General features: G+C 66.3%; 46 protein-coding genes (1 of these 46 only partly in view). 19 read left to right on the plus strand and 27 right to left on the minus strand.

What is annotated here, in order from left to right:
* The first annotated feature begins 82 nt into the window (after nt 1-82).
* Together tsaD and ACT6QU_RS08820 are read left to right on the plus strand one after the other, a co-directional pair.
* The gene (gene tsaD, locus ACT6QU_RS08815) at nt 83-1,156 is read left to right on the plus strand and encodes a tRNA (adenosine(37)-N6)-threonylcarbamoyltransferase complex transferase subunit TsaD (protein WP_444564049.1); all 1,074 of its coding nucleotides are present in this window, start codon (nt 83-85) and stop codon (nt 1,154-1,156) included.
* On the plus strand, nt 1,153-2,136 hold the full coding sequence (locus ACT6QU_RS08820; protein ID WP_444564048.1) for an NAD(P)H-dependent glycerol-3-phosphate dehydrogenase: 984 nt from the start codon (nt 1,153-1,155) through the stop codon (nt 2,134-2,136). The genes tsaD and ACT6QU_RS08820 overlap by 4 nt, the downstream gene beginning before the upstream one ends.
* Nucleotides 2,137-2,281: 145 nt before the next feature.
* On the opposite strand, the gene ACT6QU_RS08825 is transcribed toward ACT6QU_RS08820, so the two are convergent.
* Entirely contained in the window at nt 2,282-2,845 is a 564-nt protein-coding gene (locus ACT6QU_RS08825; protein WP_444564047.1) for a peroxidase-related enzyme, read from the minus strand.
* Between the two features lie 132 nt (nt 2,846-2,977).
* On the opposite strand from ACT6QU_RS08825, the gene ACT6QU_RS08830 reads away from it, so the two are divergent.
* Together ACT6QU_RS08830 and ACT6QU_RS08835 are read left to right on the plus strand one after the other, a co-directional pair.
* Nucleotides 2,978-7,756 carry an NAD-glutamate dehydrogenase gene (locus ACT6QU_RS08830; RefSeq protein WP_444564046.1) on the plus strand — a complete coding sequence of 1,593 codons (4,779 nt, stop codon included), beginning with the start codon at nt 2,978-2,980 and terminating at the stop codon, nt 7,754-7,756.
* A 23-nt stretch (nt 7,757-7,779) separates the two neighbouring features.
* Nucleotides 7,780-9,165 (plus strand): MFS transporter, encoded by a 1,386-nt coding sequence (locus ACT6QU_RS08835; protein ID WP_444564045.1) that lies wholly within the window; start codon nt 7,780-7,782, stop codon nt 9,163-9,165.
* A 234-nt stretch (nt 9,166-9,399) separates the two neighbouring features.
* Here the strand turns inward: ACT6QU_RS08835 and ACT6QU_RS08840 are convergent, their stop codons facing one another.
* From ACT6QU_RS08840 to ACT6QU_RS08855, 4 genes are all read right to left on the minus strand, one after another.
* Nucleotides 9,400-10,758: a pilus assembly protein TadG-related protein gene (locus ACT6QU_RS08840; RefSeq protein ID WP_444564044.1), complete on the minus strand. Its 1,359-nt coding sequence runs from the start codon at nt 10,756-10,758 to the stop codon at nt 9,400-9,402.
* A 204-nt stretch (nt 10,759-10,962) separates the two neighbouring features.
* Nucleotides 10,963-11,391, minus strand: a complete 429-nt coding sequence (locus tag ACT6QU_RS08845; protein WP_444564043.1) for a thermonuclease family protein — start codon at nt 11,389-11,391, stop codon at nt 10,963-10,965.
* A gap of 32 nt (nt 11,392-11,423) precedes the next feature.
* Entirely contained in the window at nt 11,424-12,299 is an 876-nt protein-coding gene (locus tag ACT6QU_RS08850; RefSeq protein WP_444564042.1) for a transglutaminase-like domain-containing protein, read from the minus strand.
* A gap of 95 nt (nt 12,300-12,394) precedes the next feature.
* Entirely contained in the window at nt 12,395-12,592 is a 198-nt protein-coding gene (locus ACT6QU_RS08855) for a DUF1674 domain-containing protein (protein ID WP_444564142.1), read from the minus strand.
* 106 nt (nt 12,593-12,698) lie between these two features.
* Here ACT6QU_RS08855 and htpX point away from each other — a divergent pair, with 106 nt between their 5' ends.
* The 4 genes from htpX (at nt 12,699) to purH (ending at nt 18,619) form a co-directional block, all read left to right on the plus strand.
* Nucleotides 12,699-13,619 (plus strand): zinc metalloprotease HtpX, encoded by a 921-nt coding sequence (gene htpX, locus ACT6QU_RS08860; protein WP_444564041.1) that lies wholly within the window; start codon nt 12,699-12,701, stop codon nt 13,617-13,619.
* Nucleotides 13,610-14,989 (plus strand): RsmB/NOP family class I SAM-dependent RNA methyltransferase, encoded by a 1,380-nt coding sequence (locus tag ACT6QU_RS08865; protein WP_444564040.1) that lies wholly within the window; start codon nt 13,610-13,612, stop codon nt 14,987-14,989. The genes htpX and ACT6QU_RS08865 overlap by 10 nt, the downstream gene beginning before the upstream one ends.
* A 163-nt stretch (nt 14,990-15,152) precedes the next feature.
* Entirely contained in the window at nt 15,153-16,856 is a 1,704-nt protein-coding gene (locus ACT6QU_RS08870) for a heparinase II/III family protein (protein WP_444564141.1), read from the plus strand.
* A gap of 146 nt (nt 16,857-17,002) precedes the next feature.
* Nucleotides 17,003-18,619 carry a bifunctional phosphoribosylaminoimidazolecarboxamide formyltransferase/IMP cyclohydrolase gene (gene purH / locus ACT6QU_RS08875; protein ID WP_444836598.1) on the plus strand — a complete coding sequence of 539 codons (1,617 nt, stop codon included), beginning with the start codon at nt 17,003-17,005 and terminating at the stop codon, nt 18,617-18,619.
* A 21-nt stretch (nt 18,620-18,640) separates the two neighbouring features.
* Here the strand turns inward: purH and ACT6QU_RS08880 are convergent, their stop codons facing one another.
* The 17 genes from ACT6QU_RS08880 to ACT6QU_RS08960 form a co-directional block, all read right to left on the minus strand.
* Nucleotides 18,641-19,207 (minus strand): ActR/PrrA/RegA family redox response regulator transcription factor, encoded by a 567-nt coding sequence (locus ACT6QU_RS08880; protein ID WP_444565132.1) that lies wholly within the window; start codon nt 19,205-19,207, stop codon nt 18,641-18,643.
* A 24-nt stretch (nt 19,208-19,231) separates the two neighbouring features.
* Nucleotides 19,232-20,587 (minus strand): ActS/PrrB/RegB family redox-sensitive histidine kinase, encoded by a 1,356-nt coding sequence (locus ACT6QU_RS08885; protein WP_444565182.1) that lies wholly within the window; start codon nt 20,585-20,587, stop codon nt 19,232-19,234.
* A gap of 54 nt (nt 20,588-20,641) precedes the next feature.
* A complete protein-coding gene (gene hrpB, locus ACT6QU_RS08890) occupies nt 20,642-23,104 on the minus strand; it encodes an ATP-dependent helicase HrpB (RefSeq protein WP_444565133.1) in 2,463 nt (820 codons plus the stop codon).
* Nucleotides 23,101-23,742, minus strand: a complete 642-nt coding sequence (locus tag ACT6QU_RS08895) for an ATP-binding cassette domain-containing protein (RefSeq protein WP_444565134.1) — start codon at nt 23,740-23,742, stop codon at nt 23,101-23,103. Before ACT6QU_RS08895 ends, hrpB begins: the two co-directional genes overlap by 4 nt.
* 9 nt (nt 23,743-23,751) lie before the next feature.
* On the minus strand, nt 23,752-25,455 hold the full coding sequence (locus tag ACT6QU_RS08900) for an ABC transporter permease (RefSeq protein WP_444565135.1): 1,704 nt from the start codon (nt 25,453-25,455) through the stop codon (nt 23,752-23,754).
* Entirely contained in the window at nt 25,452-26,675 is a 1,224-nt protein-coding gene (locus tag ACT6QU_RS08905; RefSeq protein WP_444565136.1) for an ABC transporter substrate-binding protein, read from the minus strand. The genes ACT6QU_RS08900 and ACT6QU_RS08905 overlap by 4 nt, the downstream gene beginning before the upstream one ends.
* A gap of 113 nt (nt 26,676-26,788) precedes the next feature.
* Nucleotides 26,789-26,932 carry a hypothetical protein gene (locus tag ACT6QU_RS08910; protein ID WP_444565137.1) on the minus strand — a complete coding sequence of 48 codons (144 nt, stop codon included), beginning with the start codon at nt 26,930-26,932 and terminating at the stop codon, nt 26,789-26,791.
* A 124-nt stretch (nt 26,933-27,056) separates the two neighbouring features.
* Nucleotides 27,057-27,542, minus strand: coding sequence for a bacterioferritin (bfr, locus tag ACT6QU_RS08915; protein ID WP_444565138.1), 486 nt, complete (start codon nt 27,540-27,542; stop codon nt 27,057-27,059).
* Entirely contained in the window at nt 27,508-27,819 is a 312-nt protein-coding gene (locus ACT6QU_RS08920) for a (2Fe-2S)-binding protein (protein WP_444565139.1), read from the minus strand. The genes bfr and ACT6QU_RS08920 overlap by 35 nt, the downstream gene beginning before the upstream one ends.
* A 210-nt stretch (nt 27,820-28,029) precedes the next feature.
* Nucleotides 28,030-28,200 (minus strand): hypothetical protein, encoded by a 171-nt coding sequence (locus ACT6QU_RS08925; RefSeq protein WP_173401403.1) that lies wholly within the window; start codon nt 28,198-28,200, stop codon nt 28,030-28,032.
* A gap of 108 nt (nt 28,201-28,308) precedes the next feature.
* Complete coding sequence (locus tag ACT6QU_RS08930) at nt 28,309-29,613, minus strand: PQQ-dependent sugar dehydrogenase (RefSeq protein WP_444565140.1); 1,305 nt, start codon at nt 29,611-29,613, stop codon at nt 28,309-28,311.
* A gap of 124 nt (nt 29,614-29,737) precedes the next feature.
* Nucleotides 29,738-31,699 carry a Fe(3+)-hydroxamate ABC transporter permease FhuB gene (gene fhuB / locus ACT6QU_RS08935; protein ID WP_444565141.1) on the minus strand — a complete coding sequence of 654 codons (1,962 nt, stop codon included), beginning with the start codon at nt 31,697-31,699 and terminating at the stop codon, nt 29,738-29,740.
* Nucleotides 31,696-32,598: an iron-siderophore ABC transporter substrate-binding protein gene (locus ACT6QU_RS08940; RefSeq protein WP_444565142.1), complete on the minus strand. Its 903-nt coding sequence runs from the start codon at nt 32,596-32,598 to the stop codon at nt 31,696-31,698. Before ACT6QU_RS08940 ends, fhuB begins: the two co-directional genes overlap by 4 nt.
* 10 nt (nt 32,599-32,608) lie before the next feature.
* Complete coding sequence (locus tag ACT6QU_RS08945; protein ID WP_444565143.1) at nt 32,609-33,376, minus strand: ABC transporter ATP-binding protein; 768 nt, start codon at nt 33,374-33,376, stop codon at nt 32,609-32,611.
* Nucleotides 33,369-34,124 (minus strand): siderophore ferric iron reductase, encoded by a 756-nt coding sequence (locus tag ACT6QU_RS08950; protein WP_444565144.1) that lies wholly within the window; start codon nt 34,122-34,124, stop codon nt 33,369-33,371. Before ACT6QU_RS08950 ends, ACT6QU_RS08945 begins: the two co-directional genes overlap by 8 nt.
* A gap of 8 nt (nt 34,125-34,132) precedes the next feature.
* Nucleotides 34,133-36,190 (minus strand): TonB-dependent siderophore receptor, encoded by a 2,058-nt coding sequence (locus ACT6QU_RS08955; RefSeq protein WP_444565145.1) that lies wholly within the window; start codon nt 36,188-36,190, stop codon nt 34,133-34,135.
* A gap of 172 nt (nt 36,191-36,362) precedes the next feature.
* Entirely contained in the window at nt 36,363-38,000 is a 1,638-nt protein-coding gene (locus tag ACT6QU_RS08960; protein ID WP_444565146.1) for an HAL/PAL/TAL family ammonia-lyase, read from the minus strand.
* 122 nt (nt 38,001-38,122) lie between these two features.
* Here ACT6QU_RS08960 and ACT6QU_RS08965 point away from each other — a divergent pair, with 122 nt between their 5' ends.
* Together ACT6QU_RS08965 and ACT6QU_RS08970 are read left to right on the plus strand one after the other, a co-directional pair.
* Nucleotides 38,123-38,605 carry an Lrp/AsnC family transcriptional regulator gene (locus ACT6QU_RS08965; RefSeq protein ID WP_444565147.1) on the plus strand — a complete coding sequence of 161 codons (483 nt, stop codon included), beginning with the start codon at nt 38,123-38,125 and terminating at the stop codon, nt 38,603-38,605.
* 64 nt (nt 38,606-38,669) lie between these two features.
* Nucleotides 38,670-39,470, plus strand: a complete 801-nt coding sequence (locus ACT6QU_RS08970; protein WP_444565148.1) for an IclR family transcriptional regulator — start codon at nt 38,670-38,672, stop codon at nt 39,468-39,470.
* A gap of 3 nt (nt 39,471-39,473) precedes the next feature.
* On the opposite strand, the gene ACT6QU_RS08975 is transcribed toward ACT6QU_RS08970, so the two are convergent.
* Nucleotides 39,474-41,174 (minus strand): FAD-dependent oxidoreductase, encoded by a 1,701-nt coding sequence (locus ACT6QU_RS08975; RefSeq protein WP_444565183.1) that lies wholly within the window; start codon nt 41,172-41,174, stop codon nt 39,474-39,476.
* Nucleotides 41,175-41,206: 32 nt separating this feature from the next.
* Nucleotides 41,207-41,959: an SDR family NAD(P)-dependent oxidoreductase gene (locus ACT6QU_RS08980; protein ID WP_444565149.1), complete on the minus strand. Its 753-nt coding sequence runs from the start codon at nt 41,957-41,959 to the stop codon at nt 41,207-41,209.
* A gap of 172 nt (nt 41,960-42,131) precedes the next feature.
* On the opposite strand from ACT6QU_RS08980, the gene ACT6QU_RS08985 reads away from it, so the two are divergent.
* From ACT6QU_RS08985 to ACT6QU_RS08995, 3 genes are all read left to right on the plus strand, one after another.
* Nucleotides 42,132-43,163 (plus strand): TRAP transporter substrate-binding protein, encoded by a 1,032-nt coding sequence (locus tag ACT6QU_RS08985; protein WP_444565150.1) that lies wholly within the window; start codon nt 42,132-42,134, stop codon nt 43,161-43,163.
* 101 nt (nt 43,164-43,264) lie between these two features.
* On the plus strand, nt 43,265-43,834 hold the full coding sequence (locus tag ACT6QU_RS08990) for a TRAP transporter small permease subunit (RefSeq protein WP_444565151.1): 570 nt from the start codon (nt 43,265-43,267) through the stop codon (nt 43,832-43,834).
* Entirely contained in the window at nt 43,831-45,168 is a 1,338-nt protein-coding gene (locus ACT6QU_RS08995) for a TRAP transporter large permease (protein WP_444565152.1), read from the plus strand. Before ACT6QU_RS08990 ends, ACT6QU_RS08995 begins: the two co-directional genes overlap by 4 nt.
* 30 nt (nt 45,169-45,198) lie before the next feature.
* Here ACT6QU_RS08995 and ACT6QU_RS09000 read toward each other — a convergent pair whose 3' ends face one another.
* Nucleotides 45,199-46,911 (minus strand): thiamine pyrophosphate-requiring protein, encoded by a 1,713-nt coding sequence (locus ACT6QU_RS09000; RefSeq protein ID WP_444565153.1) that lies wholly within the window; start codon nt 46,909-46,911, stop codon nt 45,199-45,201.
* Between the two features lie 217 nt (nt 46,912-47,128).
* Here ACT6QU_RS09000 and ACT6QU_RS09005 point away from each other — a divergent pair, with 217 nt between their 5' ends.
* The 6 genes from ACT6QU_RS09005 to ACT6QU_RS09030 all read left to right on the plus strand — a co-directional run bounded on the left by ACT6QU_RS09005 (nt 47,129) and on the right by ACT6QU_RS09030 (nt 55,034).
* Nucleotides 47,129-48,085 (plus strand): TAXI family TRAP transporter solute-binding subunit, encoded by a 957-nt coding sequence (locus ACT6QU_RS09005; RefSeq protein WP_444565154.1) that lies wholly within the window; start codon nt 47,129-47,131, stop codon nt 48,083-48,085.
* 82 nt (nt 48,086-48,167) lie between these two features.
* The gene (locus tag ACT6QU_RS09010; protein ID WP_444565155.1) at nt 48,168-50,108 is read left to right on the plus strand and encodes a TRAP transporter permease; all 1,941 of its coding nucleotides are present in this window, start codon (nt 48,168-48,170) and stop codon (nt 50,106-50,108) included.
* A complete protein-coding gene (locus tag ACT6QU_RS09015) occupies nt 50,105-50,893 on the plus strand; it encodes an IclR family transcriptional regulator (RefSeq protein WP_444565156.1) in 789 nt (262 codons plus the stop codon). Before ACT6QU_RS09010 ends, ACT6QU_RS09015 begins: the two co-directional genes overlap by 4 nt.
* A gap of 67 nt (nt 50,894-50,960) precedes the next feature.
* A complete protein-coding gene (locus ACT6QU_RS09020; protein WP_444565157.1) occupies nt 50,961-51,980 on the plus strand; it encodes an amidohydrolase family protein in 1,020 nt (339 codons plus the stop codon).
* Entirely contained in the window at nt 51,977-53,416 is a 1,440-nt protein-coding gene (locus ACT6QU_RS09025; protein WP_444565158.1) for an aldehyde dehydrogenase family protein, read from the plus strand. The genes ACT6QU_RS09020 and ACT6QU_RS09025 overlap by 4 nt, the downstream gene beginning before the upstream one ends.
* A gap of 37 nt (nt 53,417-53,453) precedes the next feature.
* The gene (locus tag ACT6QU_RS09030) at nt 53,454-55,034 is read left to right on the plus strand and encodes an FAD-dependent monooxygenase (protein ID WP_444565159.1); all 1,581 of its coding nucleotides are present in this window, start codon (nt 53,454-53,456) and stop codon (nt 55,032-55,034) included.
* A 69-nt stretch (nt 55,035-55,103) separates the two neighbouring features.
* Here the strand turns inward: ACT6QU_RS09030 and ACT6QU_RS09035 are convergent, their stop codons facing one another.
* Nucleotides 55,104-56,615: a class I adenylate-forming enzyme family protein gene (locus ACT6QU_RS09035; protein WP_444565160.1), complete on the minus strand. Its 1,512-nt coding sequence runs from the start codon at nt 56,613-56,615 to the stop codon at nt 55,104-55,106.
* 239 nt (nt 56,616-56,854) lie between these two features.
* On the minus strand, nt 56,855-57,671 hold the 3' portion of the coding sequence (locus ACT6QU_RS09040; RefSeq protein ID WP_444565161.1) for a fumarylacetoacetate hydrolase family protein. Its footprint extends 170 nt past the window's final position; 817 of the gene's 987 nt are visible here — the last part of the coding sequence; the start codon falls outside the window, past its right edge — the gene reads right to left on this strand; its stop codon occupies nt 56,855-56,857.

Here is a 57,671-nt window from a genome sequence, read left to right on the forward strand (position 1 = left end):
TCCATGATAGGTCGCCCCTACCTAGCGACGATGGCCGGCAACGGCAACCGAACGACCCGTTCCGAAAAGGTGTAGCGACGAAATGCGCGTGCTTGGCATCGAGACGAGCTGCGACGAGACGGCGGCGGCGGTGGTCGAGCGCGCGCCGGACGGCACGCCGCGCATCCTGTCCAACATCGTCCTGAGCCAGATCGAGGACCACGCGGCCTTCGGCGGCGTGGTGCCGGAGATCGCCGCCCGCGCCCATGTCGAGGCCGTCGATGGCGTCATCGAGGCGGCGCTGGCCGAAGCGGGCGTCGAGCTTTCCCATCTCGACGCCATCGCCGTCACCGCCGGGCCGGGGTTGATCGGCGGGCTGATCGTCGGGCTGATGACGGCGAAGGCGCTGTCGGCCGCATCGGGCGTACCGCTGGTCGCGGTCAACCACCTCGAAGGCCATGCGCTGACGGCGCGGCTGGTCGAGGACGTGGCGTTCCCCTACCTGCTGCTGCTCGTCTCCGGCGGCCACACGCAGATCGTCGAGGTGCGCGGCGTCGGTGACTATCGCCGCCTCGGGTCCACCATAGACGATGCGCTCGGCGAGGCGTTCGACAAGACGGCGAAGCTTCTCGGCCTGCCCTATCCGGGCGGCCCCAGCGTCGAGGAATGGGCGGCGCGCGGCAATGCAAAACGCTTTGCCTTCCCGCGCCCGCTGCGCGGCGAGGCGCGGCCGGATTTTTCGTTCTCGGGGCTCAAGACGGCGGTGCGACAGGCGGCGAATTCCATCGCGCCGGTGTCAGATCAGGACGTCGCCGACATCTGCGCCTCGTTCCAGCGGGCCATCGTCGAGACGCTGCAGGAACGACTCGGCAAGGCGCTGTCGGCCTTTCCCGCGATCGAGGACCGTGTGCTGGTCGTCGCCGGCGGCGTCGCGGCCAACAAGGCGATCCGCGCTGCGCTCGAAGCCTCCTGCGCGGCCGCCGGCTTCCGACTGATCGCGCCGCCGCTGGCGCTCTGCACCGACAATGCGGCGATGATCGCCTGGGCGGGGCTCGAACGGCTCGGCGCAGGCATCGAAGGCGAGGATGCGATGGCGCTCAGCCCGCGCTCGCGCTGGCCGCTCGACGAGGGCGCCGCGCCGGTCATCGGTTCGGGCAAGAGGGGAGCCAAGGCATGAGGGCGAAAATCGCGATCCTCGGCGGCGGCGCTTGGGGCACGGCGCTGGCCGTCACGATGATCCGCGCCGGACACGAAACGCGGCTGTGGGCACGCGACGCGGAAACGGTTTCAGCCATCAACGAGCGCCGCGAGAATCCGCGTTATCTGCCGGGCGTTGCGCTTGACGAGGGACTGGTCGCCTCGACCGATCTCGGCGCGACGCTTTCCGGTGCTGACGCGATCCTGAGCGTCATCCCCACGCAGGCGACGCGCGCGGTGCTGTCGGACGCCGCTCCGCACATGTCGTCGGGCGTGCCGCTGGTGCTGGCGGCGAAGGGCATCGAGCGCGCCACCGGTCGTCTCGTCTCCGAGATTGCCGCCGAAATCCTGCCTGTCTCGCCGATCGGCGCCCTTTCCGGCCCGAGTTTCGCCACCGATGTGGTGCGCGGTCTGCCGACGGCGGTGACCGTGGCGTGCGAAGACGGCGACCGCGCCTTCGCGCTGGCCGAACTCTTCTCCGCGCCGGCCTTCCGCTGCTATTCCACCGACGATTTGGTCGGCGTCGAGATCGGCGGCGCGTTGAAGAACGTGCTCGCCATCGCCGCGGGCGCGGTGTCGGGCGCGGGGCTCGGCGCGAGCGCGCAGGCGGCGACCATCACGCGCGGCTTCGTCGAATTGCGCCGCATCGGCGCCGCCTTCGGCGCGCGGCCCGAAACGCTGATGGGCTTGTCGGCGCTCGGCGATCTCCTGTTGACCTGCGGCTCGGCGCAGTCGCGCAATTTCGCCTATGGCATGGCGCTTGGCGCGGGCAAGTCGCGCGAAGGTTTGGCGCTGGCCGAAGGCGCGGCGACAGCCGGCATCGCGCTCGAGATCGCCCGGACACGCGGCGTCAACGCGCCGATCATCGAGGCGACTGCCGAATTGATCGACGGGCACATCACGATGCAGGATGCCGCGACGCGGCTTCTGGCACGGCCGCTGAAGAGCGAGGCGGAGTAAGCGCTCTTCCCTTCTCCCCTTGTGGGAGAAGGTGCCCCGAAGGGGCGGATGAGGGGTGTGCGGCGGTGCCAGGCTGGAACACCCCTCATCCGACTTCGCTTCGCTCAGCCACCTTCTCCCAGAAGGGGAGAAGGAAGGGCGCGCCCTACCGCGCCATCGCGTGGTACTCATCGTTCGGGCGCATGTCGATCGCCGCCGCCACCCGGTTCGACATGTTGTAGAATCCCACCGTCGAGGCGATGTCGAAGATGTCGCGGTCCGAGAAGCCGGCATCGCGCAGGGCCTTGCGGTCGGCTTCCTCGATCTTGTCGGGGCTCTCGGTTAGCTTGACCGCGAAATCGAGCATCGCCTTTTGCTTCGCCGACAGTTCGGCCGCGCGATAGTTCATCACCATCATCTCGCCGAGCATCGGATCGCCGGAAAGCTGGCGCACCGCCGCGCCGTGCGCGGTCAGGCAGTAGTAGCAATGGTTCACCGACGAGACGGCGACCGCGATCATCTCGCGTTCGAGCTTGGACAGGCCCGAATCGCCCAGCATCAGATCGTTGTACATGTCGGTGAAGGCGCGCAGCTTCTTCTCATCGAAGGCGTAGGATTTGAGGACGTTCGGGACTAGACCCAGCTTCTCCTCGCATTTGGCGAAATAGGCCTTGGTGCCGTCCGACAATTCGGGCTGTTCGATGTTCAGTGCCGTGACCCGTTCGCTCATGCCGTCATCTCCCTATCAAACTTGTCTGTAACTGACGCAGCGTCGCTGATTTTCGTGAAACCGGTGCCACTTTCTCGGCGGATGTTCTAGTCTCGAAAGAAAAACGTGACGAAATCGGGGAGATCGCCGTCCATGGCTGTGCGCAAGACCGCAACCGCATCGAAGGTCAAGACCGAGGCGGGCGCCGAAAAGCTCGCGGGCTTCTTCAAGGCGCGGGCGCCGGAGGAGGATCGCGAGGCCTATACGAGCGAGGCTTTCGCCACCGCCGGCGCGCTCGCCTACCGGGCGCTGAAGCACCACAAGCGCGGCGACAGCCTGATCGTGCTCGACAATGAGGGCGAGATCGAGCGGCAGGGCCGGGCCGTCACGGCCATCACCGTCATCAACGACAACATGCCCTTCCTTTTCGATTCGGTCCTCGCCGAAATCACCGAGCAGGCCGGCGAAGCCGCGCTCGTCCTTCATCCGGTCGTCCTCGTGCGGCACGAGAAGAAGGGCGTCGCCGAGCTTCTGGGCGAAGCGGGCAGCGCCAAGGGCGACGATGCGACCGACCGGGTCTCGATCATCCACGTCCATGTGCCGAAGCTGACGCAGGACGAGTGCGAGGCGCTGAAGCGTGGGCTCGAACATGTGCTGGCGCAGGTCAAGCTGGCGGTGACCAACTGGCGGCCGATGCTCGCGCGGCTCGACCAGGCGATCACCGAATACCGCTATCAGCCGGTGCCGATCGACAAGGCGCAGGTGGGCGAAGCCATCGCCTTCCTCGAATGGCTGCGCGACGACAATTTCACCTTTCTCGGCATGCGCGAACTGCGCTACTCGGGCGGCGAGGAAACCGGCACGCTGGAGCGTTCGCCCAAGGGCGGCCTCGGCATCCTCTCCGATCCGGAAGTGCGCGTCCTGCGGCGCGGCGGCGAACCGGTGACGACGACCCCGGAAATCCGCGCCTTCCTCTACGGCCCCGAAGCGCTGCTGGTCACCAAGGCTAACGCCAAGTCGGTCGTCCACCGGCGCATCTATCTCGACTATATCGGCGTCAAGACTTTCGACCAGAAGGGCAAGCTTCTGGGCGAACTGCGCATCGTCGGCCTCTTCACCTCCACGGCCTACACGCGCTCGGTGATGAAGATCCCCTATCTGCGCTCCAAGGCGGCGGCGGTGATCGAGAAATCCGGCTTCGATCCGTCCGACCATTCGGGCAAGGCGCTGATCAACGTTCTGGAATCCTATCCGCGCGACGAGTTGTTCCAGATTTCCGTGCCGATCCTGCGCAAGCACGCCGAGGCCATCCTGGCGCTCGGCGAGCGGCCGCGCGTGCGCGCGCTCTACCGCGTCGACCAGTTCGACCGCTTCGTCTCGGCGATCGTCTACGTGCCACGCGACCGTTACGATTCCGACGTGCGCGAGCGGATCGGGCAGTATCTCGTCAAGGTCTTCGACGGGCGGCTGTCGGCCTATTATCCGGCCTTCCCGGAAGGCTCGCTCGCCCGCGTCCACTTCATCATCGGCCGCACCAGCGGCAAGACGCCGAAGGTCGATCCGGCCGAACTCGAGGCCGGAATGCGCGACATCGTGCGGACCTGGGACGACGCGCTGCGCGAGGAGGTGACGGAAAACCGCGCCGACCCGAAGCTTGCCGCGCTCGCCGCCGGCTTCGACCAGACCTATCGCAACAGCTTCTCCGCCGCGGTCGCGATGCGCGATGCGGCTGTCATTTCCGACATCGGCGACGACCGGCCGATCGCGATCGACTTCTACCGCGAGAAGCCGGAGACGGCGTCTCATGCCGGGCTGAAAATCTATCATCAGGGCGAGCCGGTAGCACTGTCGAAACGCGTGCCGCTCCTGGAAAACATGGGCTTCCGGGTGATCTCGGAACGCACGTTCGAAATCGCGCGGGCGGGTGCCAAGCCGGTCTTTCTGCACGACATGGAACTCGAGAGCGGGTCTGGCGCCGAGATCGATCTGGCCGATGGCGGGGCGCTTCTGGCCGACGTCTTCCTTTCGGTCTGGAACGGGCAGAGCGACAATGATTCCTATGCGGCGCTGGTCCAGACGGCGGGGCTGACGGCGCGAAACATCGGCCTCCTGCGGGCCTATGGCCGCTATCTCCAGCAGGCGGGGATTCCGCAGAACCAGGAGTTCGTCGCTTCGGTACTGAACCGGTATCCTGCCATCGCAGGCCATCTGATTGCGCTTTTTTCGGCTCGATTCGACCCGGAACGAGCTGAAAACAGCGAAGTTTCAGCTCAAAAAGCGGCCGAATCGATCGAAACGGCTTTGGAATCGGTGCCGCAAATCGATGATGACGCCGTCATCAGGCGCTATCTGAACCTCATCCAGTCGACCTTGCGGACCAATTTCTATGCACCCGACAAGGACGGCGTATCGCTTGCGCTGAAGCTCGATTCGCGCGCCGTACGCGGTCTGCCGGCACCACGTCCGTGGCGGGAAATCTTCGTCTACGGGCCGGAGGTCGAGGGCGTCCATCTGCGCTTCGGCGCGGTGGCGCGCGGCGGACTGCGCTGGTCGGACCGGGCGCAGGACTACCGCACCGAAGTGCTGGGCCTCGTCAAGGCGCAGCAGGTGAAGAACGCGGTGATCGTGCCGGTCGGCGCCAAGGGCGGGTTCTTTCCGAAGCAGTTGCCGGTGGGCGGTTCGCGCGGCGAAATCTTCGAGGCGGGCAAGAAAGCCTATATCAACTTCATTACCTCGCTGCTCTCCGTCACCGACAATATCGAGGGCGACCACGTGGTGCCGCCGGCTGATGTTGTGCGGCACGACAGGGACGATCCCTATTTCGTGGTCGCGGCCGACAAGGGAACGGCGACATTCTCCGATACGGCGAACGCGATCAGCCAGGCGCATGGCTTCTGGCTCGACGACGCCTTCGCCTCGGGCGGATCGGCCGGCTACGACCACAAGAAGATGGGCATCACCGCGCGCGGCGCGTGGGAGGCGGTGAAGCGGCATTTCCGCGAGATGAACCGCGACATCCAGACCGAAACCTTCACGGTGACCGGGGTCGGCGACATGTCGGGCGACGTGTTCGGCAACGGGATGCTGCTTTCCAAGGCGACGCGGCTGATCGCGGCGTTCGACCATCGCGACATCTTTATCGATCCCGATCCGGACATGGCGTCGTCCTTCGAAGAGCGGCAGCGCCTCTTCGACAAGGGCCAGTCGAGCTGGCAGGACTACGACCGCGAAAAGCTGTCCGAAGGCGGCATCATCGTGTCGCGCAGCCAGAAGTCGATCGAGCTTTCGAAGGCTGCGGCCGCCGCGATCGGCCTTTCGTCGACGACGGCGACGCCGGTCGAGATCATGCGCGCGATCCTGATGGCGAAGGTAGACCTTCTCTGGTTCGGCGGCATCGGCACCTATGTGCGGGCAGAGGCGGAGAGCAATGCCGATGTCGGCGACAAGGCCAACGACACGCTGCGGATCACCGCCCGCGAAGTCGGCGCCAAGGTGATCGGCGAGGGCGCCAATCTCGGCGTCACCCAGCGCGCGCGCATCGAATACGGGATGAATGGCGGGCGCTGCAATTCGGACGCCATCGACAATTCGGCGGGCGTCAATTCGTCGGACGTCGAAGTGAACATCAAGATCGCGCTCGCCTCCGCGATGCGGGCGGGCGACCTGACGCGGCCCAACCGCGACAAGCTCCTGGCCGACATGACGGACGAGGTGGCGCATCTGGTGCTTGCCAACAATTACCGGCAATCGCTGGCGATCTCGCTGACGGCGCTGCGCGGGGCGGCGGACCTCGGCTATCAGGAGCGTTTCATGGAGGCGCTGGAAGGGCGCGGGCTGCTCGACCGCGACGTCGAAGTGCTGCCCTCCGCCGCCGCGATGTCGGAGCGGGAAGCGCGTGGCGTCCCCCTCACGCGGGCCGAAATCGGCGTGCTGCTGGCCTATGCCAAGATCGTGCTTTTCGACGACATCGTGGCGAGCAAGGTGCCGGACGATCCGCATCTCGAAGCCGATCTTCTCGACTATTTTCCGCAGAAGATGGTCAGGAAGTTCGCCGGGCCGATCAAGTCGCACCGGCTGCGCCGCGAGATCATCGCGACGCTGCTTGCCAACGAGGCGATCAATCGCGGCGGGCCGTCCTTTGTCAGCCGCCTTCAGGATTTGACAGGGCGCTCGGCGGCGGAGGTGGTCGCGGCCTTTGCGGTCGTGCGCGACGGGTTCGACCTGCCGGAACTCTATCGCGAGATCGATGCGCTGGACGCCAAGATCGACGGGGCGACACAGCTCGAACTCTACCAGCAGGTCGGCCGGCTGGTGCATTCGGCGAGCGCCTGGTTCCTGAAGAACGACCTGACCTCCGATGCGATCGGCGCCGAGATCGAGGGGATGCAGGGCGCGCGCAAGGCGCTGGAGCCGAAGCTGGCGAAAATGCTGCCGCCGTTCACGCAGGAAAAGCAGGACGAGCGCATGGACGCTCTTCTCAAGGCCGGCGTGTCGCAGAAGCTCGCCGAGCGGATCGCGCAGCTTCACGTGACCGAACTCGTGCCCGACATCGCGCTGGTTGCCGAGACGGCGAAGGCGGAACTGGAGACGGCCGCGCGGGCCTTCTTCGTCGTCACTGACGCTTTCCGGATCGGACGCATCGCGGATGCCGCGCGCTCGATCGCGCCGTCCGACTATTATGACGGGCTGGCGCTGGCGCGCGCGACCGACCAGATCAACGCAGCGCGGCGAGGCATCGCGGCGGCAGCGCTGAGCGCGTTTCCGAAGGAAAAGGCCCCGGTGGAGGACTGGATCGAAGCGGGCGGGATGCGGATTTCGCGCACGCGCGACCGGCTGCAAAGCCTGACGGAAGGCGGCGACATCACCGTTTCGCGGCTGACCGTCGCGGCGGGACTGATGGCTGATCTGGCGGATGTGACGGTGACGGGCTAGGCGCAGGATTCTTGGGGGGCGGAATGGACGGGACTATCGAGGCGCGGGCGCCGAAACGTGCTATCTGGGGCTGGATGTTCTTCGACTGGGCGCAGCAGCCCTTCCACACGCTGATCATCACCTTCGTCTTCGCACCCTATTTCGCCGCCGCCGTCGCGCCCGATGCGGCGCGGGGGCAGGAATTGTGGGGCTATGCGACGGGTATCGGCGGGCTGCTGATCGCCTTTTCTTCGCCCGTTCTCGGCGCGATCGCCGATGCGAGCGGGCCGCGCAAGCCGTGGATCGCGGTGTTTTCCGTCATCGGCATCGTCGGCTGCTGGATGCTGTGGTTCGCCGCGCCGGGCATGAGCGACCTGACGTGGATATTGATCATTATCGCGGTTGCGGTGTTCGGCATGGAATATGCCGCCGTCTTCAACAATGCGATGATGCCGACGCTGGTGCCGCGCTCCGAACTCGGCCGACTGTCCGGCTCGGCCTGGGGGCTCGGCTATGTCGGCGGGCTGATCTCGCTGATCATGGTGCTCGGCTTCATGTCGGCCTCGCCGGAAACAGGGCGAACGCTGATCGGGCTGGAACCGGTGCTCGGGCTCGACCCGGCGATGCGCGAGGGCGACCGGGCGGCGGGGCCTTTGACGGCGCTCTGGTATCTCGTCTTCATCATCCCGATGTTCCTCTTCACCCCCGACGTGACGCGCAAGCCGGCGATCAAGGGCGCGGTGCGCGACGGGCTGTCGAAACTGAAACAGACGTTGAAGCGCTTGCCGTCCGAGCGCAGCTATTTCTCGTTCCTCATCTCGTCGATGTTTTATCGCGATGGCCTCAACGCGCTTTACGCCTTCGGCGGCATCTATGCGGCCGGCGTGCTGGGACTTTCGATCATCCAGATCGGCATCTTCGGCATCCTCTCCAACATCACAGGCGCGATCGGCGCCTATGTCGGCGGGCGGATGGACCAGCGCTTCGGACCGAAGATCGTCGTGGCGTGGTCGGCGGTGATCCTCGCGCTTTGCTGCGCGCTCATCATCTCGACGACGCAGACGCAGGTGTTGTTCACGACCGTAGCCGAGGGCAGCGGGTTGCCGGTGCTGGTGTTCTATTTCGCCGGCTGCCTGATCGGGGCGGCAGGCGGGTCGATCCAGGCTGCCTCGCGCACGCTTCTCGTCGATCAGGTCGACACCGACCGGGTGACGGAAGCCTTCGGGCTCTATGCGCTGTCGGGCAAGGCGACGAGCTTCATCGGGCCGCTGTCGATCGCGCTGGTGACCGGCTGGGCGGCGTCGCAGGCCTTCGGCCTTTCGCCGGTGGACTCGCAGCGCGTCGGCGTGATGCCGATCATCGCGCTCTTCATCATCGGGCTGGCGCTCTTGCCCTTCGTGAAAAGCCGGCATCGGGAAGTCGCCGCGTAAGGGGCTTGCCATCGTGGGGCATGGATCCCACATTGGGATCGTGTTCAACGAACTGAAAGGAGGTGATCCGATGTCGAGTGTTATCGTTAGCCGTAGCGTGGCCCGAGCGGATTGCCCTTTCGGGAAGCAGCCTTCCTGACGGGGTTGATGCGCGGCCGGTCGTGATCCGGATGCCGCGCTGCGGATAAGAGACACGGAAGGGCCGGTCGGCGAGACCGGCCCTTTTTTTGTTGGCTATTTGGTGAGTGTCAGCGTTTCGATGTTGCTCGCGATGTCCTGAAACGCTGCGTCGAGTTCGACGCCGTTGGCCGTGTCGTAAAAGTGGCGGATTCGGCCGGTGTCCGGCGAGGCGCAGGCGGACATGGTTTCGCGGGCGTTCTGGTCCTGAAGCTGAAACCCGATGGTGAAGATTTCGATGCCTTGCGCGCGCATCTCTCGGCAGAGGATCTTGGCCTCATTGCGGGTCGTGGCCTTGCCGCGGCCATTGTAGATTTCGGAGGTCTGGCGCGCATCGAAATAGGAAAGGTTGAATTCGCCGTCCGTCATCAGGATCGCATATTTTTGCACGTCGTCCGACGGCTTCATGGGACGCGATTTAGCCGGCAGTACATTCGCCCAGCGCTCCGAAAGCATGTACCACGTCCATTGCACGCCGATATGGCCACCGGTGCCGCCGACGGCATTGAAGCCGTCGATCGCCGCATGGAGCGCCCTGGCGTCGTTCGTCAGGGGGACGACCGCCACCGAGGGGCACGTGCGTCTGGCGTCGTTGCCGTCATATCTCCGGATGAAGTCGTCGATGAGAAAATCCCGGTTCACCATGGAGACGTCAGGGCCGTCATCCAAGTAGCGGAAATCACCTTTGCGCTCGGTCGCGCAATTGTCCGGACGGGAGGCCGAAACCGCGCGGGGTGCGATGTTAGACGGCGCCTGCACGCGTTCCCCGGCGTTGCGCTCGACATAGACGCTGGACGCTGCGAGCGTGCCGGCGTTGACCGAATTGGCATAGGGCACGATGGAAATGCGCACGCGCTCCTGACCGGGCCGCTGGTTGCGCAAGAAGCTGTCGACCGCGTTCTTGGCAGCCGTCTTCAAATCCCTGATCTTGCTGCCCGCCATCGAGCCGGTGACGTCGAGCATCATCGCGACCTCGATCCGGCGGTCGGCGTAGAGCGCGGCGGTGGTGGCGGCGACGTCGCGGGTCTTTTCCGCGCCGAAGAGCGGGAAGGCGAGGTCGATATTGGCCTTGGCGGTCGCCGCCACGGTGCGGGCGGTGCGGTCGACGGTCAGCGTCTCCAGCGTGACCGCGCCGTCGCGGGCGAAAGCGCCGCCGCCATTGGCGATGAGGAACGCCTCGACCGAGGCGCGGGCGTCGGCCTCGGCGATCACGCCGGTCGTCAGGTCGCGGGCGGTGGAGGCGACGGCGGCGTCGAGCGCGTTCTGCAGCGCCGACTTGGTGTTCATGAGCTGTGCCGTGTTGACGCCGAAGCCGGCGCCGACCGCCAGCATGGACAGGGCCGCGCCCGTCAGGATCGCGAAGTTGCCGCGCCGGTCGGACATGAACCGCGTCAAGATGTTCGAAAACCGTGCCATCCGTCTCTCCTCGTCGGCCGCCGCGGCCGGTTGCGGAAGGAGGTGCAGGATCGACGCCAGAAAACGGAATTTCGGCGGGTGGCGAGGCTAAGGATCTGAAAGTATTATCGTTTACCCGAAGTTAGGGTTAGCATCCGGTTAATATTCGCGTGGGGATTTTGCGGGCGTCCCGCTCCGGCGTCGCCGCTGTCCCGTTTCGGGACGTCAGTTGCACCAGGAGGCGCGGGCTTTGCCGTCATAGGGGCGGACGAGGCCGACCTCGAGGAGGCGCTCGACGATCGCGTCGCCTTCCGGTGTCTCGATGTCGGCGACGACGCGGCCGAAGAACTTGTCGCCATCGACGTTGCGGACGTGGAAAGCGCCGGCGGCGAGCAGGTCGGCAAGAGTGTCGCGTGCGTCGAGCGCCGCCAGCTTTTCCGCATCGCAGCGCGAGCGCAGTTCGGGCGCGTCGATGCCGCGCAGGCGGACGGACACGCGCACCGTGTGGCCCGGCCAGACATGGACGTCGGCCTCGACCGTATCGCCGTCGATGACGCGCACCAGGCTCGCACGGACGGGACCGGCGATTTCGGCGGCGTGGGCCGGGAGGCGAAAAGCGCCAGAAACAAGATAGGAATAGAAGCCATACGGCATTTATTCCTATATTGGTCGATCTGGCAAGAGGTTCAGGCGGAAAGGCTGAGCGGGGCGTCGGCGGCGCGGGGCGCGCGGCGAAGTTCGGTGGCCATCGGCTCGGACTTCTGCTCGTAGGTCCATACCTCGAACTTCAACAATTGATGGGCGCCGAATGTGTGGACGATCGGCACGTCGGTGGCGTCGCGGCCGCGCGCGAGGACCACGCGCCCGGTGCGTGGCACGTTGTGGCGCGCGTCGAACGTGTACCAGCCGCCTTCGAGATAGACCTCGAACCAGGCGGAGAAGTCCATCGGGGCGAGATCGGCGGGCACATTGATGTCGCCGAGATAGCCGGTTGCGTAGCGAGCCGGGATGTTCATCGCGCGGCAGAGGGTCACGGCGAGATGGGCGAAGTCGCGGCACACGCCCACGCGCTCGTCATAGGCCTGGCCGGCGGTGCGGCTGGCGCGCGCATAGCCGTAGCTGAACGAGATGCGGTTGTGGACGAAATCGCAGATCGCCTGCACGCGCTGCCAGCCCGGCTTGACGTTGCCGAACAATTGCCAGGCGATCGGCGTCATCAGGTCGGTCTCGCAATAGCGGCTACCGAGAAGATAGATCAGTGCGTCGGCGGGCAGGTGGTCGACCGGGACTTCGCCGGCATCCTCGGCGATCACGTCCGCCTTGCCTGAATCCTCGACCACGGCATCGTAGCGCACGGTGAACTCGCCCTGGGGGGCGACGAGGCGGCGGCAGCGATTGCCGAACTGATCGACATAGGTGCGCATCGGCACCATCGGATGCGAGGTGACGCCGCTTTGCCAGCGGATGTCTGCCCGGCGATCGGGGTGGAGGTCGAGCGAGAGGATCATCGGGGTCGGCTGCGCGCAGGAAATCCCGATTTCGTAACCCAGACGGATCAGCATGGCACAACCTTTCGTGGTAGATGTCGTGTGCCTAACGCCGGCTCGTGCCCGCCTGTTCCTTCCGCGACGCTGCAATTCGTGAGGTCGTCGATAGATTAGAAATCGCTTGCGCGACCCTTCACTTCCCAGTCGCCGTAGCGGGCCGGATCGCGCCCGCCGCGGCCGCCTTTTTCGATCGGCAGATCGGCCTCGGCGGCATCATATTCGCGCCGGCGCGCTTCGGCCTCGGCCAGCGCGCGGCGGGCGGCTTCGGTGAGAATGCGAGGGGCAGGGGCGTCGGCGGGGTCAAACATGGGGTCTTCAAGGCTGCGATATTGAAACAAGGGCTTGATCTTCCCATCATATAAGCCGCATTCACGCGCTTTGCGACCGCCCGACGAACGAGGACAGGACAACGAGATGAACATCATGCGCACCGCCATGCTTCTGGCGTTCATGACCGCGCTCTTCATGGGCGTCGGCTACCTGATCGGCGGCTCGGGCGGCATGATGATCGCCTTCCTCGTCGCGGCGGCGATGAACCTCTTTTCCTACTGGAACTCCGACAAGATGGTGTTGCGGATGCACAATGCCGTCGAGGTCGACGAGCGTTCGGCGCCCGAATATTACGGCATGGTGCGCGAACTCGCGGCGCGGGCGCAGCTTCCGATGCCGAAGGTCTATCTGATCCGCGAGGACCAGCCGAACGCCTTCGCCACCGGCCGCAACCCGCAGAACGCTGCCGTCGCGGCGACGACGGGGCTGCTCGACCGGCTCTCCTATGACGAGGTGGCGGGCGTGATGGCGCACGAACTGGCGCATGTGCAGAACCGCGACACGCTGACCATGACGATCACGGCGACGATCGCCGGTGCGATCTCGATGCTGGCCAATTTCGCGTTCTTTTTTCGCGGCAACAACAACAATCCGCTCGGCTTCATCGGCGTGCTGGTCGCGATGATCGTCGCGCCGCTGGCGGCGATGATGGTGCAGATGGCGATCAGCCGCACGCGCGAATATGCGGCCGACCGGCGCGGCGCGGAGATCTGCGGCAGCCCGCAATCGCTCGCCTCGGCCTTGAACAAGATCGCGAGTTCCGCAGGCCGCCTGCGCAACGACAATGCCGAGCGCAACCCGGCGACGGCGCACATGTTCATCATCAATCCGCTCTCCGGCGAGAAGATGGACAATCTCTTTTCCACCCATCCCGACACGCAGAACCGCATCGCCGCGCTGATGAAGATGCAGGGCGAGTTCGCGCCGCAGGCCGCGGCTGCGACCTCAGCCAGCGGTCCGTGGGGCGGCAATTCGCCCTCCGGCCCGCGGGGTCCGTGGTCGTGAGCGCGGTGAAGGCCGCCCGCACGAAGCCGCAGCACACCGAAACCGATGACGACACGCCCGGCCTGACCGCCCGGCGTGTCGCCGCGCGCCTGCTTGGCGCAGTGATCGACACCAGGACCCCGCTCGATGGTTTGACGGACGGCGAGCACGGCCACCCCCAATATCGCGCGCTCGACTTGCGCGACAGGGGGCTGGTGCGCGCGATCCTGACGACGGCACTCAGGCACCGCATGGCGATCCAGGCGCTGATCGACGCGCGGCTCGACCGGAAGCTGCCAGGCAATGCGGCGGCGCTGAACCACATCCTCCATGTGGGCGCGGCGCAGTTGCTGTTCCTCGACATCCCCGACAGCGCTGCGGTGGACCTTGCCGTTACCCACGCCAAGGCCGATCCGCGAACGCGGCGCTTCGCCAATCTCGTCAACGCCATCCTGCGCGAGATCGGGCGACGCAAGGAGCGCGCGCTGCCGGCTGTGCTGGCGAAGACCATAGAGGCGCCGGACTGGTTCGCCGACCGATTGGAAGCCGCCTACGGCAAGGACCGGGCGCGGGCGATCCTCGACATGCACCGCCACGAGGCGGCGATCGACCTGACGGTGAAATCGAACCCGGAGGAATGGGCCGAGAAGCTGGGCGGATTCGTGCTGCCGACGGGCTCGGTGCGGCTGACCTCGATCGAGGGACCGGTTTCCGGGCTGCCCGGATTTGCCGACGGCGAATGGTGGGTGCAGGATGCGGCCGCCGCGCTGCCGGCGCGGCTGATGGGCGACATTGCGGGCCTGCGCGTCGCCGACATCTGCGCCGCGCCGGGCGGCAAGACGGCGCAGCTTGCGCAGGCGGGTGCCAGGGTCGTCGCGGTCGAGAAGGTGCCGAACCGGGCGAAGCGACTTGCCGGAAATCTGGAACGACAGAAGCTTGAGGCCGAGATCGTCGTCGCCGACCTTTTCGAGCATCGGCCGGACGAATTCTACGACGCCGTGCTGCTCGACGCGCCGTGCTCCTCGACCGGGACGATCCGTCGGCATCCGGATGTGCTGTGGACGAAGACGCCGGAGGACATTGCACGGCTCGCCGGGCTGCAGCGGCGGATGCTCGACCATGCTGCGACGTTGGTGAGACCGGGCGGAATGATCCTGTTCTGCAACTGCTCGCTCGACCCCGAAGAGGGCGAGGCGATGATCGCGACGGCGCTCAAGGAGAACGCAAAGCTGGAGCGGATGCCCTTCGCCGCCGGTGAGTTTCCGATCGTCGACGGGTTCCTCGATGTCGATGGCGCGGTGCGCACGACGCCCGCCGGGCTGCCCGATCAGGACCCCAAGCGCGCGGGGCTCGACGGATTCTATGCCGTACGGTTACGGGTCAAGGGATGAGGCGTTCCAATTTGAAACGCATTTGACCTTCGCACAAACACTTGAATCAGCTATGATTCCTTGATTGCGAGCATCGCAAGTCGCCCGGCAACCTGTATTTCCGCTGGGACGCATGCTCGGGGCTGCATCGCGGAGCGGCGATGAGGAGGTCGGGGTCTTGGCAATGGCGTTGAACTACGATCCCCAATTGTGGGGTTTCGTGGCGAGCGAGGCATGGCGCCGCGCGCGTCGACGCCTGCGTTCGGGCCCGCTCTATCGCTGGCGCTTTTCGGGCCGCACGCCGCAACGCATCCTGATCGCCCCCCCGGATCTGCGGCTCGCGGACGGCGCGCTGGCGCAGGAATTCTATCGCGGCCGCTTTCCGCTCGCAGGTGCCGTGGTTGCGACCGGCGGCACGTCGCCCTTTCGCGCCGAACGCGCGCCGGCCGCCTGGCTGGAGGCGCTGCACGCCTTTCGCTGGCTGCGCCACATGCGCGCCGCAGAGACCAACCTTGCCGCCGGCAATGCGCGCGCGCTCGTTTCCGACTGGATCGCGATCCATGGACGCCGGATCAACGGTCCGGCCTGGGCGCCGGCAACGGTCGCCAAAAGGCTGATCGCCTGGCTGCAGCACTCCTCGATCGTGCTTGCCGGCGCCGACATCCAGTTCTACCGGGCGTTCCTGAAATCGCTCGCGGTGCAGATGCGCTATCTGCGCGCTGTCGCCGGCGAGATGCCCGATGGCGAGGAACGGTTGCGCGCGCGGATCGCGATCGCGTTCGCGACGCTCTCGCTGCCCTCGTCGCCGGCACGGCTTCATGCGGCCTCGAAGGCGCTGGCGCTGGAACTCGACCGGCAGATATTGCCCGACGGCGTTCATATCTCGCGCAATCCCGGGGCCGTGCTGGAGTTGTTGGCCGACCTGCTGCCGCTGCGCCAGACCTATTTCAACCAGGCCGAAGCGCCGCCGGAAGCGCTGATCAACGCCATCGAGCGAATGCTGCCGGCGCTGCGGTTCTTCCGCCATCAGGACGGGGTTCTGGCGCGCTTCAACGGCATGGGCGCGACGAGCCATGACCGCGTGGCGGCGATCCTCCACCATGACGACACCGGTGGCGCGCCGATCCTGCACGCCTCGCATGGCGGCTACGACCGGCTGGTGATGGGCGGCACGACGATCATCGCCGATACCGGCGCCCCGCCGCCGCCAGATGTCAGCCACGAGGCGCAGGCGGGGTGTCTCTCCTTCGAGATGTCGTCGGGACGGCACCATTTCATCGTCAATTGCGGCGTCGACAGTTTCGGCGCCGAGGATTTCCGGCTGCTCTCGCGCTCGACGGCGGCGCATTCGACAGCGACGGTCAATGAGACCTCGTCGGCGCGCTTCAACCTGCCGAACCGGCTGCGCGCCATGGTCGGCTCGCCGCTGATCGGCCCGATCCGCAAGGTGCGCGCGAAACGCTTCGACAGTCCCGGCATCCACGGCGTCTCGGCGAGCCATGATGGTTACGTCCAGCGCTTCGGTATCGTGCACGAGCGCGAGCTGATGCTGGCGGCAGGCGGCGACGTTTTCGAGGGCACCGACCGGTTCTTCACCGACCGCAACGGCGTCGCGCGGCCGGGGCCGGGCATGACGGTTCAGATCCGGTTTCATCTCCATCCCGATATCGGCGTCTTCCGCAACGAGCGGGGGCAACTCGTTCTCAAGGGGAACGAGACGGATATCTGGACGGTGGACGTCGAGGGCGTCGCGCCGGTGGTCGAGGAATCGATGTTCTTCGCCTCGATCGGCGGGCCAAGGCGCACGCGGCAGTTGGTGGTGGAGATCGACCCGTCGGTGCTGCCGGAGGTGGCGTGGCGGTTTACGCGGGTGGAGAAGGCGACATAGCGCTGTTGCGGTCTTCGCGAAAGATTGCGCTCTAGGGCGCCCCCCTCTGGCCTGCCGGAGCGCAATCCTCTCCCACGTTCCAGTTGATTCACCGCCGATGTGTGATAGGCGGAGCGCACCTCCTGTTTGCCCAAAGGACATCCGCCATGGCCGTCGCGTCGAAGAACATTCCCGCACCCGACCGCGTGCGCGTTTCGCGCGCGCTGCTTTCCGTCTCCGACAAGACCGGCCTGGTCGATCTGGCGCGTGAACTCGTCGCGCTCGGGGTCGAACTCGTTTCGACGGGCGGCACGGCGAAGGCGATCGCGGAGGCGGGGTTGAAGGTGAAGGACGTCTCCGACCTGACCGGTTTTCCCGAGATCATGGATGGGCGGGTGAAGACGCTGCATCCATCCGTCCATGGCGGGCTGCTCGCCATTCGCGACGACGCCGAGCACAGGGCCGCCATGGAGGCCCACGGGATCGGGCCGATCGACCTTGCAATCATCAATCTCTACCCCTTCGAGGAAGTGCGGCGCGCGGGCGGGGACTATGCGGCGACGGTAGAGAATATCGACATTGGCGGGCCGGCGATGTTGCGCGCCTCGGCCAAGAACCATGCCTATGTCACGATCGTCACCGACCCCGCCGATTACGGCCGGCTGGTCGAGACGCTGAAGGAGAATGGCGGCGAGACGGGCTATCGCTTCCGGCAGGAACTCGCCGCCAAGGCCTATGCCCGCACGGCGTCCTATGACGCGGCGATTTCGGGTTGGTTCGCGGAGGCGCTGGAAATCGAGGCGCCGGCGTCGAGGGCGTTCGGCGGCAGGCTGGAAAGCGTGATGCGCTATGGCGAGAACCCGCACCAGAAGGCGGCGTTCTACGTAGACGGCGACGCGCGGCCGGGCGTCGCGACGGCGCGGCAGCTTCAGGGCAAGCAGCTTTCCTACAACAACATCAACGATACCGATGCGGCGTTCGAACTGGTCGGCGAGTTCGCGCCGCAAGCGGGTGCGGCGGTCGCGATCATCAAGCACGCCAATCCGTGCGGCGTCGGCACCGGCGGGACGCTGAAGGACGCCTATCTGAAGGCGGTCGAATGCGACCCGGTGTCGGCCTTTGGCGGCATCGTGGCGCTCAACGGGCTGCTTGACGCAGAGGCGGCGGAGGAGATCGTCAAGACGTTCACCGAAGTCATCATCGCGCCGGAGGCTTCGCAAGACGCCATCGCGCTGGTGGCGGCGAAGAAGAATTTGCGCCTGCTTGTGACGGGCGGACTGCCCGACCCGCACGCGGCGGGCCTGGCGTTCAAGTCCGTCGCGGGCGGCATGCTGGTGCAAAGCAGAGACAACGGCGTCGTCGACGATCTCAACCTGAAGGTGGTGACAAAGCGCGCGCCGTCAGATGCTGAGATGGCCGATCTGCGCTTCGCGTTCCGGGTCGCCAAGCATGTGAAGTCGAATGCGATCGTCTATGCGCGCGATGGCGCGACGGTCGGCATCGGCGCCGGGCAGATGAGCCGGGTGGATTCCTCGCGCATCGCGGTGCGCAAGGCGTTGGATGCGGCCGAGGCGGCGGGCTGGGCCGAGCCGAAGACCAAGGGGTCGGTCGTCGCGTCGGACGCGTTCTTCCCCTTCGCCGACGGGCTGATCGCCGCGATCGAGGCGGGGGCGACGGCGGTGATCCAGCCGGGCGGCTCGATGCGCGACGACGAGGTGATCGCGGCGGCGGACGCGCACGGAATCGCGATGGTGTTCACCGGGATGCGTCACTTCCGCCATTAGGAGGCGGATGCCGGGCGCGCCCTATCGCGGGGCGCGCTTGGCGAGGATGCGCTGCAGGGTGCGGCGGTGCATGTTGAGCCGGCGGGCGGTTTCGGAGACGTTGCGGTCGCACATTTCGTAGACGCGCTGGATGTGCTCCCAGCGAACGCGGTCGGCGGACATCGGGTTTTCCGGCGGCGCGGCCTTCTCGCCCGTCTGGCGGGTCAGCGCGGCGTAGACGTCGTCAGCGTCGGCGGGCTTGGAGAGGTAGTCGACCGCGCCGAGCTTCACCGCGTTGACGGCGGTGGCGATGTTGCCGTAGCCGGTCAGGATGACGGTGCGGCAATCGTCGCGCTTGTCGCGGATCGCGGAGACGACGTCGAGCCCGTTTCCGTCGCCGAGCCGCATGTCGACCACCGCATAGGCGGGCGGCGCAGCGCGGACCTTGCCCACCGCTTCCTCGACGCTTTCGGCCGTATCAACCGTGAAGCCGCGGCTTTCCATCGCGCGCGCGAGGCGCGTCAGGAATGGCTTGTCGTCGTCGACCAGAAGCAGGGTGGCGTCCGGCCCGAGGTCGGCATGGTCGATGGTGGCGTCTTCGTCGATCATTTTTCGAATGTCCCGTTTCCGCCTCTATTTAGGCAGAACCGCCGGATTTTCCAACGTTTCCGGCTCGTCAAAGGCCGATTTCGCCGCATTTGCGTCGAGAATCGCGCGCGGCCAGTTGACGCGGACGATCGCGCCCTGGCCGGGCGTCGCCGCATTGCCGAAGCGCACCGTGCCCCCCGAACGTTCAAGCAGCGTCTTGGCGATGAAGAGGCCGAGGCCGAGTCCACCGCCAGCCGAAACGGCCGAGGAACGCTTGGTCATGTAGGGTTCGCCGATCCGGTCGAGGATCTCGGCGGGAAAGCCCTCGCCATCGTCGAGGATTTCGAGAGAGACCGTCTGCATGTCCCAGCTCCAGGTGATCGAGACGGTTTCGCGGGCGAAGTCCACGGCGTTTTCGACGAGATTGCCGAGGCCGTAGATGACGCCCGGATTGCGCCGGCCGATCGGTTCCGGGCCCTTGCAGTCCACCGGCTTGAGCTGGATGGCGATGCCGAAATCGCGGTGCGGGGCGATCACTTCCTCGATCAGCGAGGTGAATGGCAGTCGCGCCATGTGTGCCTCGCCCTGCGATGAGAGGCTGGTGAGCTGCTTCAGGATCGCGCGGCAGCGTTCGCTTTGGGAGCGCAGGAGCGTGACGTCCTCGCCATAGCGCGGATCGTTGCCGAGCGCCCGCTCCATCTCCTTGGCGACGAGCGCGATGGTGGCGAGCGGTGTGCCGAGTTCATGCGCGGCGGCGGCGGCGAGCCCGTCGAGCGCGGAGAGGTGCTGCTCGCGCTGGAGGACGAGTTCGGTCGCGGCGAGCGCGGTGGCAAGCAGCCGTGCTTCCTCCGCGACGCGGAAGGCGTAGAAGGCGGTGAAGGCGAGGCAGGAGACGATCGCCATCCATATGCCGGCCACATAGATGATCGGCATCGTCAGTTCGGTGCCCGGAAACCACGGCAGTGGATGGTGGAAGAAGGCAAGGCCCGTCGCCATGGCGATGACCAGCGCGCCCAGCATCGCCGTCCAGCGCAAGGGCAGCGAGGTCGCGGAGATGATGACCGGCGCGGTCATCAGGAGCGCGAAGGGGTTGGTGAGCCCGCCGGTCATGTAGAGCAGCCCGCCGAGCTGCAACGCGTCGAAGGTGAGGATCGCGAGTGCTGCGAGCGGCGGCAGGCGGTGCGTGGCGGGATAGCGGAATGCGAGCAGCAGGTTCAGCCACGCCGAGCAGCCGATCAGCGCGAAGCAGAGCGAGACCTGGACGGGGAACTGCAGCCAGAAGGCGACGACCAGCACGGCCGCGCTCTGGCCGACGACGGCAAGCCAGCGCAGCCGGATCAGCGTGTTGAGGCGGATGTGATGGAGGTGCCGGGGGTCCGGCGCGCGCAATTCTTCGACCATGATCGTGTTATGCGGCGTGCGCGGGAAAACGCCAAGGGCGCTCATGTCGCATGGCTACGTGCCGAGCGGCTTGGCGCGCGCGGTCGCCTGCGCCTCGAGCGGGTTTTCCGGCCAGACATGCTTCGGATAGCGCCCGCGCATGTCGGCGCGCACGTCGGCCCACGAGCCGCGCCAGAAGCCGGGCAGGTCGCGCGTCGTCTGGATGGGGCGATGGGCGGGGGACAGGAGCTCGAGCGTCATCGGCACGGTGCCGTTGGCGATCGACGGGTGGGCGTCGAGGCCGAAGAGTTCCTGAACGCGGATGGCGAGCACCGGCCAGTCGGCATCGTAGCGGATCGGCAGGCGGCTGCCGGAGGGCGCGTCGTAATGGGTCGGCGCGAGCGTTTCGAGCTTGCGATGGAGTTCGTAGGGAACGAGCGACATCAGGCCGTTGTGAAGGGCGGAGCCGGGAAGGCGGCCGAGGTTTGCCTCGCCGGTGAGGAAGGGGAGAAGCCAGTCGTCGAGGCGGGCGACGAGTGCAGCGTCGCCGACGTCCGGCCACGGATCGCCGAGGCCGCGATGGAGCCAGCCGAGCCGCGCGCGCAGCGTTTCGCTCGACCTGTCCCAGGGCAGGATGTCGATGCCGTGCTGGCGGACGGCGTCGAGGATCGCGCGGTCGGCATCCGGCCCCTTCGGCGCGGGCAATTGGCGCTCGGCGAGGATGATTGCGCTGAGGCGCTCGGTTTCGCGCACGCGCACCGAGCCCTTGGCAGGGTCGAACTGGGTTTCGCGCGTGGTCTCGATTCGGTCGGCGCAGAAGGTGCGGATGTCGTCCTCGGTGATGGCGACGGCGGAGGCGATGCGGGCGTTCTGGGCGCGGCCTTGAAGGTCTGCGACGACGAGGAATTGGGCGGATGCGAGGGAGTCTGTCGCATCGATGGTGCCACCGCGGCCGTTGGCGAGGACGAAATGGCCGTGTGCGCCGCGGGCCTTGGCGACGCGGTCGGGGTAGGCGAGGAGGAGGGTTGCGCCGGGGGAGAGCGCGGATGGTTCTTGAGGAGGGGTGCGGGGTGGGGGTTTCGACAAGGAACCGGCCAGCCGTTTCGCCAACTCCCGCGCCGCATCTGCGCGCTGGCCCTTTTCGCCGGCGAAGCGGCGCAGGCGGGTTTCGAGGTCGATGCCGGTGCCGCCGACGCCGCGTTCGGTCAGGAGGACGGCGAGACGCGCGGCGAGGTGGGGGTCTGCGGCTTCGGCGACCATGTGGGCGAGGCGGACCGGGAGCGCCAGCTTGCGCATGCGGTTGCCGGCGTCCGTCAGACGGCCTTGCGCATCGAGCGCGCCGAGGCTGATGAGGAGAGAGCGGGCTTCGGCGAGTGCGGCGGGGGGTGGCGGGTCGAGGAAGGCGAGGGTGGCGGGGCCGGTGATGCCGAAGGCGGCGGCGTCGAGGAGGAGGCCGGAGAGGTCGGCCTCGAGGATTTCGGGCGTCGAGAACGGGGCGAGCGATGCTGTCTGTTCGGCGCGCCAGAGACGGATCGCGATCCCCGGCTCTGTGCGGCCGGCGCGGCCCGCGCGCTGGTCGGCGGAGGCGCGCGAGGCGCGTACGGTTTCGAGCCGCGTCAGGCCGGTCGCGGGCTCGAATTTCGGCACGCGGGAGAGGCCGGAATCGATGACGATGCGCACGCCGTCGATGGTGATCGAGGTCTCGGCGATGGAGGTGGCAAGGACGATCTTGCGACGGCCGGGCGCGGGCGGGCGGATCGCCTCGTCCTGCGCCTTGCCGATAAGGCCGCCATAAAGCGAGATGATTTCGCAATCGGCGGCGATGCGGCCTTCCAGGCGTTCGGCGGTGCGCTCGATCTCGCGCTGGCCGGGCAGGAAGGCGAGGATGCTGCCGGACTCATCGGCGAGCGCGGCGCGGATCGTGTCCGCCATCGCGTCCTCGATCCGGACGGTCGAGGGTCGGTCGCGATGGCGGATTTCGACGGGAAAGCTGCGGCCCTGGCTGGTGACGACCTTCGCGTGGCCGAGAAGCGAGGCGACGCGCGCGCCATCGATGGTGGCGGACATGACGAGGAGTTTCAGGTCCGGACGGAGCGCGCCGGCGACGTCGAGCGCGAGGGCGAGGCCGAAATCGCCATCGAGCGAGCGCTCGTGGAACTCGTCGAACAGGATCGCCGAGATGCCGGAAAGCTCGGGATCGTCGAGGATCATGCGGGCAAGAATGCCCTCGGTAACGACGAGGATGCGCGTCTTCGGACCGGACTTCGAATCCATGCGCATCGCGTAGCCGACCGTGCCGCCGACCTCCTCGCCAAGGAGGCTTGCCATGCGTCGCGCCGCGGCGCGGGCGGCGAGGCGGCGGGGTTCGAGGAGCAGGATACGGCCGGTGCCGGCAAGGCCCGCTTGCAGGAGGTGGAGCGGGACGAGCGTCGTCTTGCCGGCGCCGGGAGGGGCGACGAGAACGGCCTTGCCGGCTGTTGAAAGCGCAGCGGAGAGTTCGTCGAGGACGTCGCTGACGGGCAGGCGCGGCAGGCTCATGCGTCTTCGCCGATGGTGACGACCTGTCCGCCGGCCGCTTTTGCGTCGGCTTCGTCATGGGTGACGAGGATGACCGGCAGCATCGCCGCCCGCGCCTTTGCGAAGACGAGTTCGCGGATCTGGGCGCGCAGGCCGGCGTCGAGCTTCGAGAAGGGCTCGTCGAGAAGCATCATGCGCGGATGCGAGACGAGCGTGCGGGCAAGCGCGACGCGCGCCTTCTGCCCGCCCGACAAGGTGGCGGGGTCGCGCGCGCCGAAATCGGCGAGGTCGACGTCGGCCAGGGCCATTTGCGCATGCTCGAGACGCGCCGCACGTCCCTTTATGTTTGCCGGCAAAGCGAAGGCGACGTTTCCGGCGACCGACATGTGCGGGAACAACAGCGGGTCCTGGAAGAGGAGGCCGGCATGCCGGTCCTCGGCGGGGAGGTTCGTGATCTCCGTCTCGTCCGAGAAGACGCGGCCGGATGCCGAAAACTCTGGCCCGAGGAAGCCGCCGATATAGGCGAGCAGCGTGGACTTGCCCGAGCCGGAAGGGCCCATGACCGTCAGCGTCTCGCCGGGCGCGACGCGCGCGGAAATCGCCAGCAGGGGACGCTGGCCCAGCGCGATCGTGATGGCGTCGAGCGTCAGCCCGTTCATGGATTCATCTCATTGCATGGCGCGGCGGTTGCGAAATAGCAGGGCCGGCAGGCCGATCGCAATGGCAAAGCCGATGGCGGGTAGCAGCATTTGCAGGAAGGCGTAGATGCCGATCGTGCGCCGCGCGCCGCCCGAGGCGAGCGCGACGGCTTCGGTGGTGATGGTCGGCAGGCGCCCGGCACCGATCAGGAGCGTCGGCAGATATTGCCCGACCGAGACGGCGAAGCCGACGGCCGCGGCGGTGAGGAGCGAGCGCGCGAGCATCGGCAGTCGGATGGCGAAAAGCGTGCGCCAGCGACGCTTGCCTAGGCCCGCGGCGATGGCCTCGTAGCGTCGGTCGAATGCGCGCCATGGATCGGAAAGCGAGAGGAAGACATAGGGCAGCACGAAGATCAGATGCGCCAGGACGAGTCCGGGGAAACTGGCGACGAAACCGAGCGACAGAAACAGGAACTGCAGCCCGAACAGAAAGGCGACCTGCGGCACGATCAGCGGCAGGTAGATGAAGGTGAGCGCCTTGCGACCGCCGGTTCGACCCGTGTCCCGCTCGCGCAGGAGGCAAAGGAGGGTGAGCGCGATGGCGACGAAGGTCGACAGGGCGGCGGCGGCAAGCGTGGTTCCAAGCGGCCTCGACACGCGCGGCAGCGCCTCCATCCAAGGCTTGAGCATGAAGGTCGAGGGCAGGGGCTGCGGAAACGGCCAGAGGCCCGCGACGGACCAGAGCCCGAGCGCGACGAGGCCGGCGAGGACGGTCGCGCCCGACGCCGTCATCAGCCCGAGCGCGCCGTGACGAAGGCCGGCATCGTGGCGCATGCGGGTGCCGCGGGCGACCAGCGCCTCGCGCAGACGGGCAAAGAGGCGCTCGGCGAGGACCCAGAGCGCCAGCGCGGCGGCGACGACGGCGAGTTGCAGCAGGGCGCCCGCGGAGGCGACGAAGCGCATCGACAGGTTCGGATCGTTCATCCAGCCGACCAGCCGCACGGCAAGCGTCGCCGGCGTGCTGGGACCGAGGATGATGGCAACGTCGACGACCGATGCCGCGAAGGCGATGACCGCGAAGACGGCGAGCCGGATCTGACGGTAGATGGCGGGCCAGGCGAGATAGAGGAAGCCGGCGATGCGGCCATAACCGAGCGCGGCGGCGAGCGCGCGGGTCTCGGTGAGGCGCACCTGCGGCAAAGCGGCGAGGGTGACGAGGAGGAGGAATGGCACTTCCTTGACGACGAGGCCGGCGATCAGGGCCAGTCCGGCAGGGTCGTTGAGGACGAGAAGGTCGGGCGGGCGCGTCCAGCCGGTGAGGCCGGGCGAGACGAGGCGGGCGAGAAGGCCGGAGGGAGCGATCAGGAAGGCGAAGCCGAAGGCGGCAGCGGCATGCGGCACCGACAGGAGCGGTGAGATCATCGACTGGACGCGGGCGAACGAGCGCGTTCCGGCCCATCCGGCGATGAAGAGCATGACGATGAGAAGCGACAGGCCGGCGGAGGCGAGGCCGGTGGTGAGGCTGAGCGCGGCGGAGCGGGCGATGCCGGGCATGGCGAGGAGTGCGGCGAAGGCGTCGGTGCCGAACGCCGTTCCGCCGAGCGCCGGCAGATAGCCGAAGGCGGGCAGGACAGTGCCGGCGAGACCTGCGAGAATCGGCCCGGCGAGGATCGCCAGCGTCAGCGGCGGACCGATCCGCGCAAGGCGCGCGAGACCGTCACGCCGCTTGATCAATTGGCGACGCCGTAGCGCCGGCGCCACTCATCCTCGAGCCGGTCCATCCAGCTTGGATGCGGCTCGTCGAGGGCGGGGCCGAGTTCGTCCGGCGCAAGCGTCGCAATGCCGAGATCGAGCGCATCGAAGCGGGCGCGGTCCTCCGCATCGAGCTTGTCGAGCGCCAGCACGGTCGGGTCGCCCCACACGGAAGGGTCCTGCTTGCGTGCCTGAGCCTCGGGCGAAATCAGGAAATCGGCCGTGACGAGCGCAGCTTCCTTTGCCGACGAATTATAAGGGATCGACACGAAATGAGTGTTGGCGAGCGTGCCGCCGGGAAAGGTGAAGGAGCGCACGGTGTCGGGCAGTTCGCCATTTGCGATGGCGGACGAGGCTTCGGCCGGGTTGAAGGCGAAGATGATGTCGACCTCGTTATCGGCGAGAAGCTGCTTCATGGCTGGATAGTTCTGCGGATAGGCGCGGCCCTGCCGCCACATCAGCGGGTGCAGTTCGTCGAGATATTCGAAAACCGGGGCCGTGTCGTCATCGAAGCTCGCCTCGTCGACCGGGTCGAGGAGCACGGACCGATCCGCGACCTTTTCCGACAGGACCTGCTTGACGAAGGACGAGCCGATGAAGTCCGGCGGCTGCGGATAGGAGAAGCGGCCGGGGTTCTCGCGCGCCCATTGAAGCAGCTCGTCGGCCGATTGCGGCACCGTATCGGCCGGGGTGTTGGCCTCGTCGTGGAAGAAAACGAGCTTCGCCATGCCCCATGGGCTTTCCAGTCCTTCGACGGGGACGGTGAAATCGGTGCGGATCGTCGACTGGGTCTCGAAATCGACGAAGCGCCAATTGGGAAGCTCCTCCGCCCAGCCGGGCGAAAAAAGGAGCGACTGTTTTTTCATGGCGGCGAAATTCTCGCCGTTTATCCAGATCAGATCGATCGTGCCACCTTGGTCGCGGCCCGCCGCCTTTTCGGCGACGACCGACGCGACCGCGTTGGCGGTGTCGTCGAGCTTTACATGGACGAGGTCGATGCCGTAGCGCGTGTCGAGTTCGTCGGCGGCCCATTCGATATAGGCGTTGATGTTGGGCGAGCCGCCCCAGGCGTTGAAATAGACGCTCTGCCCGCGCGCCGCCGCGACGACAGCGTCCCAATCCTTGGGGTCCGGATCGGCGGAAGCGGGCGTGGCGACGATTGCCGCGGCGAGGCTCGCCGCTGCGAAAATCTTCTTGATCACCGGGCACTCCCATCATCGGCCAGGTTTCGATTGCGAGCGATTGAGCATGACGTCCCGGCGAGCGTCAACGCACGAAGCCGGCCGATTTTCTCACCTTGGCGTGAAACGCGCGATCAGTTGTCGGGCTGGTAGGCCCACCAGATCGACCAGATGACAGCGGCGAGCGCGGCTGCAAGGCCGAACCACTGAAAGAGGTTGAGCGTCCCGAGATAATCGAGAACGAAATGAACATACGAAATGGTGCGAGCCCCCGCCAATGCACTTTGACTTGACTGTCAAATGAGCGCGGGGCGTAGCCTGAACCGACCCAAACCGACTATAAACAATGACAAGGGGCGGCCCGATTGGACCGCCCCTTGTCAGAATAGTTTCGGGCCGTCTCTATTCGGCGTCGTTGGCCGGCTCGGCATTGAGCTGGCCGTATTTCTCGTCGCCGAGCTTTTCGAGCAGTTCGATCTGGGTTTCGAGGAAGTCGATGTGACCTTCCTCGTCCGTGAGCAGTTCCTCGAACAGCTTCATGGTGACGTAGTCGCCCATCTCCTGGCAGATCTCGCGCGACTTCTTGTAGGAAGTGCGGGCGTCGTATTCGCCGGCGAGGTCGGCCTCGAGCACTTCCTTGACGTTCTGGCCGATGCGCAGGGCGCCGACCTTCTGGAGGTTCGGATGGCCCTCGAGGAAGATGATGCGCTCGATGATCCTGTCGGCGTGGTGCATTTCCTCGATGGATTCGGCACGCTCCTTTTTGGCGAGCTTGCCGTAGCCCCAGTCGTCGAGGAGGCGGTAGTGCAGCCAGTACTGGTTTACCGCGCCGAGTTCCAGAAAGAGGGCTTCGTTAAGCCGCTCGATGATCCTTGGTTCGCCCTTCATGGCTCATGCTCCCGAATTGATCGCGCAGACCGCGCACGCGGTCCAGATATGTAACGACCTCGTCGCCGCTGTCTACCGATCGGCGATGATATTCCTCGGTGACACGGATGATCGTCTCGACGACGTTGGGGAAGCATCCGCAGCAGCGACCGCGCTGCTGGAGCGAGTGATAGACCTTGGCAGGAACGATGAGCTGCCACGGATCGGCATCCAGAAGCGAGCCGATGGCCGCCTCGATCTCCTTGAGCGTGATGATGTTGCAGCTACAGACAAGCATTGCGAACACGACCCTGACTAGTGACCGGCTTGTCCGGACCGGGAGGTGCGCAAGCATCCGCGACTGAAAAACGGGATGCCGGAACGCTCCACCCGGGTTCAAGGCCCGGACTTCGCCACGCGGCCATGAACCGGCCGCTTCGCTTTACAAAAGCATTCACCCGCCGCTTGTCAATGCAAACCTGACTGAAATCATCAAGTTGGAATCGTTCTAAGGACGGTCGTCGGTCTCGTCGCGATACTGCTCATGCGTTCCGCGAACCTGCGCGTCGCGCTCGGACCGCGTTAGCCGACGCCGGGTCAAGAGCGCATAGGCGATGGCGGCGGCCAGGACGATCGGGGCGAGGACGGTGACGAAGGACCATTCGAAGGATTCAAACATGGTTCGGCTCCTTGTTCAAAGAGATCAACGTCCGGTCGCATTGGCCGTTCCGCAAAAGAAAGGGCGGCGCAAAAGCGCCGCCCGTCAATTCGTCGTGTCCGACGATGGTCAATCCTGTGCGCGTGCAAGGCGCAGGATGGTCGACGAACCGCCGTCACGGTCTTCCGTCACCGCATAGACGGCACCGTCGGGACCGACGCGGACGTCGCGGATGCGTGCATCGAGTGCGATGCGTTCTTCCGAAGCGACCATGTCGCCATCCATCCGAAGAACGATCAGCCCCTGGGAAACGAGCCCGCCGATCAGGAAGGCGCCTTCCCATTCGGGAAATTCCTCACCCTCGTAGTAGTCCATGCCCGAGGGAGCGGGCGAGGGGTCCCAGTAATAGACGGGCTGTTCCATGCCATCCATCTGGGTGATGCCTTCACCGATTTCCTGACCGCCATAGGCAATGCCGTAGGTGATCGTGGGCCAGCCATAGTTGAGGCCGGCTTCGGGCCTGTTGAGCTCGTCACCACCGCGCGGGCCGTGCTCGACAGTCCAAAGCCGTCCTTCGCCGTCCAGCGTGGCCGACTGGATGTTGCGGTGCCCGTACGAAAAGATCTCGGGCTGCGCGCCGTCTTCGTCGATGAAGGGATTGCCCTCGAAGGGTTCGCCTTCCAGCGTCACGCGGAACACTTTTCCAAGTCCGCTTCCCAGGTCCTGCGCCTGGTCGCGTATCGGCTCGTCGGAACGCTCGCCGACGGCGATGAAGAGCGCATTGTCGGTGTCGATTTCGAGGCGCGAGCCGAAATGCTTGTCGCCGTCATAGCTCGGCATCTGCTGGAAGATGACTTCGACATCCTCGAGCGCTCCGCCATTCTCTTCATCGGCGACGAGCGTGGCCGAGGCGACGGAGGTGCCGTTGCCGTCGTCGCGCGGCTCGGCGAAGGAGAAGAAGATGCGGTTGGATTCTTCGAAGTCGGGCGCCAGGATGACGTCGAGCAGGCCACCCTGTCCGGCGGCCGCAACTTCGGGCACGCCTGAGATTTCGGGCCCGACCTCGCCTTCGGGCGTGACGATGTGCATCGCGCCGTCCTTGGCGCTGACGAGCATGCGCCCGTCCGGCAGGAATTCCATCGCCCAGAGATGCGGCAGGTCCTCGGCGACCGTCTGGACGTCGATCTGCGGCATTTCGGCAGGCTGGTCGGCGCGGGTCTGCTCGGGGAAGGCGGGCTCCTGATCCGGCGCGTTCGGGGCGGCGGTTTCGACCGGACCCGTTCCGGCAGCTTCGTCGCCCTCAGCCGGCGCGGTACCCTCGACCTGCTCCGTGCCGGTGTCGCCATTGGCATCGTCCTGCGCAAAGGCTGGGCCGGCAATCAGGCCGACGGCCAGAACGGTCGAGGCGAGAAGGCGGGTTGTGATATCGGACATGGATGATGGCTCCCTTTTCATGTGTTCGAAAGCCGCGATTCGAAACCGCAGCGTCGGGATGCCAACGACCTGTGGCCGTGTGCGTTGCATGCGCGAAATCACAGTTGATTTATCTGACGGACCGTCAGGTCCGGGGGCGGCGTGCCAGAAGCAGGACGAAGTAACTTCCGCCGATGATCGCCGCGATCGTGCCGGCCGGAAGCTGCGCCGGATAGAGCAGCGAGCGGCCGAGCCAGTCGGAAACGGTCAAAAGCGACATGCCGATGAGCGCGGCCGCGAAGAGCTGGTCGGCCGCGCGCCGGGCGCCCAGAAGCGAGGCCAGATGCGGCGAGATCAGGCCGACGAAGGCGATCGGCCCCATGACCGAGGTGACGGCGGCGGTGATCGTCGCGGAAAAGACCAGCATGCCGAGCCGGGCGAGCGGGACGGACAGGCCGCGAGAACCGGCCAGTGTGTCGCCGGCGATGACGAGCGTCAGCGGGCGGCGGGCGAGAAGCCCGATCGCCAGGAAGCCGGCTGCGCCGAGCACTAGAAGCAGCGCCTCGTCCGCCTGGACGCGATAGGTCGAGCCCGACATCCAGCCGACGATGGCGAAGGCCTCCTCGCCGCCGCGCGCGAGCACGAACTGGACGATGGCGTCGAGAAGGGCGGCGAGCGAGATGCCGGCGAGCGCCATGATGCCGGGCGCATAGTCCGTTCGCCGTCCGAATAGGATGAGGATCGCGAGCACGGCCGCGCTGCCGAGAACGGCGATGCCTGCGCTGGCATCGTGGATCGAGCCGCCGACGAGGATCGAGCTGGCGACGAGCGCGAGCGAGGCGCCGGACGTCATGCCCATGATGTCGGGGCTGGCGAGCGGGTTGCGAATGAGGCGCTGGAGGACGACGCCGGCGATGGCCATGGCGACGCCGGCGGCGGCGGCGGCGGCGATGCGCGGCCAGCGAAGCGCGAAGACGAGTTCGCTCGGCCATTCGACCCGCCAGCCCTCGCCAGTCACGGCGACGGCGAAGGAACTTGCGACGAGTGCGGCGGCGAGGAGCGCGAGGAGGCCGAGCGCGGGCATGGGCATGCGCTCGCGCCCTTTCGGCAGGAAGAAGCGCAGATGGTCGCGCGCCTTCATCTGCCGCGCGGCGAGCCAGATCAGTGCAGGCGCACCGACGAGGGCGGCGGTGGCGCCGCTCGGGATCATGTCGGCGGTGAAGTTGGAGCCGTATAGCGCGATGACGTCGGTGCCGACCATCAGTGCCGCGCCGAGCGCGATGCTGGAAAGGAGCCGGTCGAGCGTGGAACGCGCGCCGGCCATTCGCGCGATGTTGGGGGCGATGAGGCCGACAAAGCCGATGACGCCGACGATGGCGACGACATTTGCCGTCAGCCAGAGCGCGACGAGGAGAGCCAGTCCGAGAACCTGCAGGATCGGCACGCCCCGTGCCGATGCGCCCTGCTCGCCGAGCCGCAGGAGTGTCAGCGGGCGGGAGAGGAGCAGCGCGAAGGGCAGCGCCACGAGAAGGCGCGGCCAGAGCCACGAGACGCCCTGCCAGTCGATCTGGGTGAGGTCGCCCGCGCCCCAGACGAAGAGGTGGCGGACGTAGAACTCGTTCATGATGATGAGCATGACCGCGACGGCCGAGAGGAGCAGGTTCAGCGCCATGCCGGCGAGTACGATCGGCAGGCCGCCGATGCCCTGCCGCCCGGCGATGGCGAGCACCAGCGCCATGGTGGCCGATGCGCCCGCGAGCGCGAACCATTCGCCATAGGCGGCGGCAAGGCCTGGCACGAAGACGGTCGCGGCATAAAGCCCGACGCGGGCGCCGGCCGAGACGCCAAGCGTCATCGGCGAGGCGAGCCGGTTCTGCGTCGCCTCCTGCATGATGGCGCCGGAAAGCCCGAGCGCGGCGCCGGCCAGAAGTGCCATGGCAAGGCGCGGCAGGACGGAGTGGTAGAAGCGGACTTCCTCGAAAAGATCGGGAGCGACACTGGTCGCGAGCGCCCATTTCTGCGCGAGCGGCAGCGGGCTCGAGACACCGAGATGGATCAGCGTGGCGGCGACGAGCGCGGCCAGGCAAAGGGCGATGCGGCTCGTCATGGATCGATGGTCAGCAGCGCTTCGGTGAAGGCCTCGGCGAGGTAGCCGATGGAGAAGGCGCCGCCGAAGGTCCAGCTCGGCCGGACGCCGGCGAAACGGTGCCCGCGCACGAAGGGCATCGCCTGCCAGAGCGGCGAGGGGAAGAGCTGGTCGGCCGCCCGGAAGGGCTCGATGTTCAAGATTATGCCCTCTTCGACCGGACCGAGCTGCTCGACGCGCTTCTGCACGAAGCCCCATGTCGTCGCGGGTTGCGGGAAGGCCGGTTCGAGACCGAGAGCGAGAAGCGCGGCCTGCGACGTCGAGTTGCCGCCATGGACCCGCACCCGCGCCTGGTCCATCAGGCTGATCGCGGTGACCTTCGGCAGGTCGCCGCCGAAATGGCGCTCGACCGTGCCGCGCAGGGCGGCGAGATGCGCGTCCAGCCCGGCGAGGCGCTCGCGGGCGAGGTCCTCGCGGTCGAAGAGGCGGGCAAGTTCGAGATAGCTGGTGCGGGTCGCCTCGGCATTGTCGTGCTCGAGGCTGAAAAGCGTGAAATGGATCACCGGGGCGATGCGCTTCAAGACCGGGGCTAGTTCGGCCTGGTCGTCGGAGATCACGATGAGATCGGGCTTCAGTTCGGCGATGCGCTCGACATTGGGCTCGTCGCGGCGGCCGACATTCTCGACCCCGGGCTCGAGCGCGGGCTGGACGACCCAGAGGCCGTAGCCGTCGGGGTCGGCGACCGCGAGGAGCGGGACGTCGAGCTCGACCAACTGTTCGACGACGGCCCAGGAAAGCGCGATGACGCGCTGCGGGATTTCGGCGAAGGTCTGGGTGCCGCGGCTGTCGGTGATCGTGGTCTGGGCGAAGGCGGGCGTCGCCATGACGAGAAGAGCCGCGAGGACGGCGCGGCGGAACATGACTCGCATATCAGGCCACGATCGCGATCGGATGGGCGTCGTCGGGATGCGGCAGGAGGCGGATGTCGATGCCGTAGAGTTCGCTCAGGAGCCCGCCCGACATGAGTTCGGCCGGAGGGCCGTCGAAGGCGATGCGGCCGTCCTTGAGCGCGATGACCCGGTCGGAGAATCGCGCTGCGAGGTTGACGTCGTGGAGGACGACGACGACGCCGCGCCCGGCCGAACGGTTCAGCCCGCGCAGGAGTGACATGACGCCGTATTGGTGGACGAGATCGAGCGCGGAGGTGGGCTCGTCGAGAAGCAGAAGCGGCGATTGCTGCGCGATCAGCATCGCGATCCAGGCCCGCTGGCGCTCGCCGCCGGAAAGCTGGTCGACCATGCGCGAGGCGTAGGAGGTCAGGTCGGTTGCGGCCAGAGCGTCCTCGACGGCCCGGCGGTCTTCGTCCTTCCAGATGCCGAGCGCGCCCCGCCAGGCGTAGCGGCCGAGCCCGACGAGTTCGCGCACGTCGAGGCCGGGCACATCGGCAAGCTGCTGCGGCAGGAAGGCGAGGCGGCGCGCGAGGTCGCGCTGCGAGATTCCGTGAAGATCGGCGCCGTCGAGGATCAGCCGGCCGGAGCTCGGCTTCTGCTGTCGCGCCATCAGGCTCATCAGCGTCGACTTGCCCGAGCCGTTATGGCCGATGATGGCGGTGAAGGCGCTGCCGGAGAGGGAGAGTTCGGGCACGGACAGGACCGTGCGCGCGCCGTGACGCATCTCGATGTCGGTGAGATCAAGCATGGGCGCTCCAATAGGCCTGCATCCGCTCCATGCGAAGCGCGCGGGGCTGTTTGGGACAGGATTGGCAAAGCGCGCCGGACTCGCACAGATAGTGAAGGCAGCACTGCTTGCGGTCGAGGACGGGATGGAGCGCGCCGCTCTCCAGCCGCACGTCGGCAAGCGCGCTCATGCCCGAAAGGCCGGCGGCGTCGAGCCAGCGATCGGCATGGGCGCAGACGTCGAGATGCGGCTCGTGCGCGTGGAGATGGACAAGCGTGCCGAGGATGCGGTCGGCCAGAAGCCGGAAGGCGATCTTCTCCTTGACCGGCGAAATGGCGCAGAGTTCGGCGTAGAGATGGTCGGCGATGGCGCGGATGCGGACTGCGGTCAGCTCGATCATCCCGGCAAGGTCGGTGCGCAGGCTCTCGCCCGGGGCCAAGCGAAAACCGTAGACCCCGCCATCGGCGACGCACTGGCCCATGCGGTCGATAGGCAGCGCGATGTTCTGGCCGTGCACGGCCATGATGCCGGCCATGGCGGGCTGCCAGACCAGCATCGACCAGCTCCGCACCGCATGGTAGGCGCGGCCGGCGGGCGCATAGGCCGAGGCGATCTCGCCGTGGAGGCGCGCGACGACACTGCCGTCATCGCCCGCGCCGAGCCAGCCCGAAGGCGTTTCGGAAAATTCGGCGTCGATGCCCGGCATGGCCGTCCGGACCGCGTCGATGAACGCGGTCTCGGCTTCAGCCCTGTCGAGCGCGACGCCCATGCCCGCCCCTAGAACTTCGAGGTGAGCTTGAGGGCGACGGTGCGGCGCTCGCCGTAGAAGCAGTCGCCGCGCGCGAGGCAGGTGGTGACGTGCTTCTTGTCGAACAGGTTGCGCGCGTTGAGCGTGACGTCCCAGTTTTCGGCCTCGAAGCCGATCATGGCGTCGGCCAGGACATAGTCGGGCGTTTCGATCGTGTCGACGCCATCATAGCTGGTGCCGACATAGCGCACGCCCGCGCCGGCCTTGAAGCCTTCCCATTCGCCGCCGGGACGCCAGGTGCCCCATGCGCTCGCCTGATGCGTCGGGACGCTGGCGAGGCGGAAGCCGGCCGAGGTCTCGGTGTCGAGATAGGAATAGCCGGCGAGAAGTTCGAACTCCGAATTGATCAGCGTCTGCGCCTCGAGCTCGAAGCCCCTGATCGTCACGTCGCCAAGCTGCGCCTGGAAGCCCGGATTCGTGGGATCTCCGACGAGACGGCCGTTCTCTTCGATATGGAAGACGGAAGCGGTGAAGATCGAAGGCGTGCCCACCGGCTGATACTTGATGCCGGCCTCGACCTGCTTGCCCCTGAGAGGACGGAAGGGTGTGCCCGAGACGTCGGTTCCGGCGGTCGGCAGGAAGGATTCGGAATAGCTGACATAAGGCGAAATGCCGTTGTCGAAGGCGTAGAGCAGGCCGACATCCTTCGACAGGACATTGTCGGTGTCGCCGGCCCCGTCGCGCGCGATGTCGTAGCGCAGGCCGCCCGAGACGAACCAATTGTCGAGGCGCACCTGATCGCTGACGTAGAAGCCGGTCTGGCGCGTGTTGGTGACGGTGCGCGGCGACAGGCCCGGAATGACGGGAATGTTGCCGTAGACGGGCTCGTAGAGATCGATCGGAGACGCCGCGCCGTAATAGCTTGCCGTGCCGAGATTGACATATTGCTGGTCGACGCCGAAGGCGATCTTGTGCTCCAGCGCGCCGGTGAACGTGTTGGCGTTGAAGCGCACGTCGCCGGTGAAGGCCTGCACGTCCGAATCCGCCACATAGACGACGCGGTCGATCGTACGCCCGTCCGGATTGATGGTCGGCGGGAAGGCCGGATACATCGAGCGATAGTCGGCATTGCTGTCCGAATAGCGCGCGCGGGCGCTCATCGACCAGACCTCGTTGAAGCGGTGGTCGAAGATCGCGGTGACGGCCGTCTGCTCGGTGTCGTAGCGGTCGAAGCCGGGTTCGGACAGGAACACGCTATCGTCGATCTGGCCGTTCGGCGCCGGGAAGATGGTGCCCTGCCACGGCAGGAACTGCGTCGAGGTTCCGGATTCGTTGCGCTGCGCGTTGAGGAGAACCGTCAGGCTGGTGTCGTCGCTCGGCGCCCAGGTGAAGGACGGAGCGAAGAGGTAGGAATTGTCGTCGACATAGTCGACCTGCGTGTCGCTATCGCGGAAGGCGCCGACGAAGCGGTAGAGGAACTCCCCATTCGCATCGAGCGCGCCGGTCATGTCGACCCCGACCTGCTTGCGGTTGTGCGTGCCGTATTCGACGAAGGCCTCGCGGCTCGTCTCCGCCTTGGGCATCTTGCTCGTCAAATTGACGATGCCGCCGATGGAACTCTGGCCGTAAAGCGTGGAGGCTGGACCCTTGACGATGTCGACGCGCTCCAGCGCGTAAGGGTGCGGGCGGACATTGTTGTAGAAGCCGAAAATCTCCTGCAGCCCGTCGCGATACTGGACCGGCGAGACGCCGCGCACATAGGCCCAGTCGCCGCGCGTGTCATAGCCGAATGTCGCGCCGAAGACGCCGGGCGTATACATCAGCGCGTCCTGGACGGACTGCATGCCCTGGTCGGCAATGCGCTGTTCGGTGATGACGTTGACCGAGCGCGGCGTCTCGATGATCGGGGTGCCGGTCTTCGTCGCGGACGACGAGTCCTGCGCGATCGTGGCGCCCTTCGGACCGCCGCTCTGCTGGGCATCGCCGCCTTCGACGACGAGCGTTTCGAGAACCGTCGTGTCCTGCGCCTGCGCGCCCGACCCCAATACCAATGCCGCACTCGCGGCCGCGATCAAACGCGCCTTCATCCCGTCCCCCGGAAAAATACACTCGAGCAAAAAATTCGCCGCGTGCCTTGCCGGGTGGCTGGGTAGGACGATCAATCACGTCCAGCTATAATTGTTGACTGTTGGTGTCAACTTTGAATGAGCAGGCTTGCGCAGTCATTCTGCATTCGTGTCCGCGCGGTAACATGGTCTCTCAGAGATCGGCCCAGCCGGCGCGGACGTCGCCCACCGCGCGCATGGTCGCGCCGCCGGTGGCGATGTCGGCCAGGATGCCCTCGACCTTGGGCTGGATGAAGCCGTCGAGATCGTCCCAGTGAAGCGGGCGAGCCGGATCGGGCGCGCCGCCCGCCGCCCGCCGCGCCGCCTCGTAAAGCGGTCTGGTCGCCTCGGACAGGATCGTGCGCGCGTCATAGCTGTCGGCAACGAGCTTGGCGCGAAGCTCCACGGCCTGCACGCCGATCATCAGTGCGGCCGCCAGATAGTGCTCCAGCACGTCGATGGTCTCGCGGGCGAGGTTGGCAGAGTTCATCGCCTGGCTGTTGACGTTCTGGTTGAACTGCTCGGCATGGGTCGGGAAGCGGTCGACGATGGACTGGCCGTAGAAGCTCATCAGCGGCATCATCGAATTGCCGCCGATCTGCAGCGACTTCAGCCCGACATTGATGCCGGCTTCCATGTTTCCGACGAGAGAGGGATTGAGGCCGTAGGAGAATTCCGGCGTCATCAAAAGCGCGATCTGCGCGTCGATATGCTTGGCGATGAGGCCGACATGGTAGCGCAGACCGTCCATGGCGACGCCGGTATATTGGGCGAGGAAATTGCCGGTGTGGAAGATTTCGGCGGTGTCGGGGTTGATCAGCGGGTTGTCGTTGGCGCAGTTCGCTTCGGTCTCGATCTGGCGCGCGGCGGTCGCGATGCCATCGACGACCGGGCCGAGATATTGCGGCAGGCAGCGCAGCGAATAGCGATCCTGGATCAACTTGCCCATGCGGTGGCTGCGCCCGCCCGCCGCTTCCGAGCGGATGACCTTCGAGCCGGCGACCAGACGGCCCATCTGCTGCGCCACCCAGACCTGGCCGGGATGCGGCTTCATCGCGTGGATGAACGGATCGAAGCTCTGGTCGGTCGACAGCATCGCCTGTGCATAAAGCGCGTGGATGCCGAGCGCGAGCGAGGCGAGATCGAGCGAGCGCGCCGTGGCGTTGGCCGCGACGCCGGTGCAGGCGCCGGTGCCGTTGTTGAGCGCCAGTCCCTCCTTCGGCTGGAGGGTGAGCGGCTCGAGGCCGATGCGGGAAAGCGCCGAATGGGCGTCGAGCGTCTCGCCACCGATGTCGACGAGAAAGGCGGGGTCGAGGCCGATCACCGCGCCGCCGATATAGGAGAGCGGCACGAGGTCGCCCGACGCGCCGATGGAGCCGCGCTGGTGGACATGTGGATGCGCGCCGGCGTTGAGAAAGGCGATGTAGCGCTCGATGATCTCGCGGCGCACGCCCGACGCGCCCTTCACGAAGGAGTTGGCGCGCAGCAGCATCGCGGCGCGAACGTCCTCGGCAGGAAGGCGCGGGCCGGTCGTGCTCTTATGCTGCCAGACGGCGATGCGCTGAACGTCTGCCAAAAGATCGGGGCCGACATACTGGTCGGCCATGCCCCCGAAGAGCGTCGTGACGCCATAGATCTGCTCGCCCCGCTCGACACCGCCGGCGATGACTTGGCGCGATTTCTCGATGCGGGCGAGGATCGCGGGATCGTCGGTCAGTACCACTTTGGCGCCGAGCGCAACGGCGCGGATGTCCGTAAGGGTCAGGTCCTGTCCATTGATGATGACGGTCATTGCCGGCTCCTCCTGTTTGCAGCAGGATAGGACGGCCGAAAGTGCATTTCCTGTTTCGTTGCTGTGTATATGGCAAGGTGCGGGTCAGAAAATTACGCAATAGTGACAACATGAGCCTGAAAATGACCGAATTGTCCGCGTCCGACCGTCGGATACTGGCCGAGCTCCAGCGCGATGGCAGCCTCTCCAACGTCGCGCTGGCGGAAAGGGTCGGCATGTCGGCAAGCCCCTGCCTGCGGCGGGTGAAGCAGTTGGAGGCAGCGGGGCTGATCCGGCGCTATGTCGCGCTTCTGGACGAACGCAAGCTGGGCGTCGGGCTGACGGCCTATGTCGAGGTGAAGGTGCCGCAGGTGGCAGGCGAGGCGATCGTCGAGCGCTTCAAGGCGGCGGTGGCGCGCGAGCCGGCGATCACCGGCTGCTTCGTCATTGCCGGGCAGTACGACTTTCTCCTGCGCGTCGTCGCGCGCGACCTCGACGCCTATTCGCATTTGACGCAGACCGTGCTCCTGCGCCTGCCGGGCGTGCAGGACACGCGGTCGAGCTTCGTTCTCGAAGCCGTCAAGGACACGACCGAGCTGCCGATCGGCGGGTTCGGCCGGCCCTGACCTGACATCCGGTTGAGATTGCCGCCGCCCTGCGCTACCTCGGATCAAAGGGTTCGGAACATCCATGTCAGTGACGGAAAAGAAGAGCGGATCGCGCGGCGTCCAGTCGATCGACACGGGCGGGGTGATCCTTGATGCGCTCGCCAGCGCGCAAGGGCCGGTAAAGCTGCGCGATCTCGCCGAACGGACGGGAATGGCGGCCGCCCAGCTCCATCCCTATCTCGTCTCCTTCCGCAAGATGGGCATGGTCGAGCAGACCGAGGCGGGGCATTACCAGCTCGGCTCCTTCGCGCTGCATCTGGGGCTGACGCGGCTGCGCAACCAGAACGCCTATCGCGAGACGGTGCGCCGCGTCGCCGATCTAGCCGACCGCCTGCAACTGATGATCGCCATCACGGTCTGGGGCCTGCATGGGCCGACCATCGTCTACGTCCAGGAATCCTCCGCGCGCATCCATGCGAACGTTCAGGTAGGCAACATCTTCCTGATGACCGCGACGGCGACGGGCCGGGTGTTCGCCGCCTACCTGCCGCCGGCGGTGACGCAGCCGATGATCCGCCTCGAACGCTCGGACCGCACGTTGCTCGAGCGCGGACCGTTCGAATTCGACGAGATGCAATACTGGGACGAGGTCGCTGCGGTCAGGGCGCGCGGCTTCGAGGTCACGCGCGATCTGCCGATCCCGGGCGTCAGTGCGGTCGCCGCCCCCGTCTTCGACCATACCGGCCAGATGCAACTCGCCCTGACCGCGATCGGGCCGACCGCCATGATCGACCTTGCCGCCGATGGCCCGGCCGTGACGGGCCTGCTCGACTTCACCAGCCGCCTGTCGAGCGAGCTGGGCTATCGCCTGGACGCCGGCTGATCATCAGTCGTTGCCGCCGGCCAGGTGCCGCGCGGCGATGTAGCCGAAGGTGACGGCGGGGCCGAGCGTGATGCCGCCGCCCGGATAGTTGCCGCCCATGATGCTCGCCGCATCATTGCCGACGGAATAGAGGCCCGGGATCGGGCGCCCGTCGCCGTTCAGGACCTGCGCATTCTCGTTGCAGCGCAGTCCGGCGAAGGTGCCGAGATCGCCGATCACCAGCTTGACCGCATAGAAAGGCCCGTCCTCGATCGGGGCGACGCAAGGGTTGGGCTTGTGCTCGGGGTCGCCGAGCGAGCGGTTGTAGGAGGTCGAGCCCTTGCCGAATTGCGGATCGTCGCCGCGCCTTGCATGATCGTTGAAGGTTTCGACGGTACGCCGCAGGCCCTGCGGATCGACGCCGATCCTGCCGGCCAGCTCCTCCAGCGTCCTGCCCTCGAACAGATAGCCCGACTTGACGTGCCGGCGGAACGGCACCGGCGCCGGCTTGACGTAGCCGAGGCCGTATTTGCGCAGGACCCGGTGGTCGGCGATGAAGAAGGCACAGGTCTCGGTCTCTTCCTCACGGCAGCGCGCGGCCATCGCCTGGCAGAAATCGTGGTAGGAATTCGCCTCGTTGACGAAGCGGCGTCCCGAGCGCGTTACGGCGATGACGCCGGGCTTGGAACGGTCGACGAAATGCGGGAACGTGCCGAGCGTGCCGTCGGCGCGGACCGGCCGCGAGATCGGAACCCAGGCGGCCGCATTCGGCAGATCGTCGGCGACCGTGGCGCCGACGGCTTCGCCGAGCCGCAACCCGTCGCCGGTGTTGCCGGGAGGGGCGGGCGAGGCGTGCTCGTAGCCGGAAGGCGCGTGCGGGAACATCGCCTTGCGGCGCACCGGGTCCTGCGGAAAGCCGCCCGCGGCAAGGACGACGCCCTTGCGCGCGACGATCTCGACCGGCCCCTGCACCGTCTCGACGATCGCCCCGGTGATGCGGCCGGTCTCGTCCTTCTTCAGCTCGCGAACCGGCGCGCGCGTCCAGATCGGAACGTTGCGGTCGAAGCACGAACGGGCCAGCCGCGCGACCAGCGCATTGCCGTTCATCAGCCGCATCGGCCGGCCGTGAAAGGCCATGTCGCGCAGGAACTTCAGGAACAGCTTGCCGACATAGAAGGCTGAGACGGGCGAGCGGGTGACGTTGAAGAAATGCAGCAGTTCCTTGCCCGAACCGATCATCATGCCGAGAAAGGTGATCTCGGCGAGCGGCGGGCGCAGGCGCTTGATCTCGGGGCCGAGTTCGCGTCCGTCGAACGGGCGTGCGACGATCGACCGTCCGCCGTCGACGCCGCCCGGCGCATCGGGGTGGTAGTCGGCGAAGGTCGGCCCGAGATCGAACTGAAGCGCGGTGTTCTGTTCGTAGAAATCGACGGCTTTTGGTCCGGCGTCGAGAAACGCCTCGACGCGGCGTTCGTCATAATGCGCGCCGGTCTCGTGACGCATGTATTCGCGCGCCTGGTCGATGGAATCGGGCACGCCTGCGCGCTTTGCGGGGGCGTTGCACGGTATCCACATCCAGCCGCCCGAGCGCGCCGTGGTGCCGCCGAAGACCGGCTCCTTCTCGACGACGAGGACGTCGAGCCGGCGATGTGCGGCCGACACCGCCGTCGCAAGTCCGCCGGCGCCCGAGCCCACCACGAGCACGTCGCAGGAATGCTGTTTCATCTGCATGGTCTGTCAGTCCTTGTCGGTGCCGTTCACGCGGCCAGATAGCCGCCATCGACCGGCAGGAGGGTGCCGGTGACGTAGGTGGAAAGATGCGAGGCGAGGAAGAGGACCGGGCCGACCAGTTCCTCCGGCTCGCCGACGCGGCCGAGTGGCGTGTGCGCCATGAAGCGGCCGATCGCCTCGGGTGTCTCGCGCGTGACCTTGGTCATCGGCGTCGCGATGACGCCGGGAGCGATGGCGTTGACGCGCACGCCCTGCGGGGCGAGGTCGTGCGCGAGCGCGCGGGTGAACTGCAGCACGGCACCCTTGCTGGCGGCATAGGCGCCGAGGCCGGGTCCCGCCGAGACAGACATGATCGAGCCCAGATTGACGATCCGCCCCTGCGTCGCGCGCAATTGCGGCAGGAACGCACGCACCATGTTGCGGATGCCGTCGACATTGACCTTGAAGATCGCGTCCCAGTCGTCGTCGAAGCCGGCATCGTCGATCGGCGTGCGACGGATGATGCCGGCATTGTTGACGAGGATCGCGGCCCGGCCGAGATGTGCCTCGACGTCGAGCGCGAAGCGCTTGACCTGGTCACGGTCGACGACGTCTATCTCGGCCGCGAAGGCGGTGCCGCCGGCCTCGTTGATGCTGGCCGCGGCTGCCCGCGCCGATGCGCCGTTGACGTCACAGATCGCGACGCGGGCGCCGGCCTTGGCGAGACCTTGCGCGATCGCCAGCCCGTTTCCCTGCGCCGCGCCTGTGACGACGGCGACCTCTCCCTCGATGCCTCGCACGCTTCCTCCAAAATTCGTCAATTACAAATTCGTTTGACTATAGCGAATTTTTTGGTTGAGCCAAGCATGAGAATTTGCAAGATTGCGATCGGGCGCCGGGAGGAGGCTGGGTCGATCGTCGGCCCATTCCCGGCTTCGATGTCCGCGCTGGCGCGGTCCAAGGGAGGTCTTGATGAAACGTTGCATCGCCGCAGCCGCGCTGGCTGCATCCGTTGTATTCTCCAGTCACGCGATGGCTGAGAGCTTCGATCTGCAAAGCGTGTTCGGGCTGAACGTCCCGTCGATCGGGCCGAGCCCGGTCAACTGGGCCGAAAAGGTCCGTCTGATGACGGCCGGCGAGATCGACATCAAGGTCCATGGCGCCGGCGATTTCGTGCCGCCCTTCGAGGTGTTCGGCGCGGTGTCGAGCGGCGCCATTCCGATGGGCTTCGACTGGATCGGCTATTGGGCCGAGTCCATCCCGGTCGCCAATCTGGTCGGCTCGATGCCGTTCGGCCCGACGCCGGAAATCGCGCTCGGCTGGATGTTCGAGGGCGGCGGCGTGGAGATCATCCAGAAGGCCTATGACGCGCATGGCGTGAAGGTCATTCCTTGCCATCTCGTCGTGCCGGAAGCCGGCGGCTGGTTCTCCAAGGACATCAACACGGTCGAGGATCTGCGCGGCCTCAACATGCGCATCGCCGGCCTCGGCGGGCAGGCGCTGGCCAAGCTGGGCGCCAACACGCAGCTCGTGCCGGCCGGCGAGATCTACGTCTCGCTCGAGACCGGGCGCATCGATGCGGCGGAATTCTCGGCTCCGCAGCTCGATAAAGGCTTCGGCTTCCAGAACATCGTCAAGAGCTACTATTTCCCTGGCTGGCACCAGCCTTCGAGCTGGGACTCGATCATCATCAACATGGATGTCTGGAACGGCTTCACGCCGGAACAGCAGACGATCATGGTCGAGGCCTGCAAGGCGAACATCACCGAAAACATGGCCGATCAGCTCAACGCCCAGATCGAGGCGGTCGAGGAGATCGAGGCGGCCGGCGTCGAGATCAAGCGCTTCCCCGACGAGGTGCTGGCCGCAATGCGCGACGCCGCCAACGAGGTGATGCAGGAGGAAGCGGCGAAGGACCCGATCTTCAAGGAGGCCTACGATTCGCTGACCGCCTACATCGAACGCACCGCCCGCTGGGCCGAGCTTCAGGCGCTGCCGCGCTGATCATGCGCGCGGCCCGGCACGAAGCCGGGCCGCCGCTTGCAAACGCACGAAAAGCGCTCGATGGATAGGCCCGCCGGTTGGCGACGATGCGAGGAGGCGACATGACCAGGCTGATCAACGCGCTCTTCGACGCGCTCGTCCTGCCGGGAAAGCTGGTGGGCTGGCTGGTCCTGCCGCTGATCGTCTCCGTGTGCCTGACCGTGCTTGCCGCCAAGATCGGCTGGAACGCGTTCTGGCAATGGGGCGAGGCGATCCCGGTCCTCGGGCGTGGCATCACGGTCAACACGCTGACCGACCTGCAATGGTACATCTTCGCCATTCTGTCGGTGTTCGGCGGCGTCTATGCCTTTCGCGACAACCAGCATGTGTGCGTCGACGTGTTCTCTGCCGGCCTGCCGAAGAAGGTGCAGCTCGGCCTGCGCCTGTTCGGCGATCTCGTGTTCCTGCTGCCCTTTTGCGCGATCATCTTCTGGTATGGCTGGAGCTTCGCGCTGACGTCGTTCAATTCGGGCGAGGGCTCGACCTATGGCGGACTGATGGATCGATGGCTGATCAAGTCCATCATTCCGATCGGCTTCGCCCTTCTGGGCATCGCCGCCCTCGCGCGTGCGGTCCAGACGCTGCGTGACATCATTGCGGCCCCCGCGGCCGGCGAAACGGAAATCCGATGAGCGAATATCTCTGGCCGATGGCCATGCTGGCCGGGCTCGTGCTCGGCATCTTCTCGGGCTATCCGGTCGCCTTCGTCCTGTCGGGCATCGGCATCCTCTTCGCCGTTTTGGCCGGCGTGCCGATGCTGTTTCTGTCGACCGGCGTCTCGCGCATCTATTCGGGCATCCTGACCAACTGGCTCCTGATCGCGATCCCGCTCTTCGTCTTCATGGGACTGATGCTGGAGCGCTCGGGCGTCGCCGAGCGGCTCTTGAAGTCGCTCGCCGCCCTGTTCGGGCGGTTGCCGGGCGGATACGCCTTCGCCGTCGCCATCATCGGCGTGGTGATGGCCGCATCGACCGGCATCATCGGTGCCTCGGTGGTGCTGATGGGCATGATGGCGCTGCCGGCGATGCAGCAGGCGCGCTACGATCCGAAGATCTCGACCGGCCTCATCGCTGCATCCGGCACGCTCGGCATCCTCATCCCGCCCTCGATCATGCTGATCGTGCTCGGCGACCAGTTGCGCATTTCGGTCGGCGACCTGTTCATGGGCGCGATCGGGCCGGGATTGATGCTCGCAGGGCTCTATTTCGTCTACCTGATCGCGATCGCCTTCTTCCAGCCGCACCGCATGCCGGCGGGCGAGCCCGAACGGGCAGCAAGCCGCGGCGCGGCCGCAATCCAGCTCGCACGCGACCTCCTGGCGCCCGTCCTGCTGATTGCAGCGGTGCTGGGCACCATCATCGCCGGCATCGCGACGCCGACCGAAGCCGCCGCGATCGGCGCGGCCGGTGCGCTCCTGCTGGCGCTGATCTCGCGCCGGCTCGATTTCGCGACATTGCGAACCTCGCTGCGCGACACCACCAAGACCACCGCCATGATCATCTTCGTGATGATCGGCGCGACCATCTTTTCGGTCATCTTCCGTCGGCTCGGCGGTGACGAGATGGTAATCCACGCCTTCGACGCCCTCGGCACCGGGCCCTATTTCGTGCTGTTCGTCATCATGGCGCTGGTGTTCATCCTGGGCTTCTTCCTCGACTGGGTGGAGATCGCGCTCGTCGTGGTGCCGCTCGTTGCGCCGGTCGTGGCAAGCCTCGATTTCGGGATGCCGCAAAGCCAGGTGTTGGCATGGTTCGCCATCGCGCTTGCGGTCAACATGCAGACCTCGTTCTTGACGCCGCCCTTCGGCTACGCCCTGTTCTACCTGCGCGGCGTAGCGCCCGACGTCTCGATCGGCACCATCTATCGCGGCATCATCCCGTTCGTGCTGCTGCAACTGACGGCGCTGCTGCTGCTCATCATCTTCCCGCAGATCAGCCTGTGGCTGCCGGCCTATCTGGCAAGGTAGAGGGTGGCGGCAGGCGCCATCCGGATCACGCTAATAGCGATCCGAGATCGCGACGCGTACTTCGATCATCGCCTGCCGATTTTCCTCGCGGATGACTTTCAAGGCGCGTTGGAACGCGGCGGGAAGGTCGGCGCCGTGATCGACGCGCTCGACATGGGCGCGGTTGGCGGCGGCGAGCATGGTGTAGTCGGGCGCCGGTTCCAGCGAGGTCAGCGGCATCCGGTTGGCCTTGGCGGCCGCGCCCTGCGGGTAGGCATTGACGACGGAGCGGCGCACCGCGTTCCACATGCCGTTGTTCTTGACGATCGTCAAAAGCGGCAGGTCGAGCGCTTCGGCGATCTGGTGGCAGGCCGTGGGGTTGGCGAACATGTAGGAGCCGTCGCCGACGCAGGCGACGACGAGACGGTCGCGGTCGGCAAGCTGCGCGCCGAGCGCGGCGGGAAGCGCCCAGCCGAGGCCGCCCGAATGCGGGTTGCAGAAGACGCGGTTCGGGCCCTTCGCGTCGATGGCGCCGGGCACGATGCCGAGTTCGGAAAAGACGACGCCCTCGTCACCGAGAATGTCGGAGACGCATTTCGACAGCCATTCGGCGCCCATCGGCGAGGCTTTGCCGGATTCGATGGCATCGGCCATGGCGCGGCGGCGGTCCGACGAGCGGGCCGCGATCGCGTCGCGGCGGGCGCCGATTTCGAGTTGTCGACTGGCGAGTGCCGCATGCAGCGCTTCGAGCCCGGCGGCGGGGTCGGATGTGATGGCGAGAGCGGCCTGGTAGCCGCGGATCGGCATGCGCTCGAATTGCGGGTCGGCGCCCATCTGGACGATCTTCACGCTGGCATCGGGCCGGTGGACGGCCTCGATCCACGGCACGCCGCTGTCGACGACGAGGACGAAATCGGCGTCTTCGAGCGCCGCCTTCGGGTCGTTGCCGAGGAACATCGGGTCGGCGCTCGCCATGACGTTGCGGATCGCGAAGGGTTCGCACACGCCGACCGCGAAATCGGCTGCGAGGCGGGCGAGGGCCGTACCGACGCGACCTTCCGTGTCGCCGCGCTGGCAAAGAACGACCGGGTGCTTCGCCGCCGTGAGCCAGTCGGCCGCCTTCGCGATCGCTTCGGGGTCGGGGAAGGCGCGGGTTGAGACGGCCTGCGCGGAGGTCGCGCGGCCAACGGTTTCTGGAACGTGCTCGGTCAAAGGTTCGCGCGGCAGGCTGACATAGACCGGCCCGCAGGGCTCGGACCGCGCCAGCACGGCGGCTCGCTGGGCGAGGATTTCGCCCTGCTCGGGATAGCGCATCTCGTAGTGGAACTTGACGGTGTCGGCGACGAGCGAGGACTGGTCGTACATCTCCTGTCCGTACTGGATCGGCGTCATCCGCGCGCCCTTGCGGCCGCGCTCGGTGATCGGCGTGCGGCCGGACAGGACCATGACGGGGATGTTGTCGCTCGCAGCGTTGATGACGCCCATGACCGAATTGGCGAGGCCGACATTGACATGGACCATCGTCGCCTGCATGCGGCCGGTGACGAGGTAGTAGCCATGCGCCATGCCGACGCTCGCGGTCTCGTGCGGCACGGTTACCGGAACCGGCACGGATTGCGGGTCGAGGGTCGCGAAAGCCTCGATGATCGGCGGAAAATCGGTGCCGGCATTGGCGAACAGATAGTCGATGCCGCTCGCCTTCAATCCGAGAAGAAGGCTTTCGGCCCCCGTTTGCGCTGCAACGCCGCGTTCCTGACCGTCCATCGTCTCCACCCTTTCGTCGCTTCGCAAACTCGCCGGGGACGGAGCGGCAACGACGAAACGCACCGGTCCCGTCATTGCCGCAGCCTGTCTTGCCCCAAGGGTAAAAATGGCCTTGTCATCGGCACAAACGCAAGTGCATAATCGCACAAAATCTCTCTTTATGGGATTTTGTATCGTCTTGAGGTGGCGGTACGGAGGTAGAAACCGGAGGAAACCGATGAAATACGTTCTCGCCTCGGCCGTCATTGCGGCCGCTCTCGTCACCGGCGGTCAGGCCTCGGCGCAGGCCGTCGGCATCGCGACGTCGAACCCAGGCTCGATCTTCCACAATATCGGCACGGCCGTCGCCAATGCCGCCAATCAGGCCGGCATCAACGCGACGATCCAGCCGGCGACGAGCCCGAACCAGTACATTCCGTTCGTCGCCTCCGGTGGCATCGAGTTCGGCGCCGCCAACCTTCAGGAAGTGAACTACGCGCTCGAGGGCAAGGAATGGTTCACTGGCTCCGTCAACCCGGACCTGCGAATCGTCGGCCACGTCATGCCGCTGGTCGAGGCGATCTTCGTGCGCGCCGATAGCGACATTCGCTCGATCGAAGATCTGCGCGGCCAGCCGATGGTCGATGGCTACACGGCGCAGAACACCATCCTGCCGCAGCTCGACGCGATGTATGCGACGGCGGGCATGACCCGCGCCGACATGCAGCCGGTGCAGGTGCCGAGCGTGGTCGGCGGCGCGGATGCGTTCATCGCCGGCGACGCGGTCGGCTTCATCTTCGCTCATGGCGCCGGCAAGGTGCGTGAGGCGGATGCGGCCGTCGGCGGCCTGCGCGCGCTGCCGATCGAGGAGACCGAGGAAAACCTCGCGACCATCCGCGAGCACTGGCCGGTCGGCTTCTTCGCCACCATGGAACCGGGCCCGAACGCGCCGGGCGTCGAGGAGACCTCGACCTACTTCGCCTATCCGCAGGTGATCTTCACCCATGCCGGCGTCGACGAGGAAACGGTCTACCAGATGACCAAGGCCATCTACGAGAGCAAGGAAGCGATGGCGCAGACCTTCCCGCCCTTCAACGCCTTCGATCCTGCCGACATGGCGAGCGACATCGGCGTGTCGGAGTTCCATCCGGGCGCGATTCGCTTCTACAAAGAAGCCGGAATCTGGCAGGAATAGTCCCGACCGGCCGGGCGCCACGTGCGCCCGGCCCAGCCTGCCTCGGCGAAGAGCGCCCGATCCACCGATTTGAGTGTGCGTGATGAATTCTGACATCGAGAACGGCTCGCGAGCCAGCCTGCCCGAATCCGTCTGGCGGCCCTTGTCGGGCTTGCTCGCCGTGGCGCTGACGGCCCTTGCCATCGCCTGGGCGCTGGCCCTGCCGCGCACGATGGGGATCGCGTTCTATCCGCAGCAATTCATGTCGGCGATCCTGGCGCTCGCCCTCCCGATCGCCTTCCTGATGCTGCCGGCAAAGCGTGACAGCGAGCGCGTGGTCGTGCCTTGGTACGACTGCATCGCGGCCGTCCTGTCCTTTGCCGCGCTCGCCTATGTCACCTGGAACTATTCGGCGATCGTCAACCTGATCTTCGCCGGTCCGCCGCAGGCCTACGTTCCCGGCATCATCATCATTCTGCTTCTGCTGGAGGCCGTGCGCCGCGCTGCCGGCTGGGCGCTGGTGATCATCATCGCCGTCTTCCTGTTCTACGGCCTGTTCGGCGATCTCTTCCCCGGCCGCCTTGCCGGCCGGCCGCAATCCTGGGAACGGCTTGCCGGTTACATGGCGCTCGATTCGAACGGTATTCTCGGCCTGCCGCTGTCGATCGCGGCGACGGTCGTCGTCACCTTCATCCTGTTCGGCAACCTTCTGGCCGCCACCGGCGGCTCCAAATTCTTCACCGACGCCGCGCTTCTGGGAATGGGTCGCTTTCGCGGCGGTTCGATGAAGATCGCCGTCGTTGCTTCGGCGCTGTTCGGCTCGATCTCCGGTTCGGCCGTCGCCAATGTAGTCGCGACCGGCATCGTCACCATTCCCATGATCAAGCGCGACGGCTATCCGGCGCACAAGGCCGGCGCGATCGAGGCGGTGGCCTCGACCGGCGGCCAGATGATGCCGCCCGTCATGGGCGCGGCCGCCTTCCTGATGGCCGAATTCCTGCAGATGTCCTATGCCGAGGTCGTCCTCGCGGCGCTTCTGCCGTCGCTGCTCTACTACGCGGCACTGTTCATCCAGGCCGATCTCGATGCTGCCCGTCTGGGCATCTCGCGCGTCGCCAAGTCCGACATCCCGGACAGGAAGATCGTGCGCGGCGGCTGGCACTTCATCCTCGGCTTCGCCGTTCTGATCTACGGCCTGTTCGCGCTCAACTGGCAGCCGGAGCGCGCGGCGCTCGTCTCCTGCCTCGTCGTCATCGCCACCTCGCTCGTCTTCGGCTACCAGTCGAAGCGGCCGAGCCTGCGCGTCCTTTGGGAAACGATCCCGCTGACCGGCAAGAACGTCGTCGAGATCATCCTGATTTCGGCTGCCGCCGGCATCGTCATCGGCATCCTCAACGTCACCGGCCTGTCGTTCAACCTGACCTACGCGCTGGTGCAACTCGGCGGCGGCAACAAGTTCGTGCTGCTTCTCCTGTCGGCGGTGATCTGCATCGTGCTGGGCATGGGACTGCCGACGCTGGGCGTCTATGTGCTGCTCGCCGCGCTCGTTGCGCCGGCGCTGATCGAGGTCGGCATCAACCCGATTGCGGCGCATCTGTTCATCCTCTATCTCGGCATGATGTCGATGATCACGCCGCCGATCGCCATCGCCGCCTTCGCTGCTGCCGGTATCGCCCGCGCATCTGCGATGGCGACGGGCTTCGCGTCGATGAAGTTCGGCTGGGCGGCGTTCATCATCCCGTTCCTGTTCGTCTATTCGCCGACGCTGATCCTGGTCGGCGAACCGGCGGAGATCGCGGTCGCGGTGGTCACGGCGACACTCGGGGTATGGCTGATATCGGCGGCGCTGGCGGGCTATTTCATGACCCGTCTGCCGATCGTCATGCGCGCGCTCTTCACGCTGTTCGGGCTTCTCGCGCTGATCCCTGCCGGCACGTTCCCCGGCGCCGAATACACCGATATCGTCGGTGTCATCGGCGGCGTGCTCGTCATGGTCATCGACTGGCGCCGCGCTCGCGCGCTTACCCCACAGGCGGTGTCTTGACGAAAGCGGCAGGCAACAGTCTCGAAAAGGTTCTCGCCGTCCTCGAAGTCTTCAGCGAGGACCGTCTGGAATGGACGCCCGAGGAACTGATGGAGGAACTGGGCTACAGCCGGCCGACCCTCTATCGGTATCTGAAGACGCTGAAGGAGGCGGGGCTTCTGACCTCCATGCCGAACACCGGCTTCACGCTCGGCCCGAAAGTGGTCGAGATGGACTATCTGATGCGAAAGTCCGACCGGCTGATCATCAACGGCTCGGGGCATCTCAGGAATCTCACATCGAAATACAGTTGCACCGCGCTTCTGGTGCGCTGGTACGGTAACCGGCTGCTCTGCGTCGATTCCGATACGTCGACTAGGAACCCGCTCTCCTCCTATCCGCGCGGACGGCCGATGCCGCTCGGGCGCGGGGCGATCGCCCGCTCGATCATGGCCTTCCTGCCACGCCGGCACCTCGTGCCGCTGGTCGAGCGCACCATGGACGATTTGCGAGCCGTCGGCCTCGGCAACAGCGTCGAGGACGTGATGGAGCAACTGAAGAAGGTGCGAAAGGCGGGCGTCAGCGTCGCCTATGGGGAGGTGACGCCGGGTGTCGTCGGCATTGCCGCGCCGGTGTTCGATGCCGGCCGCAGTCCCGTCGCGAGCGTCTGCGTCACCATTGCCGGCAACCTCGTCGATGGCGCGGCCATTGAGCGCATCGCCGCCGACGTGAAGGCAACGGCGCGCCTTGTGACGGACTCGCTGCTGCGGGATCGCGTCGAGAACGACGAAAGCAAATCTCACTGAGTGAGATTATTTGTTGACTTGATGGGCGTCGCGAAGGCATCCTCCGGCTATTGCCGAGGGAGGTCCCATGAAGAAGATCGATATTTTCAACCACATCTGGCCGAAGCCGTTTTTCGATGCGCTGATCGCGCATATCGGTGAGATGACCGACATCACCATGCGCTCCGGCGCAGTGCCGATGATGACGGATCTCGACCGACGCTTCGAGGTCATGGACAAATTCGGCGAGGACTACCAGCAGGTGCTCTCGCTCGCCTCGCCGCCGCTGGAAAAGCTTGCCGGGCCTGAAAAGGCGCTTGAGCTTTCGAAGATCGGTTCGGACTCGATGGCCGAACTCTGCCAAAAGTATCCCGAGCGTTTCCCGGCCTTTGTCGGCACCGCGCCGATGAACAACCCCGATGCGCTGGTCGAGGAATGCCGCCGCGCGGTCGAGGATCTGGGCGCCGCGGGCATGCAGATCTTCACCAACATCGCCGGCAATCCGGTCGATCTGCCGGAATACGAGCCGTTCTTCGAATATATGGCGAAGGCCGGCAAGCCGGTCTGGCTGCACCCGGCGCGGGGCGAGAATTTCGCCGACTACAAGAACGAGAGCCGTTCCGAATACGAGATCTGGTGGACGTTCGGCTGGCCCTACGAGACCTCGGCCGCGATGGCGCGCATGGTATTCTCGCGCTTCTTCGACAAGTTCGAGGGGCTGAAGGTGCTGACCCACCATGCCGGTGGCATGATCCCGTTCTTCGAAGGCCGCGTCGGCCCCGGCTGGGACCAGATGGGCAAGCGCACGACCGACCGCGACCTGGCTGAAGTGCGCAAGGCGCTGAAGCGCCCGCATCTCGACTATTTCAAGGAATTCTACGCCGATACCGCCTCGTTCGGGTCGTCGAAGGCGATCGAGCACGCGATCGAGTTCTTCGGCGAGGACCGCGTCATGTTCGCCTCGGATGCGCCCTTCGATCCGGAAGGCGGACCGATGTATATCCGCGAAACCATCCGCATCCTCGATGAACTCGACATCTCCGAAGAATTGCGCGCCAAGCTCTATGAGGGCAATGCGCGCAAGTTCCTCGGGCTGGATGCGGCATGACGACCGCGCTCAACTATATCGGCGGGGAATGGGTCAAGGGCGCGGGCGTGCGCGACAGCCTCAACCCCGCCGATGGCAGTGTGCTCGGCTCTTACGAGCCGGGCACCAAGGCGCTCGCCGACCAGGCGGCGGCGCTTGCCCGCAGCACATTCGAGACGACCGGCTGGGCCTCGTCGCCGCGCCTGCGCGCGGCGGTGCTGTTCGAATTCTCCGATCGGCTGGAGGCGGCGAAGGACGAGATTGCCGATCTCGTCGTCGCCGAGAACGGCAAGCTGAGGCGCGAAGCGCTGGGCGAAACGATGGGTGCGATCTCGGAGATCCGCTACTATGCGGGTCTGGCGCGCACCGTGCTCGGCCGCACGCTGGAGACCATGCCCGGCAATTTCTCGATGATGAACCGCGAGGCGGCCGGCGTCGCCGCGATCATCGTGCCGTGGAACGCGCCGGTGACGCTGCTTGCGCGCTCGCTGGCCCCGGCGCTCGCCGCCGGGTGCACGACGGTGATCAAACCGGCGCCGCAGACGCCGCTGATTCATGCGCGGATCATGCACTGCCTTGCCGACTGCCCGTCTCTGCCGAAGGGCGTCGTCAATTCGGTCAACGAGCAGGGCTCGGAAGTGGGCGAGGCGCTGGTCGCCTCGAACGACATCGACGTCATCTCCTTCACCGGCTCGAGCGCCACCGGCAAGCGCATCATGGCGGGTGCCGCGCCGACGCTGAAGCGCCTGTCGCTCGAACTCGGCGGCAAGGCGCCGGCGACGGTGTTCGCCGACGCCGATCTCGATCAGGCGGTGCGCGAACTGACCAGCGGCTCGCTGGTGATGGCCGGGCAGATCTGCGTCGCGGCGGCCAGGTTCCTGGTCGAGAAGTCGATCGAGAAGGATTTCACCGACCGGATCAAAGCGGCGTTCTCGGCCGTGAAGGTCGGCCCCGGCGCCGATGCGCAGAGCCAGATGGGCTCTCTGATCGACATCGGCAATCGCGACCGCGTCTCTCGGCTGATCGAACAGGCCGGCGACGAGGGCGAGATGGTGCTGAAGGGCGGCGTGCCGAATGGGCCGCTGGCGCAGGGCGCGTTCCTGACGCCGACGCTTTTCAAGATCGACGACCTGGCCTCGCCGCTGGTGCAGGAAGAGCTTTTCGGTCCGATCGTCTCGATCGAGACCTTCGAGACGGAAGCCGAGGCGGTGAAGAAGGCGAATGCGACCGAGTACGGCCTGGCGGCAAGCGTTTTCACGCGTGACCTGAACCGGGCGATGCGCATGTCGCGCGCCGTTCGCGCCGGCACGGTCTGGCTCAACTGCCATGGACGGCTCTTCGCCGAAGGCGAGACGGGTGGCTATCGCCAGTCGGGCCTCGGTCGGCTTCACGGCGTCGAGGGACTGAACGACTTCCTCGAAACCAAGCATGTCTACCTGGAGGCCGGCGCGATCTGATCGCGCCGGACCCAACGCAATCAATGAACGGATGACGATGACGGGCGAAATGGAACGGCAGGCGGATGTGGTGATCGTCGGCGGCGGACCCGTCGGCACGGGGCTGGCGATCGAGCTTGGCCAGCGCGGCATCCGCACCCTCGTCGTCGAGCGCTATCCGACGCCGCAGCGCGTGCCAAAGGGTCAGAACCTGACACAGCGCACGATGGAGCATTTCCATTTCTGGGGCGCGGAAAAGGAACTGCGGGCCGCGCGCACCGTGCCGAAGGAATACGGCATCGGCGGTTTGACGGCCTATGGCACGCTGCTCGGCGACTACCACTATGACTGGCTGCAGCGCGAACTCGTGCGGCCCTACTATTTCACCGACAATGAGCGGTTGCCGCAATACGCGACCGAGGATGTGCTGCGGGCGCGGGCGGCAGAAATCGACGCCATCGAGACGCTCTACGGCTATTCGGGCGAGGCGATCGAGCAGGATGCGGACGGGGTGACGGTGACCGCCGTGCCGCGTGAGGGGGGCGAGCCGGTCAAAATCCGCGCGCGCTATCTCGTCGGCTGCGACGGCAGCAAGTCTGACGTGCGCGACATGGCCGGCATCACGCAGACCCGGTCCGACCATGACAGGCTGATGGTGCTGCTCGTCTTCCGCTCGACCGGCCTGCACGAACTCCTGAAGCGCTTTCCCGGAAAGTCGTTCTACAACGTCCTGCACCCTGACCTGAAAGGCTACTGGCAGTTCTTCGGCCGCGTCGATCTCGGCAATACCTGGTTCTTCCATGCGCCGGTGCCGGCCGACACGACCAGGGACAACTTCGACTTCACCGCCTATCTGCACCGCGCGGTTGGTGCGGAGTTCGACGTCGCGTTCGAGCATATCGGCTTTTGGGATCTGCGCGTCGCGATCGCCGACAGCTATCGGAAAGGCCGCGTGTTCATCGCCGGCGACGCCGCGCACAGCCATCCGCCCTATGGCGGCTATGGTATCAATACCGGCTTCGAGGATGCGCGAAACCTCGGCTGGAAGCTCGCCGCGACGCTGCAGGGCTGGGCCGGGGAGGGACTGCTCGACACCTACGATGCCGAGCGACGGCCGGTCTTCGCCTCGACGGCCAAGGATTTCATCGAAAAGGCGATCGAAAGCGATCGAGCATTCCTGGAAACGCATGACCCGGAAACGGACCGCGCGGCCTTCGAGCGCGAATGGACCGCGCGGGGGTCGGGCGCACGCGACGAGGTCAACGCCTTCGAGCCGAACTATCGCGGCTCGCCGATCGTGGTGGGCGCGGGCGGCGCGACGAACGCCATCGGCGGCCACAGCTTCACGGCGCGGGCAGGGCATCATCTGGCACCGCGACGCCTGTCGACCGGCGAAAACGTCTATGAGCGGCTGGGTACAGGCTTCACGCTTCTGGCGCTCGGCGGCAATGACGGCCTCGAGCGTTTCCGCATCGCGGCGGACGAGGCAGGCGTGCCGCTGACGATCGTGGAAGACGACGCAACCGGCGAGACGGCCGACTATGGCGCCCGCTTCGTGCTCGTGCGCCCCGACCAGTTCGTCGCCTTCGCCGGCGACGAACTCGAGCCGGATTTGGTTGGCCGCGCGACTGCACGCTGAAGAGCTTTTGCCCAGCCTCGACGGTCGATTTCGATGTGAGCCATCAGGATCGGCCGGCCGGCCGAAGCGTCACTGCCCGTTGGCGAGGGCGATGAACGCGTCGCGCAGTTCGCGCCGCAACACTTTTCCGTACGCATTCTTCGGCAGGTCGGCGACGAAGAAGACGTGCCTGGGCTTCTTGAACGAAGCGAGGTTGGCCTTGCAGTGGTCCAGTACTGTCGGCTCGTTGAGCGCCGCATCCTCGGCGACGATGGCGACGGCGACGCTCTCGCCCCATTCGACATCCGGCAGGCCGAAGACGATCACCTCGCGCACGCCGGGGTGCCCGGCGATGACGTCCTCGATCTCCTTGGGATAGATATTGGTGCCGCCCGAAATAATCGTGTCGTGCCGGCGATCGAGGACGCGCAGGCGCCCCGCGGTGTCGAAGCGACCGATGTCGCCTGTGTGCAGCCAGCCGCCTCTCAGCGCTTTCGCCGTTGCCTCCGGATTTCGCCAGTAGCCCTTCATGACGACATCGCCGCGTACGCAGATTTCGCCGTCTTCGCCAGGCGGCACATCATGACCGTCCTCGCCCGCGAGGCGGACCTCGACGCCTGACCGCACGTAGCCCGCCGAGACCAGCGTCTCGTCGTCGGCGCCCAAATGGTCGGCGCCGGGCAGGTAGGAAATCGTCATCGGCGCCTCGCCCTGCCCGTAGAGCTGGTGGAAGATCGGGCCGAACCGCGCGACGGCTTCGCGAATGTGCTCCAGATGGATCGACGCGCCGCCATAGATGATGCCCCGCAGGCAGCCGATATCGGCGCGCGCCGCGGTCTCGAGGAACCGGACGATCATCGTCGGGGCGACGAACGGGATGACGGAAACCGAAAGCCGCGCGACGGTGTCGAGCACCTCGTCCGGGCGAAATCCGGTCCGGTCGTAGATGATGTTTTCGGCGCCTCGCGCGAGCGCGGGGATCATGTAGAGACCGCTGCCGTGCGAAAGGGGCGCGACATGCAGCACGCGGTCGGCCGCTTCGAAGGCGGAGACGTCGGCGAGGCAGTTCACCGTCGCGGCGATCAAGTTGCGATGGCTGAGCGTCGCGCCCTTCGGCTTGCCGGTCGTGCCGGAGGTGTAGAAGATCCAGGCCGGATCGTCCGGGTCGACATCGGCGCAGGCCACGGGCACTTCAGGCGGATTCGGAAAAGTGAAATCCTCGATCGCGACGATCTCGCAGGCAAGACCGGCGGGGAGCGCCGACTTCAGGTCCTCGACGTGCTCGGCATGGGTGAAGATCAGGCGCGGCTCGGCATCGCCCGCGATCCAGGCCACCTCGCGCGGGTGCAGCTTGGCATTGGTCGGCACCACCACCAGCCCTGCGCGCATTGGCGCCAGAAGCAGCGCCGGAAACTCGAACCCGTTGCGCAGGAAAAGCAGCACGCGGTCGCCGGGCACGCAGCCCTTCTGCCCGAACCAGTCGCCGAGTGCTGTGCAGATGCCGTCGAGTTGGCGATAGCTCAGCGACCGCTCGCCCCAGCGGATGGCGGTCTCGTCGCCGCGCCGGCGGATCGCGTCGGTGAGCATGGAATAGACGTTCATGTGAGCGGACCTGGTTGGTTTGCCTCGACCTTACGCTGGATCACTTTTGTGGGCGATGTGCGTGGCGCCGTCGACCCCCACTCCGCCTCGCTTCGCTCGGCACCTCTCCCCGTTCGACGGGGGAGGGAGAGGAACCCAAGCTGGAATACCGGCGCTGCGGCGGTGCTTTCCTCTCCCCCGAGCCACGGGGGAGAGGTGGTCCGAAGGACCGAAGTGGGGTCGACCTGCGAAGAGCCCGTTTACTGATCCCTTGTCAGCACCCGATTGCGCAGGATGCCGATGCCCTCGACCTCGAGTTCCACCACGTCGCCATGCTTCAGGAACTTCATGTGTTCGAGCCCGCAGCCATTGCCCACCGTGCCCGATCCAAAGAACTCGCCGGGATAGATGGTCTCGGACTGCGAGATGTGGGCGAGGAGGTCCTCGAATTTCCAGTGCATCGTGCCGGTATTGCCACGGCCCCATTCCTCGCCGTTCACGCGGCAGACCATGGTGAGATTGTAGGGGTCCGCCATCTCGTCGGCGGTGACGAGGCAGGGCCCCATGGCGTTGCCAGTGTCGAAATCCTTGCCCTTGGCCGGGCCGAGCTGGCCGCCCATCTCCTGCGTCTGCGCGTCGCGCGCGGAAAAATCGTTGAAGATGGTGTAACCGTAGATGTAGTCGCGCGCCTCGTCGCGGGCGATGTCGACGCCTTTCTTGCGGGCGTAGAAGCCGAATTCCAGTTCGAAATCCATCAGCGTGGAATAGCGCGGCCAAAGCACGTCCTGGTCGGTGCCGACGACGGAGAAGCGGTTCGCCTTGTAGTAGATCGGCTGCTCGTAGAAGGTCTTAGGGATCGCGAAGACGCCCTTTTCCTCGAACTCCTTCATCGCCGCCTCCGGGTCCGGCGTGGCGTTGGCGCGGATGCGGCGCACCGCGTTGAAGGACTGCTTCAGATGGGTTTCGAAGCAGAGGCAGTCGCGCATCTGGATCGGCACCGGGACGGGTGCGAGAAGGCGGATGCCGTCCTTCCGGAACGCGCCGTTCGCGCTCTTCTTCAGCGTCTCGTAGGCGCGG

It is taken from the genome of Aliihoeflea sp. (genome assembly GCF_052435475.1).
Lineage (GTDB): Bacteria > Pseudomonadota > Alphaproteobacteria > Rhizobiales > Rhizobiaceae > Aliihoeflea.

Bases quoted from the DNA above. Each gene is read 5' to 3' on its own strand.
- ACT6QU_RS08850 (WP_444564042.1), bottom strand. From the start codon at position 12,299: ATGCTGATCCGTCTGGGTTACGAAATCGGGATTTCCTGCGCGCAGCCG.
- ACT6QU_RS08845 (WP_444564043.1), bottom strand. From the start codon at position 11,391: ATGCCGTATGGCTTCTATTCCTATCTTGTTTCTGGCGCTTTTCGCCTC.
- purH (WP_444836598.1), top strand. From the start codon at position 17,003: ATGGCCGTCGCGTCGAAGAACATTCCCGCACCCGACCGCGTGCGCGTT.
- ACT6QU_RS08985 (WP_444565150.1), top strand. From the start codon at position 42,132: ATGAAACGTTGCATCGCCGCAGCCGCGCTGGCTGCATCCGTTGTATTC.
- ACT6QU_RS08885 (WP_444565182.1), bottom strand. From the start codon at position 20,587: ATGGTCGAAGAATTGCGCGCGCCGGACCCCCGGCACCTCCATCACATC.
- ACT6QU_RS08840 (WP_444564044.1), bottom strand. From the start codon at position 10,758: ATGGCACGGTTTTCGAACATCTTGACGCGGTTCATGTCCGACCGGCGC.
- ACT6QU_RS08995 (WP_444565152.1), top strand. From the start codon at position 43,831: ATGAGCGAATATCTCTGGCCGATGGCCATGCTGGCCGGGCTCGTGCTC.
- ACT6QU_RS09030 (WP_444565159.1), top strand. From the start codon at position 53,454: ATGACGGGCGAAATGGAACGGCAGGCGGATGTGGTGATCGTCGGCGGC.
- ACT6QU_RS08950 (WP_444565144.1), bottom strand. From the start codon at position 34,124: ATGGGCGTCGCGCTCGACAGGGCTGAAGCCGAGACCGCGTTCATCGAC.
- ACT6QU_RS08960 (WP_444565146.1), bottom strand. From the start codon at position 38,000: ATGACCGTCATCATCAATGGACAGGACCTGACCCTTACGGACATCCGC.
- ACT6QU_RS08835 (WP_444564045.1), top strand. From the start codon at position 7,780: ATGGACGGGACTATCGAGGCGCGGGCGCCGAAACGTGCTATCTGGGGC.
- ACT6QU_RS08820 (WP_444564048.1), top strand. From the start codon at position 1,153: ATGAGGGCGAAAATCGCGATCCTCGGCGGCGGCGCTTGGGGCACGGCG.
- ACT6QU_RS08955 (WP_444565145.1), bottom strand. From the start codon at position 36,190: ATGAAGGCGCGTTTGATCGCGGCCGCGAGTGCGGCATTGGTATTGGGG.
- ACT6QU_RS08880 (WP_444565132.1), bottom strand. From the start codon at position 19,207: ATGATCGACGAAGACGCCACCATCGACCATGCCGACCTCGGGCCGGAC.
- ACT6QU_RS08970 (WP_444565148.1), top strand. From the start codon at position 38,670: ATGTCAGTGACGGAAAAGAAGAGCGGATCGCGCGGCGTCCAGTCGATC.
- ACT6QU_RS08965 (WP_444565147.1), top strand. From the start codon at position 38,123: ATGACCGAATTGTCCGCGTCCGACCGTCGGATACTGGCCGAGCTCCAG.
- ACT6QU_RS09000 (WP_444565153.1), bottom strand. From the start codon at position 46,911: ATGGACGGTCAGGAACGCGGCGTTGCAGCGCAAACGGGGGCCGAAAGC.
- hrpB (WP_444565133.1), bottom strand. From the start codon at position 23,104: ATGAGCCTGCCGCGCCTGCCCGTCAGCGACGTCCTCGACGAACTCTCC.
- ACT6QU_RS08830 (WP_444564046.1), top strand. From the start codon at position 2,978: ATGGCTGTGCGCAAGACCGCAACCGCATCGAAGGTCAAGACCGAGGCG.
- ACT6QU_RS08945 (WP_444565143.1), bottom strand. From the start codon at position 33,376: ATGCTTGATCTCACCGACATCGAGATGCGTCACGGCGCGCGCACGGTC.
- fhuB (WP_444565141.1), bottom strand. From the start codon at position 31,699: ATGACGAGCCGCATCGCCCTTTGCCTGGCCGCGCTCGTCGCCGCCACG.
- ACT6QU_RS09035 (WP_444565160.1), bottom strand. From the start codon at position 56,615: ATGAACGTCTATTCCATGCTCACCGACGCGATCCGCCGGCGCGGCGAC.
- ACT6QU_RS08990 (WP_444565151.1), top strand. From the start codon at position 43,265: ATGACCAGGCTGATCAACGCGCTCTTCGACGCGCTCGTCCTGCCGGGA.
- htpX (WP_444564041.1), top strand. From the start codon at position 12,699: ATGAACATCATGCGCACCGCCATGCTTCTGGCGTTCATGACCGCGCTC.
- ACT6QU_RS09010 (WP_444565155.1), top strand. From the start codon at position 48,168: ATGAATTCTGACATCGAGAACGGCTCGCGAGCCAGCCTGCCCGAATCC.
- ACT6QU_RS08940 (WP_444565142.1), bottom strand. From the start codon at position 32,598: ATGTTCCGCCGCGCCGTCCTCGCGGCTCTTCTCGTCATGGCGACGCCC.
- ACT6QU_RS08825 (WP_444564047.1), bottom strand. From the start codon at position 2,845: ATGAGCGAACGGGTCACGGCACTGAACATCGAACAGCCCGAATTGTCG.
- ACT6QU_RS09005 (WP_444565154.1), top strand. From the start codon at position 47,129: ATGAAATACGTTCTCGCCTCGGCCGTCATTGCGGCCGCTCTCGTCACC.
- ACT6QU_RS08925 (WP_173401403.1), bottom strand. From the start codon at position 28,200: ATGTTTGAATCCTTCGAATGGTCCTTCGTCACCGTCCTCGCCCCGATC.
- ACT6QU_RS08975 (WP_444565183.1), bottom strand. From the start codon at position 41,174: ATGAAACAGCATTCCTGCGACGTGCTCGTGGTGGGCTCGGGCGCCGGC.
- ACT6QU_RS08855 (WP_444564142.1), bottom strand. From the start codon at position 12,592: ATGTTTGACCCCGCCGACGCCCCTGCCCCTCGCATTCTCACCGAAGCC.
- tsaD (WP_444564049.1), top strand. From the start codon at position 83: ATGCGCGTGCTTGGCATCGAGACGAGCTGCGACGAGACGGCGGCGGCG.
- ACT6QU_RS08895 (WP_444565134.1), bottom strand. From the start codon at position 23,742: ATGAACGGGCTGACGCTCGACGCCATCACGATCGCGCTGGGCCAGCGT.
- ACT6QU_RS08870 (WP_444564141.1), top strand. From the start codon at position 15,153: ATGGCGTTGAACTACGATCCCCAATTGTGGGGTTTCGTGGCGAGCGAG.
- ACT6QU_RS09020 (WP_444565157.1), top strand. From the start codon at position 50,961: ATGAAGAAGATCGATATTTTCAACCACATCTGGCCGAAGCCGTTTTTC.
- ACT6QU_RS09025 (WP_444565158.1), top strand. From the start codon at position 51,977: ATGACGACCGCGCTCAACTATATCGGCGGGGAATGGGTCAAGGGCGCG.
- ACT6QU_RS08930 (WP_444565140.1), bottom strand. From the start codon at position 29,613: ATGTCCGATATCACAACCCGCCTTCTCGCCTCGACCGTTCTGGCCGTC.
- bfr (WP_444565138.1), bottom strand. From the start codon at position 27,542: ATGAAGGGCGAACCAAGGATCATCGAGCGGCTTAACGAAGCCCTCTTT.
- ACT6QU_RS08920 (WP_444565139.1), bottom strand. From the start codon at position 27,819: ATGCTTGTCTGTAGCTGCAACATCATCACGCTCAAGGAGATCGAGGCG.